At 61.4% G+C, this 55,695-nt stretch carries 54 protein-coding genes, 2 tRNA genes, 1 pseudogene and 1 riboswitch (1 of these 58 only partly in view); of the genes and pseudogenes, 30 read left to right on the forward strand and 27 right to left on the reverse strand.

Annotated elements, in window-relative coordinates:
- Positions 1-88: 88 nt before the first annotated feature.
- A complete protein-coding gene (locus IYX23_RS17600; RefSeq protein ID WP_196394259.1) occupies positions 89-379 on the forward strand; it encodes a lipoprotein in 291 nt (96 codons plus the stop codon).
- A 4-nt stretch (positions 380-383) separates the two neighbouring features.
- Complete coding sequence (gene lysA / locus IYX23_RS17605; protein WP_196394260.1) at positions 384-1,652, forward strand: diaminopimelate decarboxylase; 1,269 nt, start codon at positions 384-386, stop codon at positions 1,650-1,652.
- A 15-nt stretch (positions 1,653-1,667) separates the two neighbouring features.
- On the opposite strand, the gene IYX23_RS17610 is transcribed toward lysA, so the two are convergent.
- Positions 1,668-2,096 carry a regulator gene (locus IYX23_RS17610; RefSeq protein ID WP_196394261.1) on the reverse strand — a complete coding sequence of 143 codons (429 nt, stop codon included), beginning with the start codon at positions 2,094-2,096 and terminating at the stop codon, positions 1,668-1,670.
- 280 nt (positions 2,097-2,376) lie between these two features.
- On the opposite strand from IYX23_RS17610, the gene IYX23_RS17615 reads away from it, so the two are divergent.
- Positions 2,377-2,652: a DUF3303 family protein gene (locus tag IYX23_RS17615; RefSeq protein WP_124739391.1), complete on the forward strand. Its 276-nt coding sequence runs from the start codon at positions 2,377-2,379 to the stop codon at positions 2,650-2,652.
- A 67-nt stretch (positions 2,653-2,719) separates the two neighbouring features.
- Here the strand turns inward: IYX23_RS17615 and IYX23_RS17620 are convergent, their stop codons facing one another.
- Positions 2,720-3,730, reverse strand: coding sequence for a GDP-mannose 4,6-dehydratase (locus IYX23_RS17620; RefSeq protein ID WP_196394262.1), 1,011 nt, complete (start codon positions 3,728-3,730; stop codon positions 2,720-2,722).
- A 129-nt stretch (positions 3,731-3,859) separates the two neighbouring features.
- Here IYX23_RS17620 and IYX23_RS17625 point away from each other — a divergent pair, with 129 nt between their 5' ends.
- The 4 genes from IYX23_RS17625 (at position 3,860) to IYX23_RS17640 (ending at position 5,934) form a co-directional block, all read left to right on the forward strand.
- Positions 3,860-4,477 (forward strand): cytochrome b/b6 domain-containing protein, encoded by a 618-nt coding sequence (locus tag IYX23_RS17625; RefSeq protein WP_196394263.1) that lies wholly within the window; start codon positions 3,860-3,862, stop codon positions 4,475-4,477.
- Positions 4,474-5,214 (forward strand): molybdopterin-dependent oxidoreductase, encoded by a 741-nt coding sequence (locus tag IYX23_RS17630; RefSeq protein ID WP_196394264.1) that lies wholly within the window; start codon positions 4,474-4,476, stop codon positions 5,212-5,214. Before IYX23_RS17625 ends, IYX23_RS17630 begins: the two co-directional genes overlap by 4 nt.
- Before the next feature lie 103 nt (positions 5,215-5,317).
- The gene (locus IYX23_RS17635) at positions 5,318-5,527 is read left to right on the forward strand and encodes a hypothetical protein (RefSeq protein ID WP_175095040.1); all 210 of its coding nucleotides are present in this window, start codon (positions 5,318-5,320) and stop codon (positions 5,525-5,527) included.
- 191 nt (positions 5,528-5,718) lie between these two features.
- On the forward strand, positions 5,719-5,934 hold the full coding sequence (locus IYX23_RS17640; protein WP_196394265.1) for a hypothetical protein: 216 nt from the start codon (positions 5,719-5,721) through the stop codon (positions 5,932-5,934).
- A 21-nt stretch (positions 5,935-5,955) separates the two neighbouring features.
- Here IYX23_RS17640 and truA read toward each other — a convergent pair whose 3' ends face one another.
- The 3 genes from truA to def all read right to left on the reverse strand — a co-directional run bounded on the left by truA (position 5,956) and on the right by def (position 8,384).
- On the reverse strand, positions 5,956-6,696 hold the full coding sequence (truA, locus tag IYX23_RS17645; protein ID WP_196394266.1) for a tRNA pseudouridine(38-40) synthase TruA: 741 nt from the start codon (positions 6,694-6,696) through the stop codon (positions 5,956-5,958).
- Positions 6,697-6,875: 179 nt separating this feature from the next.
- Complete coding sequence (gene fmt / locus IYX23_RS17650; protein ID WP_196394335.1) at positions 6,876-7,802, reverse strand: methionyl-tRNA formyltransferase; 927 nt, start codon at positions 7,800-7,802, stop codon at positions 6,876-6,878.
- A gap of 15 nt (positions 7,803-7,817) precedes the next feature.
- Positions 7,818-8,384 (reverse strand): peptide deformylase, encoded by a 567-nt coding sequence (def, locus tag IYX23_RS17655; RefSeq protein WP_196394267.1) that lies wholly within the window; start codon positions 8,382-8,384, stop codon positions 7,818-7,820.
- Between the two features lie 171 nt (positions 8,385-8,555).
- Here def and IYX23_RS17660 point away from each other — a divergent pair, with 171 nt between their 5' ends.
- Positions 8,556-9,116: a LemA family protein gene (locus IYX23_RS17660; protein ID WP_196394268.1), complete on the forward strand. Its 561-nt coding sequence runs from the start codon at positions 8,556-8,558 to the stop codon at positions 9,114-9,116.
- A gap of 111 nt (positions 9,117-9,227) precedes the next feature.
- Here the strand turns inward: IYX23_RS17660 and IYX23_RS17665 are convergent.
- The 5 genes and pseudogenes from IYX23_RS17665 to IYX23_RS17685 all read right to left on the reverse strand — a co-directional run.
- A pseudogene (locus tag IYX23_RS17665) lies at positions 9,228-9,488 on the reverse strand (type II toxin-antitoxin system RelE/ParE family toxin); the annotation flags it as partial.
- A 4-nt stretch (positions 9,489-9,492) separates the two neighbouring features.
- Positions 9,493-9,753: a type II toxin-antitoxin system ParD family antitoxin gene (locus IYX23_RS17670; RefSeq protein WP_196394269.1), complete on the reverse strand. Its 261-nt coding sequence runs from the start codon at positions 9,751-9,753 to the stop codon at positions 9,493-9,495.
- 119 nt (positions 9,754-9,872) lie between these two features.
- Complete coding sequence (locus IYX23_RS17675) at positions 9,873-10,337, reverse strand: NfeD family protein (protein ID WP_196394270.1); 465 nt, start codon at positions 10,335-10,337, stop codon at positions 9,873-9,875.
- Position 10,338: 1 nt separating this feature from the next.
- Entirely contained in the window at positions 10,339-11,331 is a 993-nt protein-coding gene (locus tag IYX23_RS17680) for a stomatin-like protein (protein ID WP_175094286.1), read from the reverse strand.
- Positions 11,332-11,511: 180 nt separating this feature from the next.
- Positions 11,512-13,341, reverse strand: a complete 1,830-nt coding sequence (locus IYX23_RS17685; protein ID WP_196394336.1) for an extracellular solute-binding protein — start codon at positions 13,339-13,341, stop codon at positions 11,512-11,514.
- Positions 13,342-13,708: 367 nt separating this feature from the next.
- Here IYX23_RS17685 and IYX23_RS17690 point away from each other — a divergent pair, with 367 nt between their 5' ends.
- The 6 genes from IYX23_RS17690 to IYX23_RS17715 all read left to right on the forward strand — a co-directional run bounded on the left by IYX23_RS17690 (position 13,709) and on the right by IYX23_RS17715 (position 19,241).
- On the forward strand, positions 13,709-14,434 hold the full coding sequence (locus IYX23_RS17690; RefSeq protein ID WP_196394337.1) for an invasion associated locus B family protein: 726 nt from the start codon (positions 13,709-13,711) through the stop codon (positions 14,432-14,434).
- A gap of 248 nt (positions 14,435-14,682) precedes the next feature.
- Positions 14,683-15,510 carry a cytochrome c oxidase subunit II gene (locus IYX23_RS17695; protein WP_196394271.1) on the forward strand — a complete coding sequence of 276 codons (828 nt, stop codon included), beginning with the start codon at positions 14,683-14,685 and terminating at the stop codon, positions 15,508-15,510.
- Between the two features lie 115 nt (positions 15,511-15,625).
- Positions 15,626-17,392: a cbb3-type cytochrome c oxidase subunit I gene (locus tag IYX23_RS17700; RefSeq protein ID WP_196394272.1), complete on the forward strand. Its 1,767-nt coding sequence runs from the start codon at positions 15,626-15,628 to the stop codon at positions 17,390-17,392.
- Positions 17,389-18,099, forward strand: a complete 711-nt coding sequence (locus IYX23_RS17705) for a cytochrome c oxidase subunit 3 (RefSeq protein WP_196394273.1) — start codon at positions 17,389-17,391, stop codon at positions 18,097-18,099. Before IYX23_RS17700 ends, IYX23_RS17705 begins: the two co-directional genes overlap by 4 nt.
- 81 nt (positions 18,100-18,180) lie before the next feature.
- Positions 18,181-18,840 (forward strand): heme-copper oxidase subunit III family protein, encoded by a 660-nt coding sequence (locus IYX23_RS17710; protein WP_246716937.1) that lies wholly within the window; start codon positions 18,181-18,183, stop codon positions 18,838-18,840.
- A gap of 17 nt (positions 18,841-18,857) precedes the next feature.
- Positions 18,858-19,241 (forward strand): cytochrome C oxidase subunit IV family protein, encoded by a 384-nt coding sequence (locus IYX23_RS17715; protein ID WP_196394338.1) that lies wholly within the window; start codon positions 18,858-18,860, stop codon positions 19,239-19,241.
- A 187-nt stretch (positions 19,242-19,428) separates the two neighbouring features.
- Here IYX23_RS17715 and IYX23_RS17720 read toward each other — a convergent pair whose 3' ends face one another.
- The 6 genes from IYX23_RS17720 to dgcA form a co-directional block, all read right to left on the reverse strand.
- Complete coding sequence (locus IYX23_RS17720) at positions 19,429-20,856, reverse strand: MFS transporter (RefSeq protein ID WP_196394275.1); 1,428 nt, start codon at positions 20,854-20,856, stop codon at positions 19,429-19,431.
- Positions 20,853-21,707, reverse strand: coding sequence for a polyphosphate kinase 2 family protein (locus IYX23_RS17725; protein WP_196394276.1), 855 nt, complete (start codon positions 21,705-21,707; stop codon positions 20,853-20,855). The genes IYX23_RS17720 and IYX23_RS17725 overlap by 4 nt, the downstream gene beginning before the upstream one ends.
- A 32-nt stretch (positions 21,708-21,739) precedes the next feature.
- Positions 21,740-24,301: a plasma-membrane proton-efflux P-type ATPase gene (locus tag IYX23_RS17730; RefSeq protein ID WP_196394277.1), complete on the reverse strand. Its 2,562-nt coding sequence runs from the start codon at positions 24,299-24,301 to the stop codon at positions 21,740-21,742.
- A 118-nt stretch (positions 24,302-24,419) separates the two neighbouring features.
- The gene (locus tag IYX23_RS17735; protein ID WP_196394278.1) at positions 24,420-25,610 is read right to left on the reverse strand and encodes an HlyD family efflux transporter periplasmic adaptor subunit; all 1,191 of its coding nucleotides are present in this window, start codon (positions 25,608-25,610) and stop codon (positions 24,420-24,422) included.
- A 39-nt stretch (positions 25,611-25,649) separates the two neighbouring features.
- A complete protein-coding gene (locus IYX23_RS17740) occupies positions 25,650-27,293 on the reverse strand; it encodes an efflux transporter outer membrane subunit (protein WP_246716922.1) in 1,644 nt (547 codons plus the stop codon).
- Positions 27,294-27,338: 45 nt separating this feature from the next.
- Positions 27,339-27,400, reverse strand: a riboswitch (Fluoride riboswitch).
- Between the two features lie 54 nt (positions 27,401-27,454).
- Positions 27,455-28,438, reverse strand: a complete 984-nt coding sequence (dgcA, locus tag IYX23_RS17745) for an N-acetyl-D-Glu racemase DgcA (RefSeq protein ID WP_196394279.1) — start codon at positions 28,436-28,438, stop codon at positions 27,455-27,457.
- A gap of 229 nt (positions 28,439-28,667) precedes the next feature.
- Here dgcA and IYX23_RS17750 point away from each other — a divergent pair, with 229 nt between their 5' ends.
- From IYX23_RS17750 to IYX23_RS17765, 4 genes are all read left to right on the forward strand, one after another.
- Positions 28,668-29,816 (forward strand): MlaE family lipid ABC transporter permease subunit, encoded by a 1,149-nt coding sequence (locus IYX23_RS17750; RefSeq protein WP_246716923.1) that lies wholly within the window; start codon positions 28,668-28,670, stop codon positions 29,814-29,816.
- An 8-nt stretch (positions 29,817-29,824) separates the two neighbouring features.
- Entirely contained in the window at positions 29,825-30,679 is an 855-nt protein-coding gene (locus tag IYX23_RS17755) for an ATP-binding cassette domain-containing protein (RefSeq protein ID WP_196394280.1), read from the forward strand.
- Complete coding sequence (locus tag IYX23_RS17760) at positions 30,652-31,554, forward strand: MlaD family protein (RefSeq protein WP_196394281.1); 903 nt, start codon at positions 30,652-30,654, stop codon at positions 31,552-31,554. The genes IYX23_RS17755 and IYX23_RS17760 overlap by 28 nt, the downstream gene beginning before the upstream one ends.
- Positions 31,555-31,650: 96 nt before the next feature.
- Positions 31,651-32,247 carry an ABC-type transport auxiliary lipoprotein family protein gene (locus tag IYX23_RS17765; protein ID WP_196394282.1) on the forward strand — a complete coding sequence of 199 codons (597 nt, stop codon included), beginning with the start codon at positions 31,651-31,653 and terminating at the stop codon, positions 32,245-32,247.
- 23 nt (positions 32,248-32,270) lie between these two features.
- Here IYX23_RS17765 and IYX23_RS17770 read toward each other — a convergent pair whose 3' ends face one another.
- Positions 32,271-33,077, reverse strand: coding sequence for a methyltransferase domain-containing protein (locus tag IYX23_RS17770; protein WP_196394283.1), 807 nt, complete (start codon positions 33,075-33,077; stop codon positions 32,271-32,273).
- Positions 33,078-33,302: 225 nt separating this feature from the next.
- Between IYX23_RS17770 and IYX23_RS17775 the strand changes: the two genes are divergently transcribed.
- From IYX23_RS17775 to IYX23_RS17795, 5 genes are all read left to right on the forward strand, one after another.
- Complete coding sequence (locus IYX23_RS17775; RefSeq protein WP_210330768.1) at positions 33,303-33,692, forward strand: 2Fe-2S iron-sulfur cluster-binding protein; 390 nt, start codon at positions 33,303-33,305, stop codon at positions 33,690-33,692.
- Positions 33,693-33,871: 179 nt separating this feature from the next.
- Entirely contained in the window at positions 33,872-34,921 is a 1,050-nt protein-coding gene (locus IYX23_RS17780; protein ID WP_196394284.1) for an NAD(P)/FAD-dependent oxidoreductase, read from the forward strand.
- Positions 34,922-34,959: 38 nt separating this feature from the next.
- A complete protein-coding gene (locus IYX23_RS17785; RefSeq protein ID WP_196394285.1) occupies positions 34,960-35,649 on the forward strand; it encodes a 4'-phosphopantetheinyl transferase superfamily protein in 690 nt (229 codons plus the stop codon).
- Positions 35,650-35,704: 55 nt separating this feature from the next.
- On the forward strand, positions 35,705-36,292 hold the full coding sequence (locus IYX23_RS17790) for an SRPBCC family protein (RefSeq protein ID WP_196394286.1): 588 nt from the start codon (positions 35,705-35,707) through the stop codon (positions 36,290-36,292).
- 182 nt (positions 36,293-36,474) lie between these two features.
- The gene (locus IYX23_RS17795) at positions 36,475-37,179 is read left to right on the forward strand and encodes a sulfate transporter family protein (RefSeq protein WP_196394287.1); all 705 of its coding nucleotides are present in this window, start codon (positions 36,475-36,477) and stop codon (positions 37,177-37,179) included.
- Positions 37,180-37,196: 17 nt separating this feature from the next.
- On the opposite strand, the gene IYX23_RS17800 is transcribed toward IYX23_RS17795, so the two are convergent.
- A complete protein-coding gene (locus tag IYX23_RS17800) occupies positions 37,197-38,228 on the reverse strand; it encodes a complex I NDUFA9 subunit family protein (RefSeq protein ID WP_196394288.1) in 1,032 nt (343 codons plus the stop codon).
- 184 nt (positions 38,229-38,412) lie between these two features.
- Here IYX23_RS17800 and IYX23_RS17805 point away from each other — a divergent pair.
- A tRNA-Leu gene (locus IYX23_RS17805) sits at positions 38,413-38,497 on the forward strand.
- An 82-nt stretch (positions 38,498-38,579) separates the two neighbouring features.
- Positions 38,580-39,809 carry a tyrosine-type recombinase/integrase gene (locus IYX23_RS20670; RefSeq protein WP_348643686.1) on the forward strand — a complete coding sequence of 410 codons (1,230 nt, stop codon included), beginning with the start codon at positions 38,580-38,582 and terminating at the stop codon, positions 39,807-39,809.
- Positions 39,810-40,285: 476 nt separating this feature from the next.
- Here IYX23_RS20670 and IYX23_RS17815 read toward each other — a convergent pair whose 3' ends face one another.
- From IYX23_RS17815 to IYX23_RS17825, 3 genes are all read right to left on the reverse strand, one after another.
- Positions 40,286-41,581 carry a hypothetical protein gene (locus IYX23_RS17815; RefSeq protein ID WP_196394290.1) on the reverse strand — a complete coding sequence of 432 codons (1,296 nt, stop codon included), beginning with the start codon at positions 41,579-41,581 and terminating at the stop codon, positions 40,286-40,288.
- Positions 41,582-41,647: 66 nt separating this feature from the next.
- Positions 41,648-44,878, reverse strand: a complete 3,231-nt coding sequence (locus IYX23_RS17820) for a DUF262 domain-containing protein (protein ID WP_196394291.1) — start codon at positions 44,876-44,878, stop codon at positions 41,648-41,650.
- A gap of 388 nt (positions 44,879-45,266) precedes the next feature.
- Positions 45,267-45,812 carry a recombinase family protein gene (locus IYX23_RS17825; RefSeq protein WP_196394292.1) on the reverse strand — a complete coding sequence of 182 codons (546 nt, stop codon included), beginning with the start codon at positions 45,810-45,812 and terminating at the stop codon, positions 45,267-45,269.
- Between the two features lie 273 nt (positions 45,813-46,085).
- On the opposite strand from IYX23_RS17825, the gene IYX23_RS17830 reads away from it, so the two are divergent.
- The 3 genes from IYX23_RS17830 to IYX23_RS17840 are packed head-to-tail and all read left to right on the forward strand — an operon-like array spanning position 46,086 to position 48,965.
- Positions 46,086-47,027, forward strand: a complete 942-nt coding sequence (locus IYX23_RS17830; RefSeq protein WP_196394293.1) for a hypothetical protein — start codon at positions 46,086-46,088, stop codon at positions 47,025-47,027.
- Positions 47,024-47,368, forward strand: coding sequence for a hypothetical protein (locus tag IYX23_RS17835; protein ID WP_196394294.1), 345 nt, complete (start codon positions 47,024-47,026; stop codon positions 47,366-47,368). The genes IYX23_RS17830 and IYX23_RS17835 overlap by 4 nt, the downstream gene beginning before the upstream one ends.
- 37 nt (positions 47,369-47,405) lie before the next feature.
- Positions 47,406-48,965: a HEPN domain-containing protein gene (locus tag IYX23_RS17840; RefSeq protein WP_196394295.1), complete on the forward strand. Its 1,560-nt coding sequence runs from the start codon at positions 47,406-47,408 to the stop codon at positions 48,963-48,965.
- Positions 48,966-49,846: 881 nt separating this feature from the next.
- Here IYX23_RS17840 and IYX23_RS17845 read toward each other — a convergent pair.
- Positions 49,847-50,380, reverse strand: coding sequence for an HNH endonuclease signature motif containing protein (locus IYX23_RS17845; protein ID WP_196394296.1), 534 nt, complete (start codon positions 50,378-50,380; stop codon positions 49,847-49,849).
- A 497-nt stretch (positions 50,381-50,877) separates the two neighbouring features.
- On the opposite strand from IYX23_RS17845, the gene IYX23_RS17850 reads away from it, so the two are divergent.
- Both IYX23_RS17850 and IYX23_RS17855 read left to right on the forward strand, forming a co-directional pair.
- Positions 50,878-50,962, forward strand: a tRNA-Leu gene (locus tag IYX23_RS17850).
- Positions 50,963-51,652: 690 nt separating this feature from the next.
- Entirely contained in the window at positions 51,653-52,057 is a 405-nt protein-coding gene (locus IYX23_RS17855; RefSeq protein ID WP_196394297.1) for a DUF2177 family protein, read from the forward strand.
- Here IYX23_RS17855 and IYX23_RS17860 read toward each other — a convergent pair.
- The 5 genes in view from IYX23_RS17860 to IYX23_RS17880 are tightly spaced (at most 21 nt apart) and all read right to left on the reverse strand, a layout consistent with a single transcriptional unit that may run on beyond the window.
- Positions 52,047-52,619: a hypothetical protein gene (locus IYX23_RS17860; RefSeq protein WP_196394298.1), complete on the reverse strand. Its 573-nt coding sequence runs from the start codon at positions 52,617-52,619 to the stop codon at positions 52,047-52,049. The two genes, IYX23_RS17855 and IYX23_RS17860, sit on opposite strands and share 11 nt — an antisense overlap.
- The gene (locus tag IYX23_RS17865) at positions 52,612-53,643 is read right to left on the reverse strand and encodes a cyclopropane-fatty-acyl-phospholipid synthase family protein (RefSeq protein ID WP_196394299.1); all 1,032 of its coding nucleotides are present in this window, start codon (positions 53,641-53,643) and stop codon (positions 52,612-52,614) included. The genes IYX23_RS17860 and IYX23_RS17865 overlap by 8 nt, the downstream gene beginning before the upstream one ends.
- Positions 53,644-53,664: 21 nt before the next feature.
- On the reverse strand, positions 53,665-54,468 hold the full coding sequence (locus tag IYX23_RS17870) for a DUF1295 domain-containing protein (RefSeq protein WP_196394300.1): 804 nt from the start codon (positions 54,466-54,468) through the stop codon (positions 53,665-53,667).
- Positions 54,465-55,124 (reverse strand): ChrR family anti-sigma-E factor, encoded by a 660-nt coding sequence (locus IYX23_RS17875; RefSeq protein ID WP_196394301.1) that lies wholly within the window; start codon positions 55,122-55,124, stop codon positions 54,465-54,467. The genes IYX23_RS17870 and IYX23_RS17875 overlap by 4 nt, the downstream gene beginning before the upstream one ends.
- Positions 55,121-55,695, reverse strand: the 3' portion of a protein-coding gene (locus tag IYX23_RS17880; RefSeq protein ID WP_246716924.1) for a sigma-70 family RNA polymerase sigma factor. 4 nt of this gene lie beyond the right edge of the window; only the last 575 of its 579 coding nucleotides appear in the window; its start codon lies beyond the right edge, outside the window; its stop codon occupies positions 55,121-55,123. The genes IYX23_RS17875 and IYX23_RS17880 overlap by 4 nt, the downstream gene beginning before the upstream one ends.

The following is a 55,695-nucleotide window of genomic DNA, read 5'->3' on the forward strand; positions in this document are numbered from 1 at the left end:
AAAGAAGCCGATCTTCGCCACGCCCGCGCCCTCGCCTTTTTTTGCTTCATCGCTATAGTGCGCCGGCTCTCCCCTGGGACGAATCGCCGTGACGCCTTCATTGCCGCTCCTCACCCGCCGCCCCTTGGCGGTTCTTGCGCTGGCGCTCGTCGCCGCGAGCCTCGGCGCTTGCGGCCGGCGCGGTCCCGTGGAACTGCCGCCAGAAACGCAGGCGCGCGGAGCGATCCTGCGGGCGGAAGCGGAAGCGAGAGCGGCGCGGGGGGCGCCCCGGCCGGCGGCCGGCGCTGCTGAAACCTCTGTCCCGCCGCCGCCGATTCCGGGCACCATCGGCAATCGCCCGCCGGCGCAATATCCCTTCCCGCTCGACCCGCTGCTGTAAGCCGATGCATCTTTTCGACTATCGAAACGGCGCGCTCCACGCCGAGGAGGTCGCCGTGGCGAAGCTCGCCGACGAGGTGGGCACGCCCTTCTATTGCTATTCGGCGGCGACGATCCGGCGCCACTACCGGGTTTTTTCGCAGGCCTTCGCCGGCCTCGACGCGCTTGTCTGCTACGCCGTGAAGGCCAACTCCAATCAGGCCGTGCTGCGTCTCCTGGCGCGCGAGGGCGCGGGGATGGACGTGGTCTCCGGCGGAGAGCTGGCGCGCGCGCTCGCCGCCGGCGTCGCGCCTGAAAAAATCACCTTTTCCGGCGTCGGCAAAACGCGTGAGGAGATCGCGGCGGCGCTTGGCGCCGGAATTTTCTGTTTCAACGTCGAGTCCGAGCCCGAACTCGAAGCTCTGTCGCAAGCGGCGGTCGCTCTCGGGCGCGCGGCGCGCGTGTCGCTGCGCGTCAATCCGGACGTCGACGCCCGCACCCATAAGAAGATTTCCACCGGCCTCGCCGAAAACAAATTCGGCGTGCCGCTATCGCGGGCGCGGGAGGTCTACGCCTTCGCCGCCAAGCTCAAGGGAATCGAGCTCGCCGGCGCCGATATGCATATCGGCTCCCAGCTCACCGACCTCGCGCCCTTCGACGAAGCCTTTTCGCTGCTCGCCGAGCTCGTGCGCGACCTGCGCGCCGATGGGCACAATATTTCGCATGTCGATCTCGGCGGCGGGCTGGGAATTCCCTATCGCGAGGGCGACGACCCGCAGTCCTACCATCCCGAGAAATACGCCGAGATCGTGCGCCGGCATTTCGGCGGGCTGGGCTGCAGACTGGTGCTGGAGCCGGGACGGCTCATCGTCGGCAACGCCGGCATACTCGTCACGCGCGTCATCTACGTGAAGCATGGCGACGCCAAGACCTTCGTGATCGTGGACGCTGGCATGAACGATCTCATCCGTCCGACGCTCTACGACGCGTGGCACGACATTATCCCCGTGCGCGAGAGCGCCGATCGGCAAAAGATCGTCGCCGACGTCGTCGGACCTGTCTGCGAGACGGGCGACTATCTTGCGCATGGACGCGAGATCATGGAGCCGCGCGCCGGCGAATTGCTCTGCGTGCTGACCGCCGGCGCCTATGGCGCCGTGCAGTCAGGCGCCTACAACACGAGGCCTCTCGTCCCGGAAGTCCTGGTTGACGGCGACCGCTTCGCGGTGATCCGTCCCCGTCCAAGCGTCGCGGCGCTCATAGCGCAGGATCATGTGCCGGCGTGGCTCTCGTAGCGCCGCTGGACGCGCCTATTTTTTGCGATCGTAAAAATTTACGAAATCATCCGTCGAGAGCGTTGCGACAATATTCGAATCGTCGTCGAGAATCTCATAGAGCGGGCCTTCACGATCATAGATGGTGAACAACACGACGACGTCCTGATCGCCGCCGCCTTCTCGATGAGGGTCGTCCGCGGGAGGGCTCACGGTGTAACTGCCCGTCGGCCGGACGTCTTTGAGTTCGCCGTTCGCGTGATAGAGCCGATGTTCTCCCTGAATGACGAAGGTCTTGTTGAGCGCGCAGTGTCGGTGAAGCACGATCCGCTGATTGGCTGAAAACTTGAACAGCACATGGAGGACGTTTCGATCATCGACATCGAGGACCGAAAACAGCAGATGATCGATTCCCTCAAGGCGCTTCCATGGAATATTGCCGTCATTGAAGCTAAACTGCGACATGGTGCGCTCTCTTCCATCGGTGAAGACGCGCCAATATGACAGGCGCCGCAGCGGCCCGAGAAGGACGGTGGCCTGAAGGGACTTGGGCAATTTTCCTGACGTCACCCCCAGGGACGATGCGGCCGGCGGGCGAAAGCGCCCGCACAGGCAATGACTCGCGGCAATGACCGAGCCCTTGTATGGAATTTCGAATTGAGGCAGCCTCGAGCGCGGCCAGTCGCAAATCTTAAAAATGCGCTCTGAGTCGTCTTCGCTTTCCAATCCGCAGGGAGAAACGCCGATGTTGTTCGCGATCTATTATGAGATGACGCCCGAACGTCGCGACGAGGTTCTCAAGCGCTTTCAGAAATTCGGCGACGCCGCCCCGAAGGGTATGAAAGTCGTCGGAAACTGGCTTTCCGTCACGCTGCTCGAGGGCTGGAGCATCGTCGAAGCCAACGACATCGCCGACCTCGGCAAGCTCTTCCAATCCTGGACGGACCTCAACGTCAACCACATCACGCCGGTCTTCGACGAAGACTCCGCGCACAGCTTTCTCTCAGCCAACAAGAAGTAACAGACGCGCTGCGGCGCCGACGGCTACGACAGGAAGGCCGCGACGCAGGGCGTCGAGCGGCCGCCTCTCAATACGCCAGTTCTCCGTGAGTGCGACGATAGTCGCGATACCATTCGACGAGCGCCGCGACGCCTTCCTCAAGCGACGTATGCGGGCGATAGCCGGTCAATCGCTCTAAGAGATCGGCGCTGGCGAAGGTGCGCGGCACGTCTCCGGGCTGCATGTCGAGATAATTGCGTTTCGCCTTTTTGCCGAGCGCTCGTTCGATCGTCTCGATAAAGTCGAGAAGCTGCACCGGCGCGCCACGCCCGATGTTCACGACGCGATACGGCGCCACAGGCGACACGCTATCGTCGCCTGAATCGCGCTGGGGAACGCAGTCGATCAACCGCACGACGCCTTCGACGAGGTCTGCGACATAGGTGAAGTCGCGCGACATGTCGCCATGATTATAGATGTCGATGACACGGTCGTTCTCGATGGCGTCGACGAACTTCAACGGCGCCATGTCCGGTCGGCCCCACGGGCCGTAGACGGTGAAGAAGCGAAACATCGTCGTCGGGATCGACCACAGATGCGCATAGGAATGCGCCATGGCTTCGCCGGCTTTCTTCGTCGCGGCGTAAAGGGTCAAAGGGAAATCGGTTCGATCGCTCTCATGGAAGGGCACGGTGGGGCTCGCGCCATAGACCGAGCTTGTCGAGGCCCAGAGAAAATGCCGCGGCTTCAGCAGTCGCGCGATCTCCATCATGTTGAAGGCGCCGACGAGATTGGCGTCGACATAGGCGCGCGGATTTTGCAGCGAGTAGCGCACGCCCGCCTGCGCCGCGAGATGGATGATGACGTCCGGCGCGGCCTGTTCGGCGGCGCGAGTCAGCGCCTCCATGTCCTCCAGCATCGCGATCGTGTCGCGATAGCCGTTGCTGCGCAGCAGAATGGCGCGGCGCGCCTCCTTGAGCCGAGGATCGTAATAGGGCGTCATGCCGTCGTAGCCGTCCACCAGATGCCCGGCCTCTAACAGGCGCTTCGCCAAGTGGAAGCCGATGAAACCTGCCGTGCCGGTCACAAAGACGCGCATGAGCCGCCATATTCCCTTTGATCAAAGCTTCGCCCTCATGGGCGAAGGCGACCGGCCTGTCAACGCGCCTGCGAGGCCTTCGTTTTCGACGCTTCAAGCCATATGTTGGCGCAAAGAGGAGAAACCGTCATGGTTGGCGGCGTCGATAAGCCGAGGACGATTCACCCGCTCTTCGTTCGGGTGACGCATTGGGTGAACGCTTTCGCGATCTTCGTCATGGTGCTGAGCGGCTGGCGCATCTACAACGCCTCGCCGCTCTTTGGCTTCGAGTTTCCTAAGGATTTCACTTTGGGTGGTTGGCTCGCGGGCGCGCTCGCTTGGCATTTTGCCGCAATGTGGCTCCTGGCGCTCAACGGATTGGCTTATCTCGCTTACGGCCTGGTTTCGGGCCACTTCCGAAGAAGCTTCATGCCGATCTCGCTCCGCGGCGCGTTCGACGACGTATTGTTCGCGATGCGAGGTCTCCTGGATCATGCGCCCGGCCGCTACAACGCCGCTCAGCGCGTATTTTACGTTGGCGTCATCCTCGCCGTAATCGTCGCCATTCTTTCGGGCCTCGCCATCTGGAAGCCTGTGCAGCTTCAAACGCTGACGGCGTTGATGGGCGGCTATGAGACGGCGCGTCGCGTGCATTTCTTCGCGATGGCGACGATCGTCGCTTTCCTAGTCGTTCACATCGGACTCGCCGTGAGCGTCAAAGGCATTTTGGCGCCGATGTTCACCGGACGGGCGGAGACGCCGCGATGAAGCCGCCCCGCAGCGAACGTCTTTCCGCCTTTCGGCCGCAGATCGCGCGGCTTGAACGCCGTCTCTTTCTCAAGCAGGGCCTGTCGCTTGGCGCGCTCTCGCTCCTTTCGGGCTGCACATTGAAGGACGACGACGCCGTCGATCGGCTGCTTTTCGCCATGTCGCGCTTTAATGACCGCGTCCAGGCGGCGCTTTTTGATCCCGCGAAGCTCGCGCCGACCTATTCTGAGGCGGACGTCACGACGCCTTTCCCCTTCAACGCCTATTACGAAGAGAAGGATATTCCGCTCATCGACGGCGAGAACTATCGACTGCAGCTCTCGGGCCTCATCGCCGACAAACGGCCCTGGAGCCTCGGCGACTTGCGCGCGCTGCCGCAATCCAGCCAGATTACGCGACTCGTCTGCGTCGAGGGCTGGAGCGCGATTGGCCAATGGCGCGGCGTCGCCTTCCGCCATTTTCTTGAGCGGATCGGCGCCGACCTCACGGCGCGTTACGTGGGGTTCAAATGCGCCGACAAATATTACTCAAGCATCGACATGCCGAGCGCGCTGCATCCGCAAACGCTGCTTGCGCTCGATTTCACCGACGCCAAATACGGCTATCCGCTGCGCCTGCGCCTTCCGACGAAACTTGGATTCAAGAACCCGAAATTCATCGGCGAGATCTTCGTGACGAATGACTACCCAGGCGGCTACTGGGAGGATAAGGGCTACAATTGGTTCAGCGGCTCTTGACCTGCGCCCAGGCCCGCCCACCTAAGCTCGACGCTTTCTCGCCACTATTTTGACGCTCTATGGCCGCGCGGCAGCTGAGTCGGCGCCCTGACAGCGAGGACATATGACCAATCGTCGCCCCTGCGTTAACGGCATTCTCGCGGCGGTGCTGTCCGCCAGCGTTATCCCCCTTCACGGCGCGCTCGCGCAGGAGAAAACTCCGACCGCACAGCGGCCAGCCGTCAGACTTCCCGCCTCTTTGCCGGTCAAGAACGAGGTCTCTGTGGGAGAGGCGGTCAAACCGGAGGAAACGGAAGCAGCCGACGGCGAATGAACGCTGGAATTTTTTTAAGACTTCATTAACCAGTTCGTCAAACTGCTGCTAACTGCGCGAATTCGGTCATGAAATCACCGCAGCGTAGGCGTGGCTGCGACCAAAGTTCATCACTGTTGACCGGCCTCATGCCTGCGGGGCGGGCCGGTTGATTCGGCGGGGGGCTCTCACTTCGAGGGGACCAACCAGTGATGAACCAGCGACCCTGCGTGAACGGCATATTGGCTGCCGTGCTATCGGCGAGCTTCCTTCCCATTCACGGCGCGCTTGCCAAGGAAGACAGATCCGCGAACGCGCCCGGCGCCGTGAAACATGCAGCGAAGAAGCCGGCGAAGCCGCCGGCGCCGAAGCAGGACGCGAGCAAACCGACGCCGGACGACCAGGGAGGCTCGGGCGACAAGCAGTAGCGGGCGTCCTCGCGCAAATCGCTAATAATCGACGGCAACAAGGTAAAGACCGTGCGGCGGCGCGACCTGTCCGCAGCGCGCACGGTCTTTCGCCAAAAGCGCCAGCGCAACATCCTCAGCGCGCCACTTGCCGCTGCCGACATGCTCCAGCGAGCCGGCCATGGAGCGCACCTGATTGTGCAGGAAGGAGCGCGCCGAAGCGACGATCTCGATGCGCGCGCCATCACGGCGCACGTCGAGACGCTCCAGCGTGCGCATCGGCGAATTCGCCTGGCATTCCGAGGCGCGAAAAGTCGTAAAGTCGTGACGGCCCACGAGAGATTGCGCCGCTTCATGCATGGCTTTCGCATCGAGTGGCCGCTTGACGTGCCAGGCGCGGCCGAGGTTCAGCGCCAACGGCGCGCGGCGATTGTCGATGACATAGAGATAATGGCGGCGAATGGCGGAAAAGCGCGCCTCGAACTCCTCGCCGACCGCGCGCGCGGCGAGCACCGCGATCGGGTCCGGCTTCAGATGCGCATTGATCGCGTCGCGCAGCCGATCGACGCGCCAGTCGCGCGCAAGATCGACATGCGCCATCTGCGCCAGCGCATGCACGCCGGCGTCGGTGCGGCCCGCGCCGTGAACGACGGCGCGCGCGCCGCCATTGAGTGCGGCCACCGCCTCCTCGAGGCGTTGCTGCACCGAAACGCCATTCGCCTGCCGCTGCCAGCCGACGTAAGGCGCACCGTCATATTCGATCGTCAGCGCGAAGCGGGGCATTCAATGCGCTCGCGCATGGCGCGACCTCACCTCCCCCTCGAGGGGGGAGGTCGGGCGCCAAAGGCGCCCGGGTGGGGGTGATAGCCGAATGAACGTGGAGTTCACCCCACCCCGGCCCGCATAGCGGGCCGCCCCTCCCCCTCGAGGGGAGGGTGATAGGCGCACGTCGCGCATCAACATCATACCAACGCCACGCCGCGCGTCAGCTTGCGGCCGCGCGCGAATTCTTCCAATTCCATCTCGCCCTTGCCGGCGCGTTGCACGCGCAGCAGACGCAGCGCGCCCGCGCCGCAGGCGATGAGCCCGGCGTCGTCGAGCGCGGCGCCCGGCGCTCCCTTCCCCTCCTCCACGCGTGTGCGCAAAACCTTCACACGCTCCATGCCATGGCCGAGATCGGCTTCGAAAAAAGCGCCTGGAAAGGGCGAGAGGCCGCGCACGAGATCATGAAGGTCTTGCGCCGATCGGCGCCAATCGATCCGGGCTTCCGCCTTCTCGATCTTTTGCGCATAGCAGGCGCCGTCTTCGGCCTGCGGCGTGAAGCGCAGTTCGCCTTTCGCGAGCAGATCGAGGGCGTCGGCCATCAGCGGCGCGCCGAGTTCCGCGAGCCGGTCGTGCAGCTCGCCCGCCGTCATCTCGGCGCCGATCGGCGTTTTCGCCGTCAAGGCGACGGGGCCGGTGTCGAGACCCGCCTCCACCTTCATCACCATGACGCCGCTCTCGGCGTCGCCCGCCATGATCGCGCGCTGTATCGGCGCGGCGCCGCGCCAACGCGGCAGCAGCGAGCCATGCAGGTTGAGGCAGCCGAATCGCGGCGCGTCGAGAATTGGCTGAGGCAGCAGCAGACCGTAGGCGGCGACGACGGCGACGTCAGAGTCAAGCGCGGCGAAATCCGCCTGCGCGTCGGCGCTTTTCAGACTTTTGGGCGTGCAAACAGGAACGCCGAAGCTCTCCGCCAAGAGGTGGACGGCGGACTTTTTCTCCGCCATGCCGCGTCCGGCCGGTCGTGGCGGCTGCGTGTAGACCGCCGCGATCTCATGACCGCGAGAAATGATTTCCTTGAGCAGGCGGGCTGCGAAGTCCGGCGTGCCCATGAAGACGACGCGCATTCTGTCGCGCAATCGTCAGGCTCCGGCTTGTTCCGACTGACGCTCCGTGGCGGCGCGATGCTGGGCGGCGATCTCGTCATGCCGCGCCGCCTTGTTGAACTTCTTGACGACGCGCTCGCGCTTTAAGCGCGACAGATGGTCGATGAAGAGACCGCCTTCAAGATGGTCCAACTCGTGCTGCACCACGGTCGCGAGCAGCCCTTCGGCGTCGAATTCCTGAACCGCGCCGTCCCGGTCGAGATGGCGCAGGCGCACCCGGGCCGGCCGTTTCACGTCCTCGAAATAGTCGGGCACGGACAGGCAGCCCTCCTGATAGATGCTTAATTCCTCAGAGGCCCAGATGATTTCCGGGTTGATGAGGAAGAGCGGCGAGCGCGTCTCCTCGGTCTTGCCCGTGTCGACGACGACGATGCGCTTGGCCACGGCGACCTGGATCGCCGCGAGGCCGACGCCGGGCGCCTCGTACATGGTCTCCAGCATGTCGTCGAGCAGACGCCGCACCTCCGCGTCGACACAGTCGACAGGCTCGGAAATCTTTCGCAGCAGCGGATCCGGAAGGGTGATGATCGGCAGAATGGCCATTGTGTTTTCGCCGTGGCTCTTTGCGTTTCCATGAGATAGGCGCGACCGGCGCGTCCGTCAAATCGAAAGGGAGCGGCGCGTCTTTGCCTAAGCGCCAAAGGCGGCTAACATGCAAGGGCAAAAAATGTTCGCCGCCGCGCGGAGCGGCGCGGCGCCTGGAGAGCGCGCGCCATGTCTTTGCTGATTTTTCTAGGCCTCGTCGCCGCCGTCGCCTTCTGGCTGGTCAGCGTTTACAACGGCCTCGTGTCGTTGCGCCAGCGCGGCAAGCAGGCCTTTTCCGACGTCAATGTGCAGCTCAAGCAGCGCCACGACCTCGTGCCCAATCTGGTCGAGACGGTGAAGGGCTACGCCACCCATGAGAAAAGCACGCTGGATGACGTGGTCAAGGCGCGTAACGCCGCGGTGACCGCGCAAGGCCCGGCGCAGATAGGGGCGGCCGAGGGCGCGCTGACCGGCGCGCTCTCGCGGCTGATCGCGCTGTCGGAAGCCTATCCGGATCTGAAGGCGAACCAGAACTTCCAGCAATTGCAGAGCGAGCTGTCTGACATCGAAAACAAGATTTCAGCGGCGCGGCGCTTCCTGAATAATACCGTCGCCGAATACAACGCCACGCGCGAGGGCTTTCCCGGTTTCCTGATTGCGCAGCGCTTCGGCTTCGAGCCGCTCGACTATTTCGAGTTGGACGAAGCGCAGCAGAAGGCCGTCGAAACCCCGCCGAAGGTGGAGTTTTAGCGAGGGCGCCCGCCATGCGTCCGCGAACGAGCTGATCTGGCTCCTGCTTTCCAGATACGGCGCCGCTTTTATTCCCGGCGTCCATTCGATTGCGGCAAGATCGCGCGCACCGTCGATGATGCGCACGATCTGTGCGCCGTATTCGGTGAGACGGTAAAGCGCCAGCCAACGCTCGATCACCCACACCCGCGCGTCCGGCGCAATCTCGGGGCGCGCCTGTCCGATGTGCGGATGCCGTGCGAGATGCGCGCAGCTTTCCTCGATGCGGTCATAGATTGCGTCGGCAAGCGCATCGCTATTCCGTGCGGCAATGTAAAGCCAGATATCCAAAAGGTCTTCGCGCGCGCGGCGCGTATAATGAAGTTTGGCCACGCGGTCAGTCTTTTGCGGCGGCTCGGCGCGCGCGCGCTTCTTTCTTCAATTCGGAAAAGTCCAGCTCGCCAACGTCGCCGCTGTTGACGCCCTGTCGCCAGGCTTCCTGCAAGAGCCGCAGTTTTTCAGCCTCCTGCCGCTCGGACTTCTCCATCATTCGCAGCGCTTCGCGGACAACCTCGCTCGACGAGCTGTAGCGCCCGCCTGCGACCTTTGCCTTGACGAAATCCGCCAGCTCGTCGGTCAAGGACACGTTCATATTCATGGAATGCCTCTTGGGTACGCCAGATAACAGATACGGCGAAATAGCAAAATTTGCTAATCTTAGTCATCTGAGGCAATCGAATTTGCGTCAACGCGAACAACGCGCTTCGCGCGCAAACTTCAAGAGAGCGGCGCCAGCACCAGCGCCAGATTCTCCACCGCCACGATTCGCGCCCTGGCGCCGGGCGCAATGCTCTCGACGGCTGCGTGTTCGGCAAGCCGCGCCTGCCATTCGACGCCGGACCAGAAGACGACGCCATGCCTCTTCGTCACCTCATGCGTCGTCGTCAGTTCGCGCCCGATCAGATCGCTGCTCTTATCTTCTTCGATGTCGGCGTTTTGAAACCGCTGCAGCGGCTTCCTGCCGACGATGGCGATCAAGAGGCTCACGCCGGCGACGATCGCCGCCGTTTCGACCAGCGACGGCCGCCAGCCGGTCGCATAGAGAACCGCGCTGGTCAGGAGCGCGCCCACCGCCACGAACATCACCGGCGAGAGGCCGATCACGACGATGTCGAGCCCGAGCAGGATCAGGCCGGCGATCAGGCTCGCATTGGCGGGATCGTAGAGGAAGGCGGGCTCCATCTTATTCCGCTTCCCGCCAAGGCTGCGCGCGGCGCTGCTGCGCCTCGTTCGACGCAGGGCTGGCGTTGACGGCCTTGAGCACCGCCATCGCCTTGGCGATCCAGCCGGCCGGGTCGGCGCCGTCGCCCATCAGCACCAGCGAATTGCCGGCCTTGGCGAGGCGGCCATATTGCTCGATGGCGCTTTTGGCGACTTCGAGCTGCACCGCCTGATCGCCGCCGACCTGGGTGATTTGCGTGCGCACGAGTTCGATCGCCTTCGCCTGGCCTTCGGCGCGCAAGATCGCCGCCTGTTTCTCGCCGTCGGCGCGGTTGATCTCGGACTGCTTCACGCCCTCCGATTCGAGCACCGTCGCCCGCTTGTCGCGCTCGGCCTTCATCTGCCGCTCCATCGACTGGCGCAGCGATTCGGGCATGGCGATGTCCTTAATCTCATAGCGCGTCACATGCGCGCCCCAGAGCTGGGCGGCGTCGGAGACGGCGCGCACCACCCGCTCATTGATCTCGCTTCGGTTCTCGAAGGTCTTGTCGAGCTCCATCGAGCCGATGGCCGAGCGCATCGAGGTCTGCGCCAGATTGACGATGGCGCGGCGGATGTCCTGCGCGCCATAGGCGGCGTCCTTGGCGTTGACGATCTTGTAATAGAGAACGCCGTCGATGGTGACGGTGGCGTTGTCCTTGGTGATCGCGTCCTGCTCCGGCACGTCGATCACCTGTTCGCGCAGATCGAAGGTGTAGGCCACGCGCTCGACGATCGGCCAGACGAAATTGACGCCCGCGGTCAGCGATCGGTTGTAGCGGCCCAGCCGCTCGATGACGAGCACGGTCTGCTGGCGCACGAAGCGCACCATCGTCGACAGCGCCAGCAGCGCGACATAGGCGAACCAGAACAGCGGATTTTGGAAGAGGCCGATCGGCAGGCCGAGGTTAAAGGATCGGTCGATGATCAAGAGGCCGATTGCGGCGGCGCCGACGACAAAAAGTGCGAAACCCATGGAATGAACCCTCCGCGACAGGCGCGTTGAGAGAATGTTATCGAGCGACAGAGACACGGGCGCTCCTTTTCATGCCGCAGGGGTAGAGACCTTCCCGCGAAGGCGAGCCCTGGACGCCCATCGACGTCTAGCGCGTCAGACGCGCCGAAAACGTGCGCCGGCGCATGTCTTCCTCGATGCTCAGCGCTGTCTCCACCAGCTTTCGAGCGTCGGGCTGAACATCGGCGATGCATAGCGCGGCAATCGCGCCGGGCGCGCGATGTCGGTCGAATGCGCGAGCCATTGGTCGGACGCATGATACAGCGGCACGACGTAGAAGCCGGACAGCAGCACGCGGTCGTACGCGCGCACGGCGGTGATGAAATCGTCGTGGCTGGTCGCGGCCAGCAGGGCGGCGATGAGCGCGTCGATGGCGGGTGAAGCGGCGCCGGCGAGGTTGAAAGAGGCTTCCTGGTTCGCGCTCGCAGACCCCCAGCGCATGCGCTGCTCATTGCCCGGAGACGCCGAGGCGATCCATTGGCCGAGCATCATGTCGAAGTCGAACTTCTGCCGTCGGCGCTGATATTGCACCTCGTCGACGAGGCGCACGCGGGCGTCGACGCCGATGCGCTGCAGCGAGGCGGCGTAGTTGAGCGCAAGCCGCTCCTGATTGCGGTCCTTGACCATGATCTCAAAGGCCACAGGCTCGCCGTCCTTGCGCAAAACGCCGTTTTCGATGCGGTAGCCGGCGCTCTCGAGCAGATCGAGCGCGCGCTTGGCCATCTCGCGGTCGCGGCCAGACCCGTCATTCACCGGCGGTCGCCAGCGGCCTTCCAGAATGTCTTCGCGCACGGCGTCCGGAAACGGCGCCAGCAAGGCGCGCTCCCCGGGGGACGCCGGGCGGCCAGAGGAAGACAATTCGGATTCGTCGAAGAAGCTTTTTGTGCGGGTGTAGAGGCCGGCGTAGAGATTCGTGTTGATCCATTCAAAGTCGAACATCATGCCGAGCGCTTCGCGCAGGCGGATGTCCTTGAACAGGGGACGACGCGTATTGAAGACGAACCCCTCCATGCCTTTGGGGTTTTCGTTTTTCAGCGTCTCCTTCACCACGCGGCCTTCCGTGAGCGCCGGGAAGTCGTAGCCGCTCGCCCAGCGGGTCGTGCTGGTTTCGTCGCGATAGTCGAGAAGGCCCGCCTTGAAGGCTTCAAAGAGCGAATTGCCGTCACGGAAATATTGAATGTCGACCTCGTCGAAATTGTAGAATCCGCGCTGGCTCGGCAGGTCGGCGCCCCAATAGTCCTCATTGCGACGCAGCAGCAGGCGCGCGCCGACTTGCGCGTCCGCGATCACATAGGGGCCGGAGCCGACGGGCTTGGCGAGCGTCGCTTCGGAAAAGCGCTCGACGTCGGTCGCGTGTTTGGGCAGCACCGGCATGATCGCCAGAATGAGCGGCAGCTCCCGGTCGCCGACGCCAGAGAGGTCGTAATGGACGGTATGCGCGTCGGGCGCGTCGATCGATTTGACCAGCCCATAGGCGATGCGCTGCTGCGGCCGTCCCTTCGTCTTTAAGAGATCGAACGAGAACAGCACGTCTTGCGCGGTGATCGGCTTGCCGTCGGAAAAGCGCGCGCGCGGGTCGAGATGGAAGGTCACCTGCGAACGCGCCTGATCGACGTCGATCGACTGCGCGATCAGGCCGTAGAGCGTGAAGGGCTCGTCTTGCGAGCGGGCCATCAGGCTTTGAAAAACATTGCCGACAAGCCCCTGCGCCGCGGATCCCGACTTGAGATTGAACGGATTGAGGCTGTCGAAGGTGCCGGCGAGGCCGACGCGAAGTTTGCCGCCCTTCGTCGCGCCCGGCTCGGCGTAAGGGAAGTGATGGAAATCATTTGGCAAAGCGGGCGCGCCGTGCATGGCGATCCCATGCGTCGGGCAGGGCGCTTCGGCCGCCCGCGGGGGCGGCGCGGCGCCCGAAGCGGGCGCGGCGATAAGGAGCGACAGGGCGAAGCTGAGCGCGCGGCGCCCCCGCATTCGCTGTTCGCCGCCGCCGCTGGCGGGGCGTCTTGCAGGAATCGGGTGAATCTTCATCGGCGGACCATAATCCAACGTCCTGTCGCAAGAAGCGAGTCGCGCTTAAGTTTTCGGCCATTTTTTTGCGATAGTTGTGGGCAAAAAGCGCCTCCGCCAAGAATTGGCCGCTCCGTCCGGCTGGAATTTACTGCCGCGACCATGTAAGAGCGGTGCCGTCGCCTCGTCGGCGTCTCGCGATCGCGCTGGAACACGGGCTGGTCAAGTTCCATGGCGCTGTGGCGCGAAGGCGGCTCCCGTTATGACGCGATCTCGAAACTATCCGGAGCCGGAGAGCGCCGGCCAGCAGGACAATCGAAAGGAACTTCCGATGTCGACCCATATCTCGCGTTCTTGCGCGATCGCCCTTGCGGGAGCGTTGCTGTTCGTCGGCGGCGGCGCACTGGCTCAGCAGGCGCCGGCGGCCGGCGCAGCGCAGCAGCAGCAACAGCAGCCTCAGGGGCCGATTGCCGCCGAACTCGTCGCTGTCCAGCCGGACTGGACCAAGGTCTGCGGCGCCGATCCGCAGACTAAGAAGGAAATGTGCTACACGACGCGCGACTTCGGCGTGTCGGCGAAGGAGGGCGAGGCGCCCCAGCCGCTGCTCGCGCTCGCAATCTACGATCCCAAGGGCGACGATCAGAAGATCATCCGTCTGCTGCTGCCGCCGGGGCTGATGCTGAAACCCGGCTTCCGCTTTTCGATCGATAAGGGAGCGCCGGAAAGCGGCGCGTTCGAAATCTGCTTCCCGAATGGCTGTTTCGCCGAGGCGAAGGTCAAGAAGGCGGTCGTTGACGGCATGAAGAAGGCCGAAAAAATGACCGTAGTCGTTAAGAATCAGGCGAACGGCGAGGTCACCTTCTATCTGCCGCTCGCCAATTTCGGCAAAGCCTTCGACGGCCCCGCCGTCGACCCGAAGGTTCTCGAAGAGCAGCAAAAGAAGCTGCAGGAAGAACTTCAGAAGAAGGCCGAGGAAGAGCGCAAGAAGCTCGAGGCTCAGAAGGGCGCCGCCACGTCGCCCGCGCCGAAGCCCGCGCCGGCCGCTACGAAGAAATAAGTTTGTAACGAGCCCGAAGAAAACCCGCGCGGGACGCTCCCGCGCGGGTTTTTTTGTAGCCATTGGCCCCGGGCGCGAATAACGCGCGGCGCGGCGTCGCCCTTCCGCCCTCAGCTTTTCCCAGAGATTCGCTGAACCCCCGACGAGTCGCGCATAACGACAGCGTCACTTTGACGCGCGGCGATGAGCCGGTCTATATAGGCCGTCGGCCAAATCCATCGACAACCACCGGCGAGGTCAAAGCACGCATGTCTATCGCCATCGCTATGGTCCTGGTCGTCGCGGGTTCGATCCTGTTTCACGTGTTGAGTCCCTGGCGGGCGACGCCGATCGCGTCGAACTGGGGCTTCATCGACGACACGATGGGGCTGACCTTCCTTGTCACGGGAGCCGGATTCGTCGCGGTCATCCTGTTCATGGCGTATTGCCTCTATCGCTTTCGCCATGTGCCGGGCCGGCGCGCCGCCTATGAGCCGGAGAATCAAAAGCTCGAAGCCTGGCTTGGAATCGTCACGACGATCGCCGTCATCATTCTCCTCGCGCCCGGCCTGCTCGTCTGGGGTCAGTTCATCACCGTGCCTAAGGACGCGATGGTGATTGAAGCGGTGGGAGTCCAGTGGAGCTGGAGCTTCCGCCTGCCGGGCGCCGACAACCAGCTCGGCTCGAGCGATGTGCGCTACATCGACACCACCAATTCCATGGGTTTGAGCCCGGCCGATCCGAAGGGGCAGGATGATCTGCTGATCGCAAGCAGCGAATTGCATCTGCCGATCGGCAAGCCGGTCAAGGTCCTGCTGCGCTCGATCGACGTCCTACATGACTTCTATGTCCCCGAGATCAGGGCGAAGATGGACCTCGTGCCGGGCGTTGTCACATATTTTTGGTTCACGCCGACCAAGATCGGCGAATATGAGATACTCTGCGCCGCCTATTGCGGCACAGGGCATCCGCAGATGCGCGGCAAGATGGTCATAGAGTCGGAGGCCGACTTCGAGACCTGGCGCACGGCGCAGCAGACGTTCGAGCAGTCGCGCAAGAGCGACGCGAGCCGAGACAAGCGGGCCTCTGCTCAATGACGCTCACCGATGCGAGTTGCGCCGCTTTGACATTCATCGCCGCTGATCGAGCGCCGCCGCGACGGGGCTCCATCAATCGCCGGAAGCGCGATAGGGGCGAAGGGAGGATCGTTCCATGACCGACGCCAGCGTACCCCAGAACGTCGCGCCGCCGCCGGCGGAGGTGCCGGACGTCGACCTCTATCACGCGCACAGCTGGATCACGAAATATGTGTTCAGCCAGGACGCCAAGGTCATCGCCATTCAATACGCCGGCACGGCCATCACCGTCGGCATTTTGGCCCTGGTGCTGTCATGGGTGATTCGCCTGCAGCTCGCCTTTCCAGGGGCGATCCCTTTCATTGACGCCAACGTCTATTACCAGTCCGTGACCATGCATGGCATGATCATGGTCGTGTATATGCTCACCGCCATCTTTCTCGGCGGCTTCGGCAACTATCTCATTCCGCTGATGGTCGGCGCGAGGGACATGGTGTTCCCTTACGTCAACATGCTCAGCTACTGGGTCTATCTGATCGCGACCCTCGTTCTCGTCTCGAGCTATTTTTTCCCGGGCGGGCCGACCGGCGCCGGCTGGACGCTTTATCCGCCGCAATCGATTCTGACGGGCACGCCGGGCCACGAATACGGCATCATTCTGATGCTCGTCTCGTTGATCCTCTTCATCGTCGGCTTCACGATGGGCGGACTGAATTACGTGGTGACGGTGCTGCAGGCGCGCACCCGAGGCATGACGCTGATGCGCATGCCGCTGACGGTGTGGGGGATCTTCTCCGCCGCCGTCATGGCGCTTCTCGCCTTTCCCGGCCTTTTCGTCGCCTGCGTCATGCTGCTCCTCGACCGCACGCTCGGCACGAGCTTCTTCATGCCGTCGCTCGTCGAACTCGGCGAACGCAAGGACTATGTCGGCGGCAGCCCGATCCTGTTCCAGCACCTGTTCTGGTTCTTCGGCCATCCAGAGGTCTATATCGTCGCGCTGCCGGCCTTCGGCATCGTTTCCGATCTGATCAGCGTGCATGCGCGCAAGAACATCTTCGGCTACAGAATGATGGTCTGGGCCATCATCGCCATCGGCGTGCTCAGCATGGTGGTCTGGGGCCACCATATGTATATCAGCGGCATGGACCCGTGGTTCGGGTTCTTCTTCGCGGTGACGACGCTCGCGATCGCGGTGCCGACGGCGCTGAAGGTGTATAATTGGGTGCTGACCCTCTGGCACGCCGACATTCACTTCACGACGCCGATGCTGTTCGCGCTGGGGTTCCTCGTCACTTTCGTCAACGGCGGCATTACCGGCCTCTATCTCGGCAATGTCATCGTCGACGTGCCGCTGTCGGCGACGCTGTTCGTCGTCGCCCATTTCCACATGGTGATGGGCATCGCGCCGGTGCTCGTCATCTTCGGCGCCATCTATCATTGGTATCCGAAGATCACCGGCCGCATGATGGACGAGCGGCTCGGCAAGATTCACTTCTGGATCACCTTCCTCGGCGCCTATGCGATCTTCTTTCCGATGCACTATCTGGGCGTGCTCGGGATGCCGCGGCGCTTTTACGAGATGGGCGAAACCGCCTTCGTGCCCGCGTCGGCCGCCACGCTCAACATTGTCATCACGGTCATCGCCTTGGCGGTCGGCTTCGCGCAGTCGATCTTCTTCTACAATCTGTTCAAGAGCCTGAAATACGGCGCCCCCGCCGGCGGCAATCCCTGGCGCGCCGCTTCGCTCGAATGGCAGACTCCGGAGACGCCGCCGGGACACGGCAATTGGGGTAAGCATCTTCCGGTGGTTTATCGCTGGCCTTACGCCTATAGCGTGCCCGGCGCGCCGGAGGATTATCTGCCGCAGAACGCGCCGCCGGTCAGAGGAGAGCGTTCGCCATGAGCGTCATGGGGCTCTTCTTTATCTTCATCGCCACCGTCGCCATCATGTGGTTGGTGCGCCAGGGGGTGATGGAGTCGCCTTGGCTCGAGGAAGGCGAGGTTGCGCATTATCGTCGCGCCGGCGGCGCCGAGCCGCCGACAGCCGGGAGAGTGGGGCTCGCGGTCTTTCTCGCTGTCGCCGGCTGTCTGTTCTCGCTGCTCGCCGCCGCTTTTTTCATGCGCGGCGATGCGCCCGACTGGCAGATGCCGCCGATCCCCGGCGTTCTCTGGGTCAACACTTTTCTTCTCGCCGCCAGCAGCGTCGCCCTGCAGGTCGCGGTCTTCGCCGCCCGGCGCGCCGACGCCGAGCGGGTCAAGACGGCGCTGCTTGTCGGAGCGGTAACGGCGGCTCTTTTCCTGATCGGTCAAATCTGGGCGTGGCGCGAACTTCTCGAGCTGCGGTTCTTCGCTTCGAGCAACGCCGCCAACGCCTTCTTCTATCTGCTGACGGGCGTGCATGCGCTGCATCTCATTGGCGGTCTGGTGGCGCTTGCGCGAACCACCGACAAGGTGCGCGGCGCCGAGCGAGTCACCAAGGCGCTGACGACGAGCGTCGAACTCTGCGCCATCTATTGGCATTTTCTGCTGTTCGTCTGGTTGCTGATGTTCGCCATGCTGATCGGCTGGGCCGATGGTTTCGGCGCCATCTGCCGGCGTCTGCTTTCGTAAAGGGAACGCGCTATGACGGCGGAGCCTGTCACGACTGAACATGTAACGACCGAGCTCAATCTGCGGAGCAGCCTGCACGGCATGGTCGCTGACTGGTCCTCGGATCAGCGCTCTTTTAAGAGCGCGTCCTGGGGCAAGGCGATGATGTGGATCTTCCTCGTCAGCGACACCTTCGTCTTCAGCTGTTTTCTGATTTCCTACATGACGGTGCGCATGTCCACGACGGTGGAATGGCCGCACCCGAGCGAAATCTTCGCGCTCGAGATCGGCGGCAAGAAAATCCCGCTCATCCTCATCGCCATCATGACATTCGATCTCATCACGAGCTCGGGCACCATGGCGATGGCCGTCAACTTCGCCTATGCGCGCGAGCGCAGGAAGGCCGCGATTTTGATGCTGGTGACGGCGTTCTTTGGCGCCGCCTTCGTCGGCATGCAGGCCTTCGAATGGACCAAGCTCATTCACGAAGGCGTGCGGCCGTGGGGCAATCCCTTCGGCGCGGCGCAGTTCGGCTCGAGCTTCTTCATGATCACCGGTTTTCACGGTTTCCACGTGTCGATCGGCGTGATTTTCCTGCTCATCATCGCGCGCGCCGTCTGGCGCGGCGATTATGACGTCGGACGGCGCGGCTTTTTCACGAGCCGCAAGGGCAGATACGAGATCGTCGAGATCATGGGCCTATATTGGCACTTCGTGGATCTCGTATGGGTCTTCATCTTCGCATTCTTCTATCTGTGGTGACGTCTCCGACGGGGGAAATGATGACGGCGACGACGGACGATACGACCCATAGCCATGTTCAAGTCGCGCAAGCGGCGCAGCCCGCGGCGCAGGCGCATGGCCAGCAGCATCCGATCAAGCTCTATCTTCTGGTGTGGGGGCTGCTCTTCGTTCTGAGCGCCTGCTCCTATCTCGTCGATTATTTCGACTTCCAGGGCTATTTGCGCTGGTTCCTGATCGTCGTGTTCATGCTGCTGAAGGCCGGGCTCATCGTCGCCGTCTTCATGCACATGGCGTGGGAGCGGCTGGCGCTGGTCGTCGCGATTCTGGCGCCGCCGATGGCGGTTCTCGTGCTGATGGCGATGATGGCGTGGGAAGGCGACTACACCAATTATCTGCGCGTGATCTTTTTCGGCGCGTGATGCGGGCTCGCCCGCTCCGCCTGAATAAATCGCGCTGATCTCGGGCCGTCGGAGAATGGCAAATGCGAGAACAGGATCAGCGCGTCGCCAATAAGGCGATCCTCATCGTCCTCTCGGCGCTCTGCCTCGTCATGATCATTTTTCTCGGCGCCTGGACGCTCGTCGCGCATCTGCAATAGCGCGCGGGCTATTCATCGAGCGCTCCCTCCTCATTGACCGCATGCGCTAGGCCGGCCGTCGTCACCAGTCCCGCGACGCTGACGACGACCATGAGGGCGACGACGCCCGTGAGTCCCCAGCCGGCCTGCAGTTGCGGCACCACGAATGTGCCGAAAGTGGCGCCGACCTTGGCGCTCGCCGCCGCAAAGCCGCTCGCCGAGGCGCGAATGGTCGTCGGGAAAAGCGTCGGCGCGAGGGTGAACGTCGTGGCGTTGGGTCCGGCGTTCATCGCGAAATTGAACAGCATGAAGCCGCCGATGACGAAGGCGAGATGCGCATTGGCGCCATTGTCCGACATCGCGGCGAAGAGCAACAGCAGCATGCCAAGCCCCATGCCGCTAAATCCTGCGACCTGCATGGTGATCCGGCCAAAACGGGGAACAGCCCAGAGGCTCGCCACAAAGCCGACGATGAGAAAAGCGTCGACGATGGCGCTGCCTTCCGCGTCGGCGAAGTCGGCCGCGATCGAGCCCGCGTCGGCGGCGCCAAGATGCATGGCGCCGAGAATAACGGGCGTGAACAGGCCAACGCCGTAGGTCGCCACGTCCATCAACATCCATGGGAGGGAGACGAGCATCGTGCGGGCGCGATAGGCTTTGCGGAACAGCGTCGAATAGCCGACGTCCTGCGCATTGGGCGCGGAAGCCCGCTTGGACGTTGCAAGGGCGACTGCTTTCGCGCCAAGGTTCTCGGGCCTCTCGCCGAACTCGATCGACAATGTCTTGAGCAGCGCCGTCGCTTCGCCGATGCGTCCCTTTGTGACCAGCCAACGCACGCTTTCCGGCGCCCATAGGCGCGCAGATAAGAAAAGCAACGCAATCATGCCGCTGGCGCCGAACAGCAGCCGCCAGTCTTCTGTTGACGGTCGCAGCTTCAATAAAGCGAGGCCGGCGAGAGCCGCCGCCGCCATGCCGACCGACTGCAGGGCGATCGTCGCAACCGTCATTCTGTTGCGCGTGGCGCGCGGCATGAGTTCCGACACATAGGCGCCGCTCGTCGGAAAATCGATGCCGACGCCAACGCCAAGCAGGAACTGCGACAGCAGGATGACGCGGGCGTTCGGCGCCGCCGCGCCGATAAAGCATGCGAGCGCGATGATCGCCATGTCGGCGATGAAAACGCGCTTGCGGCCGAATCTGTCCGCGCCGATGCCGCCGAGCGCCGACCCCGCGACCGCGCCGAGCACCAGCGCCGATCCAATCAGGCCGACGAAAAGCGGGCTGATCGGAAAGTCGCGCTTGAGCAGCGGCAGCGCGACGCCCAGTCCGGACACCGAGAAGCCGTCCAAAAACGCGCCGCCGCTGGCTGCGAGCCAATAGGCGTAATGACGCCATGTCATCGGCGCTTCGTCGAGCGCGGAAAAGACCGAGGCGGCGTTCACTGGCGACGCCGTCACCGAGCCTTGCTCCGTTCCTCTTCGTTCTTTGCTTGTTGATAAAGCTTGCGGATTTCGTCGATGTCGACGGAGGGCTTCGGCAGCTTCAGATTAAGATCGTCGAGCGTATCGGCGATGATGTTGGAAACCGCGAGATTGCGAAACCATTTGTGGTTTGCCGGGATGATGAACCAGGGCGCATGTTCGGTCGAGCAGCGCGACAGGGCCGCTTCGAAGGCCTTGATGTAGTCATCCCATTTTTCGCGCTCGGAATAGTCGCTGGCGCTGATCTTCCATTGGTTCGCCGGATCGTCGAGCCGCGCCTTGAAGCGCTTGAGCTGTTCTTCTTTGGAGATGTAGAGAAAGAATTTTAGAATGGTCGTCTTGTTCTCGACGGCGAGGAGCTTCTCCCATTCGTTGATGAAATCATAGCGCGGCTTCCACGCTTCTTTTGGCGCGAGCTTATGCACGCGCACGACGAGCACGTCTTCATAATGGGAGCGATTGAAGATCGAAACGTAGCCGCGCCGCGGCGCATGCGGATGGACGCGCCATAGGAAATCGTGGGCCTGTTCCTCAGGGGTCGGCTGCTTGAATCCGGTCACCTGCACGCCCTGCGGGTCCATGGCGCTGATGACATGCCAGCAGGTGCCGTCCTTGCCGGCGCTGTCGATGCCCTGCAAGACGATCAGCAGAGAATGCGTGCGGTCGGCGTAGAGTTTGCGCTGCAGCTCGGTGATGCGCGTGAGATTGCGCTGCAATTCCTGCGCCGTTTGGGCGTCATTCGCATAGTCGCCGTGAAAATCCGGATCGATTGATCCGAGATCGACGTGCGAACCGGGCTCGACGCGGAACTTTTTGACGAATTTCATGTGCTCCGCCTCCTTCGAGCTGTCGCTCCCGTTCAACCGGCGAGAGCGACGCGGCGGGCGGTCAGGCGCTTGTCGCGCCGCCCGGCCAGACGCCAGTAGATCATCTTCACAATCTCGGCCACGACGACCCAGAGCAGACAGTAAAGCCACACGCCGACGATCGCCGCGCCGGGAACGGCGTCGACGCCGACTCCATAAAGGCAGAGCAACACGGCGACGACCTGCGTCGCCGCGATCGCCCAGAAAAGTCTGGCGCTGGGATAAGGCGGCGCAAAAATCGCATGTTTGGTGCGCACGCTGAAGAGCAGCAAATGGCCGCCGACGGCGAGTTGCAGAAACAGCAGAGTCCGGAGCTGGCCCGGATCAATCGGGATCATCGCCTGCAGCGAATCGTCAAGCGTCCAGCGCATGCCGATCAGCAAAAACCCAAAAGTCTCGGCGACCGCGATCAGTCCCATCAGCGAAGCGAAAATGAAGATGCGGTGCATGTCCCATCTCACCGGCTGCGGCGCGACGGGGACATTGTCGTAGGCGATCGTCATGATCGGGATATCGTCGAGGAGCGCGAGCGCGACGATCATGATGGCGGTGAGCGGCTGAAAGTCGAAAAATACGATCGACGCGACGACGACGATCATGATGTCGAGCGTCATGGCGATCCGATAGTAAATGTAGCTCTCGATGCGCTGAAAAATCTGTCGCGACACGCGGATCGCGTTGACGATGGTCGAAAGCCCGGGCGCCGTGAGGATCAACGCGGCGGCGCTTCGCGCCGCATCGGTCGCGCCGCTGACGGCGATGCCGCAATCGGCTTGTTTGAGCGCAGGCGCGTCATTCACGCCGTCGCCGGTCATCGCGACGATATGGCCGACCGACTGAAGCGCCTTGACGATCTCATATTTGTGTTCCGGGAACACTCTGCCGAATCCATCGGCCCGCTCCACCGCGTCGACGACGCTGCGCGGCAGAGCGCCGGATTTCACTTCCCCTTTGAAGACATCGCTCGCGACGAGCAGATGCGAACCCATGCCGAGCTGGGCGGCGATCTCATCGCCGATGGCGACGTCATCGCCGGTCACCATCTTGACTTCCAGGCCGAGCCCGCGCGCCTCGGCGATTGTCGCCTTGGCGTCGGCGCGCGGCGGGTCCATCATCGAGATGAGTCCAACCAGTTGCCACCGCGCGCCATCTTCCGACATGGCGACGCCCAGCGCGCGCTGGCCTTTGACGGCGAGCGCCGCCACCTCGTTCTGATAGCGCTGCAAAGTCTGCGAGTCGGGCCGCACGAGCGCGGATATCGCCTGCGGCGCGCCCTTGGCGTAATGGCGAACGCCGCCAGAGGCGTCGGCGACTGTCGAGATGGTGCGTTTGCTGACGGGATCGAACGGCGTGAACGCCTTCTGCTTGAAACTGTCGAGCGCATCATGCGCCGGCAGCGCCGCCATCACGGCAAGGTCGATCGCGTCTTCGCTGCTTTTCTGGGTCGCCAGCGCAGCGAACAGCAATACGTCGTCGCTCTTGAAAGCGCCATAGGAAATGGCGCTTTGCACGGTGAGCTTGTTCATCGTCAGCGTGCCGGTTTTGTCGCTGCACAGCACGTCGACTCCGGCAAGCTCCTCGATCGCGTTCAGACGCGAAACGATGGCCTTTTGCAAGGAAAGCGTATAGGCGCCGATCGCCATCGTCACCGACATGACCGCCGGCAGCGCGACGGGGATCGATGCGATCAGCAGCACCAGCACATATTGGGCGATGGAGCCGACGCGATCCCAGCTCCAGTCGTCCGGCGCGATGACTTCCCGATAGAGCTGCGCGCCGACGAGGATCAGCGCCAGAAAAAATGCAAGCACGAGGAGAAAATCGCCGACCTCCGTCACCGCGCGCTGCGAATGCGAAACGGCGCCGGCGGCGCCGACCAGCTTCGCTGTGCGCCCGAAGAAGGTGCGGCCGCCCGTCGCCGTGACCACGCCCGTCATGGCGCCTTGTTTGGCGATCGCGCCCGCATAGGCGTCGTCGCCGATTTTCTTGGAGACGGGCAGCGATTCGCCGGTGAGCGCCGCCTGATCGCAGCTCAAATAATCGCCTTCAATGAGCAGGAGATCGGCGGGGATGATCTGGCCCGCGGCGACGCTGACAATATCGCCGGGCGTCAGTTCGGCGGCGGGGATGGTCGTCCAGGCGCCGTCGCGCAACACGCGCGCTCGGGGCGCGAGGTTTTTCTTCAGGGCCGCGAGCGCATTCGCCGCCTTGTTGTCCTGCCAGAATCCGACCACGGCGTTATAGAGGAGAAGACCGGCGACGACGCCGAAGTCGGGCCAATCCCGCCGCACGGCGGAGATGACGGCCGCGGCTTCGATGAGAAACGGCAGCGGCCCCCAGAAATAGTTGAGCAGACGGCGCCACTTGCTTTCCGTCTTGTCCTCTAGCGCGTTTGGGCCGTATTCCGCGAGCCGCCGCGCCGCTTCGGCGGCGGTGAGGCCGCTCTCTGTCGTCTTCAGCGTCTCAAGTCGCTGCGAGATTTTGACCTGCGCCGGATCTAGGGAAAGCGCTGGCGAAGATTGGCTCGCCGGCGATTTCGCGCTGACGTCCGGCATGCTTGCTCTCCCCATCAGATAATTAAAATATCCAAACCGAATCTTACGGCGTGAACCGAGTCTCGCCAAGAGACTCGCTCAAAAAGGCAAGCGCGAGTCCAAATTAACCGTGCACAGTCTATTCGGCGGCTGTGCAGGCGGCGCCGTCGTTCGACGCGCCTATGGCGTTGTCTTTGACGATCTTGTCGGCGCGAGCCTTCGCATCTGCGAGATCCTTGTCATAGACGTCGGTCAGATATTCATTCGTCGTCGTCTTGACGATCGAGTGATTGGGCGATTGCAGCGGGCCGGACACATTAATCGAGGCGACCGTCGACAGGCCGGGACGCAAGGGTTGCTTCTCGAGTTCGTCCGCCCGCAAGGCGATACGCACCGGAATGCGCTGAACGATGCGAATGAAGTTGCCGGTCGCGTTATCTGGGGGCAGAGCCGCGAAGACGGCGCCGGAGCCAGGAACAAGTCCTGCTACTTCTCCATGGTAGATCTGTTCCGATCCGTAGAGATCGACCTTGATGATCGCCGCCTGCCCGGGACGAACCCGAGCCATCCTGTTTTCCCACAAATTCGCTTCGACCCAGAGATGGTCGAGCGGCACGATATTGAGAATGGCGTCGCCGGGGCGCACCCGCTTGCCGACCTGAACGCTGCGTTTGGCGACATAGCCGGTCGCCGGCGCCCGGATGTTCTGGCGCACGAACTCGACGTAAGCGTCGTTGTATCGCGCCTTGGCGGCCTCGATGTCGGGATGATTCATCCGCGTCACGCCGACGACGCGCGCCTCGACCGACTGGTATTCCGCCTGCGCCTCGCGCAGATCGGCTTCCAGCGCGGCGAGCTGGTCCTCGGTATTCTGCAGCACCTGTCGCGAAGCGGCGCCGCTCAGCGTCGCTTCGCGGTATCTTGCGAGATCGTGGCGCGTCTTGTCGCGAAGCGCGGCGCGGGAAATGACCTTCTGGCAGACCTGGCGGCGCTGCGCGTAAAGCGCGCCGACGGAGCGAACCGCGCGGCCGAGTTCGGCCTCGGCCTGCGCGAGCGCCGCTCTTGCGCGTTGGCCGTCGAGGCGAACGAGCACGTCGCCTTTCTTGACGAGCTGCGTTTCTTCAGCGAGCACGGCGGCCACGACTCCCGTCGCGTCCGCCTGCACCGGGATGATGTTGCCGGTGACGAAGGCGTTGTCCGTCGTCACCCAGTCGCGGTCGTAAAAATACCATCGCGAGAACGCGATCAGCGCGCCGGCAAGAACCGCCGCAATGACGATCTTGAGCAGAAATTCTCTTCGGGAGCGGATGCTTTTGCGGGACAGCGCCATCGATGGGGGTTCGCGTTCTTCTGTTAAGGCGTGGCGCGTTCAGCCGCCGCCAAGCGACTGGATCGTCTCGACGGCCGGCGTCAAAGGGTCGGTTTCGGGCGCCGGCTTCGGCGCGGCCGGCGGCGGACCATCGGCATAGCCGCCGCCCAGCGCCTGATACAAGTCGACGGCGGCGATCAGCCTGTCGCCTTCAAGCGCGCGCTGCGCGAAGCCGGACTCGAGAAGATCAACGCGCTCGGCGACGATTTCGCGGCGATCTTTGATTCCGTCGCGCAGGCGCGATTGCGCAAGGTCATACTGGGCGCGCGCAGCGCGCAGGTAGCGGCTCTGCGCCTCATATTCGGCGCGCGCGCGCTTGAGATTGGCGATGGCGTCGGCGACCTGCTGCGCCGCTTGCAGCAGCGTCTCATTATACGAGTCGACCGCCTGATCATAATCGGCGCGCTGAAACTCCAGGTTTCCGCTGAGGCGGCCGCCCTGAAAAAGGGGCAGGCGCAGTCCGGGCGAGACGGCGTAGCCGATCGCCGAGGGCGTAAAGAGATAGCCCGCGAGTTTGCTGATCTTCGTCGAGGTCACCGAGCCTTCGAAGCCGCCGGTGATCGCAAGATCAATCGAGGGAAGAAACATCGTTTTGGCGACGTGAACCCGGGCCGCCGCCGCCTCGGCGCGGCGCAGCGCGGCGGCGAGATCGGGGCGGTGCGCGAGCAGTTCAAGCGGCAGGCTTCGTGGCAGCGGCGGCGCCGCCGGCGCTGGCGCGCTCCGGCCGGCGTAAAGGTCGCGCGCGGCGTCGGGTCCTTCGCCCATGAGCCGAGCGAGCGCATCCTTCTGCAGCGTCACCAGCGCCTGCGCGGCCGCTTCGCGCCGGACGGCGTTTTCGAATTCGGCGCGGGCGATCTGCACCCCGTCCAAGGAGTCGAGTCCGGTGCGATAGCGGGTTTCAGCAAGCGCAACCAAATCGCGGCGCAGACGCGTCAAAGCTCTGGCGACCTCGAGCTGGCGCGCCGCGGCGTAGCCGCGCAGATAGGCGCGCGCGACCGAGGCGGTCAGCAGCAGGCGCGCCTGCTCCAGTTCGGCCTCTTGCGCCGCGGACTCGCCGATCGCCGAGTCGAGCAGAGCCCGGTTTTTCTGCCAGAAATCCAGCTCCCAGGTCAGCGCAAGCGGATTAATGAAGGCCATGGTCTTCTGCAATCCGCCCTGCGCCGGATTGTAGGAGGCTACGACGCCATGCAGCGGATTGCGGGATTGCCGCATGCCGAAGGTCGCCTGGACTTCCGGCAGGAGCCTCGCGCCGGCGACCTGCACGATGGCGTCCGCGCCGCGTAGAGTGTCTTCCGCTTTCTTGAGGCTTTGATTGTCGCGCAACGCCTTGTCGATGACGCCGTCAAGCTCTGCGCTGCAGAAAGCGCGCCACCATTCCTCGCGGGGCCAAGCGGTTTCGCCAGCGGCGGCTTTCAGGCCGGACCCGGCCAGCGTGCGCTCCATGGCGGGCGCGCCGAGAAATTGGGCGCGCTCTACCGTCGTCGTGGGCGCGCAGCCGGCGAGAAAAAGCGCGACTGGGGCTCCGCAGCACAGCCATCGCCGCCGGGTTGCGAGCCAAATCGCGCCGACGCCCCAAGCGGCGATGCTCTCGCGGCCAGGGCGCAGGCGGGAAGGCGCACGACGGGGCGCGGGCTCACTATGCAACAGACACTCCTACCCTGCGCCGACGATCTTTAAGAACGCGGCGGCGAGTTCGCAGGAGTCATCAGCCTTTCGGCGGTTATCGGGGGAACCCCATCCCCATCCGTTAATACTTAGTTTACGACAGAGCTACCGGTCAATAAGTTCAATGGCGACCTCGCGGGCTATCCCCAGAGCTCCGGCGCCGGGGGCATGAGGGTCGATCCCTCGTAGCACAGCCCGGGGACACGATCGCGGGCCAGAAGCAGAGGTCCGTCGAGGTCGACGAAGGAGGCGATCTGCCCCACGAGGACGGCCGGCGCCATGGCGAGCGACGTTCCCACCATGCAGCCCGCCATGATGGAAAAGCCCATTTCCTGCGCCGCGCGCGCCAGCGCCAGCGCTTCGGTCAGGCCGCCAGTCTTGTCGAGCTTGACGTTGATCGTGTCGTAGCGGCCCTTGAGCGGCGCGAGCGAGGCGCGGTCATGCACGCTTTCGTCGGCGCAGATCGGCACGGGTCGGGACATGGTCGCGAGAATGTCGTCCCTGCCCGCCGGCAGAGGCTGCTCGACGAGCGAGACGCCGTAATCGGCGCAAGCGGCGAGCTGGCGGGGAAGGGTTTCCTCCGCCCATGATTCGTTGGCGTCGACGATCAGGGTTGAGTCTGGGGCGCCCGCGCGCACCGCGGCGAGGCGCGCTTCGTCGCCCTCGCCGGCGAGCTTGATCTTCAAGAGCGGCCGGTCGGCCGCCCTTTCCGCCGCGGCGCGCATCTGGTCGGGCGCGCCGACCGAGATCGTGAAGGCCGTCACAAGCGGCGAGAGCGCCTCGAAACCTGCCGCGACATGGGCCGGAACGCCCGAAAGCTTGGCCTCGATGTCCCAGAGGGCGCAATCGAGCGCGTTGCGCGCCGCCCCCGCCGGCAGCAGGCGCTGCAGAGCGGCGCGATCGGCGCCGGCTTCGAGAGCGTCGCGCGCGCTTTCAATTGTCGCGACGACGCTTTCGGCGCTTTCGCCATAGCGGGCGTAGGGCACGCATTCGCCCCGACCGACGCCGCCGCCTTGAACCAAGGTCGCGGTCACGACTATGGCTTCGGTCTTGGCGCCCCGCGAAATCACAAAGCTGCCGGCGATCGGGTAACTCTGTATGGCTACAGACAGTTTTCGCTTCAAATCTCTCTCCGGCGCCCGCGTCGCTCGGGCGCGATGGCGCAGCGATGTGCGCCGACGCGCTTGCTGACGTCAATTCACGAAGTTATGACGTTTTTGCAAGAGGCGGTTTCGCAAGATGCTGCTTTGCAAGAGGCGGCGCGCCGGCCGGCGTCAGCGGCGCGCCACAATCGTCGGATAGGATGACGCGATCAATGAGCCGATCACTGACTCCAGCGCGGAGCGAAGCCCGATGACCGTCGCGGCGATGCAGCGTCCGCCCAAAGTCGCGCGCCAGTCCGCGACGGAGGGCGTGCGCCTTGCGCTTTCGGGCGACTGGACGCTGTTGGCCTCTCAGCGTCTCGAGGAGGAGGGGCGTCGAATTGTCGAGGAAGCGCGTCTCGACCGCACGATCGCCATTGATCTTTCGCAAGTCTCGCAACTCGATACGGCCGGCGCCTGGCTGATCAATCGCGCGCGGCATGATCTCGCGCGCGGCGACGTCGCCGTCACGCTCGAACATGTGCGGCCTGAATATTCGACCCTGCTAGATGAAACGCGTTATCGCGCCTTCGTTGCGCCTGCGCGGCCGCGGTTCAATGTCATCTTCGTTCTGCTTGCGGATTTTGGCGAATCCGTCGTGGACGCGCTTCGCGAATTTTACCGCGGCGTCGGCTTTCTCGGCGAATTCGTCTCCTCGATGATGTATGTGGCCGCCAATCCGCGGCGGTTCAGGCTCACGTCGCTCGTCGCGCAAATCGAGCTGGTGGGCTTTCGCAGCGTCCCCATCATCGTGCTGATCAACATTCTGGTCGGCGGCATCGTCGCGCAACAGGGCATCTTTCAATTGCTCAAGTTCGGCGCGTCCAGCTACACGGTCAGCCTGATCGGCATTCTTGTCTTGCGCGAACTCGGCGTGCTGCTCACCTCGATTATGATCGCTGGCCGTTCAGGCTCGGCGATCACCGCCGAACTCGGCTCGATGAAAATGCGCGAAGAGATCGACGCGCTGCTGGTGATGGGACTTTCGCCTTTCGAGGTGCTGATCGCGCCGCGCGTGCTCGGTCTGGTGATTTCCCTGCCGATTTTGACCTTCCTCGCCGATATGGCGGCGCTCTTTGGCGGCCTGCTCGTGGCCTGGTGGTATGGGGGGATCAGCCCCGCGGCGTTCGCGTCATTGCTCAAAGAAGCGATCGCGCTGCATACGTTTCTTGTCGGCATCATCAAGGCGCCCTTCATGGCGCTGGTGATTGGCCTCATCGCGTCGATGGACGGGCTGGCGACGCAGGGCTCCGCCGAATCGCTCGGCCGACAGGTCACCTCCTCGGTCGTGAAATCAATTTTCATGGTCATTGTGATGGATGGGGTGTTCGCCGTATTTTTTGCGGCGATCGACTATTGAGCGCGGCGATGGCCAACGCCTCGGCTCATGCCAGCGACGCTCAGGCGCGCCCCAACCGCGACGTCATTATCAGCGTGCGCGATCTCGTGGTCGGCTTTGGCGACAAAACCATCGTCAACGGGCTCAATCTCGACGTCTACCGCGGCGAGGTGCTCGGCTTCGTCGGCGGGTCCGGGCAGGGAAAATCTGTGCTCACCCGCGCGATTCTCGGGCTGACGCCGACGCGGGGTGGCTCCATTCGGGTTTTTGGGCAGGATCGCGACGCGCTGACGTCAGCGGAGCGGCGCGCGTTGGAACAGCGATGGGGCGTGCTGTTTCAGAACGGCGCGCTGTTTTCGGGCCTGACAGTGAAGCAGAATATTCAGATGCCGATGCGCGAAACACGCGACCTGTCGGAGCGACTGATGGATGAGCTGGCTTTGCTGAAGCTCGAGCTGGTCGGCCTCAGTCCCGACGCCGCGGACAAATTTCCGTCAGAATTGTCTGGCGGCATGGTGAAGCGCGCGGCCCTGGCGCGCGCCTTGGCGCTTGATCCCGAGCTTGTGTTCCTGGACGAGCCGACATCGGGACTCGATCCGATCGGCGCCGCCGAATTTGACGCGCTGATCGGCACGCTGCAGCGGACCCTCGGGCTGACCGTGTTCATGGTGACGCACGATCTCGACAGCCTGTATTCTATCTGCGACAGGGTGGCCGCGCTCGCTGAAGGTCGGGTCATCGCCGCAGGGCCGCTGGAAACCTTGCTCGCGTCCGACCACCCGTGGCTGAAAGCCTATTTCCACGGCGTGCGCGGCGGCAGACTGACTGCGGCGCGCGTTGACCAGAAGGACGAACAATGGAAACCCGCGCCAACTACGCCCTGATCGGCGCTTTCACGCTGGCGGTCGCCTTCGCCGCCTTCCTCTTCGTCTACTGGTTTTCCGGACCGAGCCAGCTTGGCCGGCAGGAAACGTTCCAGATTGTCTTCACAGCGGTTTCAGGGCTGACCCGCGGCTCCTCGGTGCTGTTCAACGGCGTGAAAGTCGGCGAGGTCACGCATCTTGGCATTTCCGAACAAGATCCGAGCAAGGTCGACGTGCTCGTCAGGATCGACAGCAGAACGCCGGTCAAGACCGACACGCGCGCGCGTCTCGAGACGCGGGGCTTTACGGGCGTTTCCGACGTCCTGCTCGTCGGCGGCACGCCCGGCGCGCCGCCTCTGACGGCGCAAGTGGGCCAGAAGTATCCCCAAATTCAGGCGGAGCGCTCCGAAATCCAAAATCTGCTGGTCAACGTTCAAAGCCTGTCGAAGAAGGCCGCCGACGTCCTCACGAAACTCGACAAGCTCATTGACGATAATGGTCCGGCCATCACCGCGACGCTCAAGAACGCTGAAACGGTCAGCAAGACGCTCGCTGACAACTCCGCTTCGATCACGACTTTCATCCGCGACGCGTCGGACGTCGCACGATCGCTTAAACCGGCGGCGGCGCGGCTCGATCAGCTGCTTGCGGCCGGCGAAAAGACGATCAAGGCGATTGATCCCAAGCAGATCAAGGCGATCGCCGGCAATATCGCCGGGGCCTCGGAACGCATCAACCGTTTCGCCGGGAGGGGGCTGCGGGAATATGAACAGCTTGCGGTGGATGGGCGCAAGGCCGTCGACACATTAGATCGCACGCTGCGTTCCGTTGAGAAAAACCCCTCACAATTCATCTTCGGGCCGTCTCAGTCCGTGCCGGAATATCAGGGCCGCTAAATCAATCCAAGGCGTGGCTTTAAGCGGATGCGCGGATCGTTTAGAAGGACGACGCGCCCGACGGGGCGCGCGGGCGAAATGGGGCGATGGGTCGGCATGAAACTGAAGGCGTCCGCTGCGACGCGACGGAAAGTCGTGCAGGCCACGGCGATCGCATCGCTTGCGTTTCTCGCGGCCGCCTGCGCCCAAGCGCCTCGCGAGACGTTCGATCTGACGAGCGAAACGGGCGCTTTGCGGAGCGTCGCGTTGCGCAGCGGCCCGGCCGTCTTCGTGCCTGAACCCGCAGCGATCGCGCCGACCTCCTCGGATCGGATTGTGGTTCGCGCCGGCGATGACAGCGTCGCCGTTCTTCCCGGCGTGCAGTGGTCGGAGTCGATGCCGCGTCTTTTCCAGCGCCGCTTGATTGAAGCGCTGCAGCAGTGCGGTCTTTCAGCCTCTTCCAATTTTGGCGCGCAAACAAAACTGCAGACGGACGTGCGGCGCTTCGAGATCGACCTCGCCCGCAATCTCGCCGTCATTGAAGTTTCCGTCCAGCTCGTCGACTCGGGCGGGGGCCGGGCGAAGGCGGCGCGGATTTTTGTCGAAGAGGCGCCGGCCCCGGAACACACCGGCTCGCCAGCGGCGCGGGCGCTCAGCGACGCGGCCGCGCGTATCGCGCTGCGCATCGGCCAATGGACGCGCGCCCGGTTATAGCAAGGCCGGCGGGGCGCACCCGTTCAGTCCTGGATCGAACCTTCCCACAGCATGATGTTCAGGCACGCGAGAAACGCGCCGCTTTGGGACGCCGCTTTAGACGCGCTCGACCACTCTTCCGCTTCGTCTCGCGTCAAGACGCCCGCGGACACGCAATTCTCCGTCACGCGCGTGAGGTCGAAGATGATCTCCGCCGCGTCGAGGCTTCTGACAATGAGCGCATGCGCCCTGCAGCCGATGTTTTCGACGCCGCATTTTTGGAGCAGAACGCCGATCTCTCGGCCGATGTAGGGATTGGCGAAAGACTTCTCCCATAGGCCCGCCAGCTTCGCCCCGGTTTCGAGTTTCCCGTTGTAGACGAAATATGTTCCCCAGTCGGGCTCGGCGACGACGATTCTGCCGCCCTTGCGCGTCACCCGGACCATTTCGCGCAGCGCCTCGATGGGGGCGCTGATGTGCTGCAAGGAGCGATCGATCCGAACGCCGTCGAGCTGGCGATCGCCGAAGGGGAGGCTGCGGGAGTCGCCGCCGACGAAAAACGCATTCGGAAGCCCCCGCGCCCGCTCTCGCGCCAGGCCAAGAAAGCCATGCGCCGAATCGAGCCCGAAGACGTCGGCGCGCGGGAAACGCCGCGCGAGTCCGATGACGTCGAAGCCGACGCCGCAGGCCACATCCAATATCTTGCTGTTTCCGGATATTTGCAGCGCGTCCCAGGTCTCTTGCTTGTAGCGCTTGAAAAAAGGCGTTTCATTCATGAAATCGAGACAGCCGGTCAGCTCCGACCGCAGCGCGCCATCCGCGTTCCGGAAGCTTAAAGCGATGTCTGTCATCTGCGCGTCTCTTTCGGCGTTTGCCGCTGAATGGCCTACGGTCGCGCGCGTCGGGAGGGGCTAGCGCCGCAAACGGACGGGTGCTAACTGAACGGCGACAATTTGGGCAGCGCTGGCGGCGCAACCGCACGACGCGCGGAAGAACAAGCGGCCCGCGGCTTCCTGCTTCAAGCACAGTCGGGAGCGCCGCGAAAGTCGCGCATGCATGAGGAAGAGACAGGCGTCATGGCGAAGATGAGCTTTGAGGATGCTGCGACCCGCTATGGCGCGGAGCCGGGGGGCGGCGCGCCGACAAAGGTCAAGATCACCTTCGTCGATTCTCAGGGTCAAGCCCGATCCGTCGAGGGCGAGGTTGGTTCGACCGTGATGGAGACAGCCCGGCGCAATGATATCCCCGAGATCGCCGCGGAATGCGGCGGCGCCTGCGCCTGCGCCACCTGTCACGTCTATGTCGATGAAAAATGGGCTGAAAAAACCGGCAAGGCGTCGCAGATGGAGGAGGATATGCTCGACTTCGCCTTCGACGTGAAGCCGAATTCGCGGCTGTGCTGCCAGATCACCGTAAGGCCGGAACTCGACGGGCTGGTCTTAACCACCCCGGCCCAGCAAGGCTGACGCGCAATTTTTCCAGACTGCGGCCGAGCGGGTTTGAATCTCTCGACAAATGCGATAGACGAACCGAACAGGGCGGCATTTGAAGCCGGCCGCCGTGCAACAGGCGCGCGCAGCGCCGGCCGGCGACGCGAACGGCGTCTTCGATCTTCGGCGTTTGAGGAATTAGTCGGGAATTGACGATGAACCAGCTTAAAGAAGCCGCGATCGAAACCGATGTCGTCATTGTCGGCGCCGGCCCGGCAGGTCTTTTTTCGGTGTTCGAACTCGGCCTGTTGGACATCAAGGCGCATGTCATCGACATTCTTCCGCGCGCCGGCGGCCAGTGCTCGGAACTCTATCCCGAGAAGCCGATCTATGACATTCCCGGCCTGCCGGTCTGCACCGGCCAGGAGCTGACGGACAATCTCCTGAAGCAGATCGAGCCGTTTCATCCGACCTTTCACTTCAACGAAATGGTCGAGACGCTCGTGTCGCTGGGAACGGCCGAAAAGCCGGAATTTCGCCTCAGCACCGACGCGGGAAAAATTTTCCACGCGAAGGTCGTCTTCATCGCCGCCGGCGGTGGATCGTTCCAGCCCAAGAAGCCGCCGATCCCGAAGATCGAGTCCTATGAGGGGACGTCGGTGTTTTACGCCGTGCGCCGTATGGAGGACTTCCGCGACAAGAACGTCGTCATCGTCGGCGGCGGCGACTCGGCGCTCGACTGGACGCTCAACCTGCACCCGGTGGCGAAAAGCATCACGCTCGTCCATCGTCGCGATCAGTTCCGCGCCGCGCCGCATTCCGTCTCGGCGATGCAGGAGCTCGTCGCGGCGGGCAAGATCGACTTCAAGCTCGGCCAGATCACTGCGGTCGAAGGCGAGGATGGCGAACTCGCGGGCGCGATCCTCAAGGGCAATGACGGCGTCGTAGAGAAGCTCGCCTGCGAGCGCCTGATGCCGTTCTTCGGCCTCACCATGAAGCTTGGCCCCGTCGCCGATTGGGGACTTCAGCTCAATGAAAACCTCATTCCCGTCGACACCGAGAAATTCGAAACGAGCCATCCCGGCATTTTCGCCGTCGGCGACATCAACTCTTATCCCGGCAAATTGAAGCTCATCCTTTCGGGCTTTCACGAGGTCGCGCTCGCCGCGCAGAAGGCCCATCGTTACGTCTATCCCGACAAGAAGCTGCTGTTCCAATACACGACGTCCTCGACCAATCTGCAAAAGAAGCTCGGGGTCTCCTGACGCCGGCCGACGCTGAGACGTCCACCGCCGTCGTCGATGTGTTTTGCATCGACGTCGCGCAGATCGCCGACGACGAATGGCCGAAGCTCGCTGCGCTTCTCGACGAAGCCGAAACAGCGCGGGCGGCGCGTTTCGCTTTCGAATCCGATCGCCGCGCCTATGTCGCCGCACATGCGCTGTTGCGCGCAAGCCTTTCCGAGCGCGCAAAAAGGATTGCGCCCGCCGCGTGGCGATTCGGCGCGACGCCGCACGGCAAGCCTTTCCTGGCGTCGCCGCGCACCTGCCTTGACGTGAGCCTGTCGCATACCCGGGGCATGGCCGCCGTGGCGATCGCGTCGGGACGCGACGTCGGCGTCGACGTCGAATCGTTTCTCAGGCCGCGAGACGCCCTGAAGGTGGCGGAGCGTTTTTTTGCGCCCGAAGAGGCGGCGGTCGTGCGCGCCCAATCCGATCCAGAGTCGCAAAGCGAGGTTTTCTTTGCGATCTGGACTCTCAAGGAGGCTGTATTGAAGGCCGACGGGCGCGGGTTAACGGGCGGGCTCGACAGCTTTGTCGTCAATTTGTCGCCGCTCGCCGTTAGCAGCGATTCCGGCGAGAGTTACGGCGTTGAGCAGTGGCGGCGCGCAGGTTTCTTCATCGCCGCGGCGGCGCGCGGCAAGGTCAATTTCCGCCTCATGGAAACGCACGCGGCCGCGCTGATCCAGGCTGCCGATTCATTTGAAGCCTGAGCCCGGCGCGCTAGTTGTGTCGCGGGTTCTCCTGGCGCATGCATTGGAGGGGTTTATGACTGGCTTGTTGCTCATCGTCTTGTTCTACGGCGCCGCTTTGCTCGCACTGGCCGTTTACCTCCAACCGGATAGTTTCGTGGTGCGGCGCGAGGCGGTCATCAATGCGCCGCCGCGCCAGGTTTTTGCCGCGATCAACAATCTGCGCAATTGGGAGTCTTGGTCACCCTGGGCGAAACTCGATCCAAACGCTGAAATCCAATATGAGGGACCCGCAGCGGGCCCCGGCGCCGCCTTCGAATGGTCCGGCGACAAGAATGTCGGCGCGGGGCGCATGACCATCGTCGACAGTCGACCGAGCGAGCGCGTGGATCTGAGGCTCGATATGCGCAAGCCCTTTGCGGCGGCTAATGACGTGACCTTTTTTCTCGCTCCCGACGGCGAACTGACGAAAGGTCGCTGGCTCGCGCGCACGCTGGGGTTGGGCGGCGACTCCGCAGCGCATAAGACTCATGTCGTTTGGAGCATGTCCGGCAACGTCAGCCTCGCGAGCAGGGCGATGAACATCTTCATGAGCCGCGAAAAGATGATCGGCGACACGTTCGAGAAAGGCCTTGAAAATCTTAGCGCGCATCTCAGCAAATAGCGTCAGGCCTCTAACCGCGCCGGCTCTTGCGTCGCGCGCTGCGAAACGCCATCTGGAGGGCGGCCGCTAGATTCATAGAGCGCTCGGCGCGAAAAACCGGCTTCCACTTTTTCGCAGCGCTCTAGGCGCTCTGCGACTTCCGCGGCGCGACGCGCCATGATTGATGCAGGTGATTGACTCGCATGACCGAAATGTTCGAGGCCGCTTTGGCGGCGCTGCGCCAGATCGTGACGCCGCCGTTCCGCGCGGTCCTCGTCAAGAGTCTGGGCATGACGTTCCTGTTGCTGGCGCTCGCCTGGGTGGGTCTCGATAAGCTCGCCATGTCCTTCGTGATGGTCGAGCATCCTTGGCTGCGGACGGCGCTGACCTATGCGACGGGCGCCGGACTGTTCTTCCTGATGGCGTTTCTCATCGCCCCCGTCTCCGTGCTGGTGTCGGGATTATTCCTCGACGATCTCGCCGATCACGTCGAAGCGGATCTTTATCCACCCGGACAGCACGGTCGCGCCATTCCGGCGACCCAGGCGATTTTCATGGGCCTGCGCTTCGCTGGAATTTCGGCGATCGTCAATTTCTTTGCGTTGCTGCTGCTCTTCGTGCCGGGAATAAACGCGGCGGCCTTCCTCCTCGCCAACGCCTATCTTTTCGGGCGCGAATATTTTCTCTTCGCCGCGACGCGCTTTCGTTCGCTGCAAGAATCGGAGGCGTTGCGCCGTCGCCATGCGCTATGGCTCTTCCTCGCCGGACTGTTCATCGCCGTCTTCGTCGCGACGCCGGGGCTGAATGTGCTGACGCCGCTCTTTGCCGTCGCCTTCATGACTCGCATCCATCGGATGCTGCCGCCACGCCCGCGTGGGGAAACGACGCAGTCCGCCCGCGGGCCCTAGTTCAGAACGCGACGTCGTCAACGCGACGCGGATTCGCCCAGCCGCTGCGTCTGATATTGCCCCACCTTGCGAAAGCGGTAGAGGTAGGTCGGCACGATCGACTCGATCGATTGCGGATCGGCGATCCCGAGACCTTGAAGCGTGCGCGAGTCGGCCTTCGCCGCGTCGCTGACGACATTGTCGTGCTTGAGCAATTCGACCTGATCTCGCGTCATGCGCAGGAGCTTCGGGAAAAGGCCTAGCGACAGCTTGGTCAGCATCTGCGTCACGCTGGCCATAAGCTTGCCGGTTCCGAAGGAGAGTTTCAGGATTCGGCGCTGGCGCTGCGTCACCTTCAGAACATAGCCGACGATCTCCGCGAAGCTTTTGATCTCCGGACCGCCGAGTTCATAAGCGACGCCGGGCTGGGCGCGGCCGGCGAGCGCGATCGCCACCGCGTCGGCGACGTCGCCGACATAGACCGGTTGGAATTTCGTCTCGGCGCCGACGATGGGCACGACAGGAAAGTAGCGCGCCATGGTGGCGAAGCGATTGAAGAAATCATCTTCCGGGCCGAAAATCACGGAAGGGCGCAGGATGACAGCGGAAGGAACCGCCGCGAGCACGGCGGCTTCGCCCTCGGCCTTGCTTCGCCCATAGGCTGAGGCCGACTGCGGATCGGCGCCGATGGCGGAGATGTGGACGACATTGTCGATGCCGGCGGCTTTCGCCGCCTCGGCGATCACACGCGCCCCGCCGGCCTGCACGGTCGAGAATTTCTGCGCGCTCGTTTCGGCGAGAATTCCCACCAGATTGACCACGGCCGAGGCGCCCTGCAGGGCAGCCGCGATCGATTGAGAATGGCGTACATTCGCCTGTACCGCCACCACCTGGCCGACGCGGCCGAGCGGCTGAAGAAAGAAGGCCAGGTCGGGTCGCCGGCAGGCGACGCGCACGCGCCAGCCGTCGCGCGCCAGCGCCCGGACGACGTAACGGCCGACAAAGCCGGAGCCGCCGAACACCGTCACCACCCGTCCTTCGCCAATGGTCTGGTTATTGTCGCCGATCATCGCGATTTGCTCCGCTTGCGCCGCGCCGGCTCCCGCCGGAAAAATGCTCGCTAAGGCTCTAGCGAAATTTGACGACGAAGGAAATGCGCGAGGCGGGCCCCGCCGCGACCGGGACGGCCATGCGGTTTTGGGAAAAGCGCGCATTGACACGGGGCGTCCGCTGCCCCTATGAGACGCGCTCTAAGCCCAGGTGGCGGAATTGGTAGACGCGCTGGTTTCAGGTACCAGTGGTGAAAGCCGTGGAGGTTCGAGTCCTCTCCTGGGCACCAGGTAACTGGTGTTTCGCTTTTAGTAGCAATGACTTAGGCAAGCTTTGGTCGCTCTTTCGGTGATACGAAGGGCGATACATCAGTGCGTCGATATGCCTTCTCTGAAGGATGTTTCTCCGTCTCCGTTCGCTATCTCACCTCAAGTCGCGATGGCGTCTTCTGGTACTACCGGCGCATCCCTACGGCAGCGAAAGCGAACCTCGGACTCACTGCCAATTTCGTTCGAGTGAGCCTCAGCACTCGGGATCGGTCCGCGGCGATACGCAGGATTGCGGAGGTCAACTCCAAGTATGAGGCTCAATGGGCGTCTGCTTCGGCCAAAGCCCGAACGGAGGAACACCTCACACTGTGGACACTGCTCTCTCAGCAGCCCGTCACTCAGACAGCGACAACAAGCGGCTCATCCTCTGAAGTTGCGGCCATCGTCGCCAATCCGGCTTCTCTTCTCCTCAGTGAAGCCCTGAACCTCTATCTGTCTCAACATCCAAAGGGCGAGAGCAAACGCTTGAGGCAGAACGCCCAGCTCTCCATCGGCTACGTTATCGACGCGATAGGCGACCTTCCCTTGGACCGTTATACGAGACAGAACGCCCTGGCAGTGCGAGACGCATTGCTCGCGAAGAGCAAGACGACCTCAGTCAAGCGGCGCTTCAACACGATCAACGCCGTTTTCAACGCGACCAACCACGAACACGCCCTGAAGCTCAACAATCCCTTCTCGGCGATTCGTATTGCAAACCTCGGTAACGACGCTGCGAAGCGGGAGGAGTTCACCCTTGAAGAACTCAAGACCCTCGCAGACGCTTGCCGACAGATGGCCGACGACAGGCGCTTCATCATTTCGATGATCTTGGACACCGGTGCTCGGCTCGGTGAGATCGTTGGCTTGCGAGCGTCTGACGTGTTTCTCTACGCTCCAGTGCCTTACATCCACATTCGGCCCTTCAATGGGAGGAGCCTGAAGACCACAAGCAGCGAACGAAAGGTTCCGCTTGTTGGTGAGGCTCTGTGGGCGGCAAACCGAGCGATTGAGGGTAAGGACCTCAGTGGACCGTTGTTCCCGGACTACGGGCCTGTGAAGGCCGACAGCGCCAGCAACGCCCTCAATAAGTGGCTCAGGGAGCGCCTCGGCATACCGAAGACCATGCACGGGCTGAGGCACACAATGAGGACAAGGATGAGGGTGGCTGCAATTCCAGAGGAGATTCAGAACCGGATTGGTGGATGGGCCGAAGGAGCCTCGGTCAGCCGTGGTTACGGCTCATACCCGCTGGAATTGCTCAAGGAGCATTTGGAGAAGGTCGTCAGCTAGCGTTGGCTTCTCGTCTTCAACTTTCACGAATCTATAACACATTAACGATTATTAACCTTTGCTTTGTAGTTCGCCATATCTGTAGATCCTTATCCGGTTTTTGGTTGTGGAATCATGGCTGGAGGGCCGTAAGTAAACGCCGGTCGACCAGCCTCCACATGGCCCCAGAATGAGTCAGAGAAGGCCGCGGGTGAGTCCTTCGCGCGACCCCGCCCCACACCGCCACCTCCAACAGCTAAAGCTCGCCTGTGACTCTCTACGGCCGTCTCTCGTCCAAGGAGGTCCAGAGCGCCTTCGCAGCCAATGTCAGGAAGTATTCCGGCTCCAGCGTCGCAAAAGTGTTTCCCGTATACTAATGTATTCAACTGCTACACTTCTCACTCCCCAACCTTCTATCTCCCTAGTGTAACCATTGTCACTGAGGTTACTCAAGTAACCTTAGGATGCTCAGTCATATAGAATGGGGGGAGAGAAGGTCATCTCACTGCAATGTCCACTTGTAGTGAAGTCTTATAGCTTGTCGCTATGAACTCCTTGGCCACCTCAGCATCCCTGGCCCTCACGATAACCGAGTCATGGATAGGGTAGGCTGGGATGCGATGGACCTTCATCAGCATGAAGATGGCTGCAAACACAGCGTCCGACTCGTGGAACTGAAGGTCGGCCCAAGTGTGACCTGAGTTCCCCCACTCAGCCAACACAGGGAACATGGCGACCATAGCTTCCTTGATCTTACTGACCTTCGGAGGAGCGATACCGTGCTTCTCTCGGTAGTCCTCCGCCAGCTTGTTTGGCCATCTTCGAATGTGGCCTTGGCTCCCGAAGGTAGCCAGCATCCAGAGTTTGACGGCATCTCTGTGGATTCCCTCCACCTCGTAAGGATCATAGTTCGGATCGAATGGCTGCTTCATTAGGCCGTGATAGGTGGCGAGGAAGCTCGCTCTTATGTCGACCTCAGTCGTCGCCTCACCATCAAGGGTGATCTTCGCCCGATCCTCCTTGCTCTGGAACTGGTATTGAAGCTCACCACGAGCATACAGGCGTCCGCCTTTGTTCCAATCGAAAGACGGCTTGTCGCCTTCATTGAAGTTTCTCACCAACCCTGTGAAGCGATACGGCCGCATCTCGAACTCGCTGAGGAACTGGTTAAGCTCCTTCATCTGCTTGATCAGACGGGTTGTGTATTCAGTTTGCGGGACGGGCATCATCTTGCCGCGCGTCTTGTTCTCTCCACGGCCCCTCGCAGCGGCCCTCAGCACAACCGGATTGGCTGGTAGTGGCTCAATGAAGTGGTCGCTTGTAACGCCCTCACACAGCGCCTTCAGCGCCGGTGTCATCCTGAAGCGGCTTGCGTGGCCTCCGGTGGCGAATGGACGCGCGGAAGGATCGAAGGCGTTAGCGGTCCAAAATCGCTTCCCCTCAACGTGCTGAAGCCAACCAAGGGCAACAAGTGACTCCACAACGAACTTGAAGGCGCGGTAACTCACCTCCTCGCCGGAGAACGCTTCAGTCTTCAACGAGCGATACACCCAGCCTTGCGCGTTCTTCCATGCTTCAGCGCGCAGCAAGTCGGCCAAGAATGCTCCTACAGCGTGGTGGATAGCGGCTTCGCGGCCTCGGTTCGTCCTGCGCTCGCATACTTTCGCCGACAACTTGGCGACCAGGGCGTCAGCTTCTTCGGTTATCGAATGTGCGATGAGGGTGGCGTAAATCCCACGCCGCTCCGTGGCGGTTTCGGTGACCTGGGCGATGATATTCAATTTTCGAAACATCCTCAGGTTTCGAGAGGGCACACAAGCAGTGTGTAGGACGCCAGCCGGCGGCTCTGAAGCGCTGTGTCAGTGTGTTGTTGCGCTAGTGGAAGGCTCAGAAACACTTCTAACTGCCAGCATCTCAATTACGTCGTTGCACGCGACAGTCGCTCGAAGAAGGCGGGCTTGGCTGACTTCGCGAACGTGCGCAATCTCGTTTCGCACCGGAGCGATGAGATCCACGGCTGTCTGCAATCGGCGCTTCAAGTCGTCAACTTTCGCCAACCTAGACCTCACCTCCTGCCAAACGCCGAAGGAAAAAAGCAGCGATGGAAGCTGCGCGAGATATAAGTAATCTACAATACTGAGCGGATCGGATCCTTGCGGCCGAGCGCGGATGGACCGCTTCAGCATCTCGCGTTCGCGCTCTGGAATGCTCGCTTCTATCTCCGTTGCTGCTGCGCCACCAAAACGCGCGGTATAGACCTCGCGCACCAGGGTGCGGAGTGCCCGCTCTGTGTCTTCTATGCGCTTCCAGACCAACTCGGCTCCGGGCACGAACCATGGCGGCGTCAGGGGTGCCGCATCTACTTCGCCACCGAGCTGTCGGAACGCGACTCGGATAATATCGGCCATACGTCTGCGTCTTTCGCCAAGGAATTCGTTGTATTCCATCTGCTCCCATGAAGGGGGGAGAGCGTGTTCAGCGCACATTCGGCCCCAGCGTTCATCATCGATCCTCAGCTCATTGCGCAGACGCGGCACATACGTGGCAGGACTTTGACCGCCAATAACGTTGTTTTCATGCCACCCAACGTCGGCGAGATTGGCCACTTGGTTGATCTGGCGGAGGTCCTCAATGCCGTGCGAGCGAAGCCATCTTACTGGAAATAGATGATGAGCCTCCCGAGCGGCCCTCCCGCCGATGGCGGGTGGAACAATGAGATTGTGGAGCAACTGGTCTGAAAACAGGACTCGTGCGCCGAGGACGACTTGTGCGGCTCGGAATGCCAGAGCGGCTGGAGCTCGTGCCTTTTGCGTCTCAAGCGCGGACACGAGGGACAGGCTCCAATAGTCATCCGTAAGAATCTCAGATAATGCCTTGTCGAGCTCGTGTACGAATCCATTATCATCATTCTGATCGACGCGGCTCAAGCGACTCAGGTCCTGTTCGAACGCGGTTTCCGAGGCAGTCGAATAGCGAGCGGTGAGCAATGATCCGAAGATCCAACGGGCGATCAGAGAGTCGAGCTTGGATTTTTGAACGCTCTGTTTTCGTCCGCGTGTGTAGAATGCGTATGCATTTACGATGGCGTTCTTAGAGGCGATTAGACTCTCGTTTAGGAACCCCGCATGCTTAACGCACAACAGGTAGTCCCGCCACGGCGTAGGCTCGATGCAGATCCTTGCGGCAGCATCAAGTTCGTTCAACAGCTGCAGCCGCTTCTCCGGGTCTGCTTCGCCCGTCACGGGATCTACGCCTCGCAGAAATCGGTAGACCGCGGACATGCGAGCACGACCGAAAGCCACGGCGCAGGCGGCCCGGAGAAGTTGCTGGGTGTCAAGACCAACGACCGATCCCTGCGACAATTCACGTGCGCGCTCCTCCAAGAGGTCGCGTAGCTCGCCGTGGTACACGGACAACAGGGTGAGGACGAAGTCAGCTTGGCCTAACCGGGCACCTTGATTGTTAATGCGGACGAAAATTTCGGCGACGTCTTCCTCTGTCGCTTCTTCTTCTTGCTTCGCAGCCGTTCTGCGGATCTCTACGGTAGGGAACCGGTAGTCTGCTATCGCGTGTGCGCGGTCGAGGTTCCGCTCGACAGCGTCCTCGTAACTCTCATCGATCATCCGCCCCTTCTCACGAAGAGCAGCCATTAGGTCTCGGCGGATTTGGGGCTTTGAACTTGTTGTTTGCCAAAGCACCGTAATGTTAGGAAGAAACTCAGGGTCCTTACGAATTGCCGCATCTGCAACTTCAAAACGTCCGTCCCGTGGTCGAAACGCAATTGCAATTCTTCGCACATCGCAATCTTTGCCAACGACCTCCTCGCCCTTCATTACAGCATAAAGAGATGTGAGCCGTTGTTGACCGTCTATCACCAATGTGGTCGCACCTAGATCTGGGCGCGTTGCGCCAAGCGCCCGAACCTCAGTATCGCCTGATGGGTGCCAAAGGACCAAGGTACCTACCGGAAAACCAATAAAGAGAGAATCAAGGAGATCTCGTACCTTTGTGTCCTCCCACACGAATGGTCGCTGGAGATCAGGTAATGCGATGACCCCTCGTTCAATATCACTGGCGAGCGAAGCAATAGAGCGCTGACCAGTTTCGAAGATCGGAGCTCTACCACGTACCCTTGGCTTTCTTGCAGTTGTGACATCGGCGTCGTCCGAGTCATCATCGAGGTCTGTAGCCGTCTGGTCTGGCTTGGGTTCGGGCTGAGGCAGTTCGCGACCCAGAATCGATGACAGGCATTTGATCGCTTCTGGCGCGTGGTCCTCCAAGCTAACAGATCGCCTGACACGCGTCATAGCGCCGTCAAGGAAGCTCTCAACGCCGTTCTTTAGTGCGGTACGAGCGGCTGTAGCGTGATCTAATGGGATGCTGAGTACCGCACCGCCGGGCACCCACTTAAACTCGTCATCAACCTCCGCGACAAGGTCGGATAGAACTTCCGCGTCAATAGGACCGATAACGCTAACTCTCAGCTTCGAGCGTCTTATCTCAAAGGCAAGCAGGCGGCCGGCCATGAGCCGAAGTCCATAGTCCGTTTCGCGTAAAAACCAACCGTCCCGCCGATACTCGTCAGCTGTCTCAACCGCCCATCCTAAGAAATCAAGAGCGGCGAAGCGCGCCCCTTCGTCAGGGATAGCGGCATGAAGCTTTTCCTCTATCCGCTCGGCGACACCGGGGCGCTGGTTCCAGCTGTGGTCCCCGAAATCGAACGTCGAGGGTGGATCCTCATCGATTCGTTCCTTGCGGAACGCCGCAATCTCGGGAAAGTGGTCCCTCAAATAGGCGACATCAAGCAGTGGAGGACAGTTGGCCAACAGGTTCTGTCCTCGCTCCGTAACCTGAAACCGTCCTGTTCCAACTGGTCGGAGTAGACCTGCTTTGACTAAGTATGTGCGTGCCCAACCAACGCGGTTGTAAAATTTTGTTTGCCCGCTCCTGAGAGGCTCAGCCATGTCGGCATCGGAGAGTCGAAATTCGTTGCCCAGCTGCTCGACTGCTTTAGCCAGCGTGTGCTCCTCTCCACCTCCCGCAATCCTTAGAAGGGGCAGTAAGAGCGTTTGGAAGTCGGGAACAGCCATTGGAGTGCCTATTGGTGCGTGCTTTAATGTTACACAATACGGTGGACCCCATTGGCCGCAGTCAACAGGTTCCCATACTGAGTGGATTTGAGGGGTTCAGCCGCGAACCCTGCCTCCCCCTTCAACCGCAGTCACATACGATGAGCGTTCCGTTCCGAGACCGGCATCCACAGCATGGTTGTCCTCCAGCAGAGGAGCTTGTTCCGAAGGCCGCAAAGTGCTCCTCATGCAAAGATTGCATTCCCGAATTTGCTTGCAGCGGTGGAAACCGACTCCTCAACCCGTCCAGTTTGTCTCAAAGGCCCTGACGCCGGACAAGCAGTGTCGCTATCTATTGGTATCTACCGGCGCATCACCGTTGTAATCCCGGAGGCCGCCACAGGCCATCCTACACGGTCTCCAGCACACGGTAGACACTCGCCCTCCCGATCCCGAGGGTCTTCGCTATCTCGGTACCGCCCCGGCCTTCTGCCTTGAGCTTCTTGATGGCTTCAGCGTCGATGGTCGCGGGGCGTCCTTTGTAGACGCCAGCCGCCTTCGCCTTCGCAATGCCCTCCATCTGGCGCTCTCTGCGCAGATTGGTCTCGAACTCTGCGAACACCCCAAGCATCCCAAGGAACGCCTTCCCGCTTGCCGTGGACGTATCGATGTTCGCATTCAGGACCTGTAGGGCTGCGCCGCGCTTTTCCAGCATCGCCACGATGTTGCTTAGGTCTGCAACCGAGCGCGCCAGTCTGTCCAACTTGCATACCACCAGCACGTCGCCCTTACGGATGAACTCCAGAACTGTGGCCAACTCTGTGCGACCATCTGTGGACGCACCGCTTTTCTTCTCAGACCTCACGACATCGCATCCGGCCTTCCGAAGAGCCTCGGTCTGAAGTTCGAGGTCCTGATCTTGTGTGCTGACTCTGGCGTAGCCGAACTTGGTCATGACGGAGGTCTCGAACTGTCTCGTTTGAGTTTAGACCATCAATGCCTACCGTCTCGAAATTCTGATGTCAACCCATATGAGACGCTAAAGCTGTCTCGCCGCAGCGTCTCGCCAGAGTATACTCATACAAGGCACGACGCGGGTCAGTTTCATTTCAGCTTCGAAGCGTGACGGTCATAGTGTAGACTTGCTTGTTGAACATACGAAATTGTTCAGCGCTCAATCAGTGCTGCGTGGATCGGTGCCAAATTGGCGCAAATGCGGGACTATCTGATGGCTGTCTTGGATCTTTTTTCAAAGCGAATAAAACGCGAATCTGGCGACACGCCGGACGTATACTCCTACGACCAAATTCCTCAGCAACTCCGCGTTCAAACAATTCACATCTGGCGCGACGCAATCGGCAACCCTGAGGAAATCTCGAAAATCAACTATCAGGTAATTAGTAGTTCATACGAGACAATCGCGGCGGCTCTACGTCGCGAATATGGTGTCTTTAGATTGAGCGGACGCCCCGGCGACTCGGCAATAAGAGAGCTTGAAGGGTTTCTCGTCAGTGAGGAGGATATTTTAAAGGTCTTAGATGTTATAGAGCTTTCCTTTCGCTACATTGACAGAGCAACAAGAGCTGGAGGCTACTTGCAGAGATACGAACGCGCTGGCGAGATTGCTGATGACGCAATCAGCGAGTTAAACGCCCGTTTTAAAGAACATGGTATCGGTTATTTCTATTCGGATGGGATAATAATACGGGTAGACTCGGAGCTAATCCACAAGGAAGCTGTTATACCTGCTCTAGTTGTTCTACGCAATAGGCAATACCAAAGCGCAGAGCAAGAGTTCCTTTCAGCGCACGAGCACTACAGGACAGGCAAGAATGCTCAGGCGTTAGTTGACTGCTATAAGGCGTTTGAGAGTGTGATGAAGATAATCTGTACAAAGAGGAGTTGGCAGTTCGATAAAACAAAAGCAGCGGCGCACCTAGTTGATGTTTGCCTATCGAACGGTTTGATTGCTACCTTTTGGCAGAATCACTTTACCGGCCTTCGACAGATATTGGAATCGGCCATCCCCACCCCCCGCAATAAGATTGCCGGCCATGGCGCAGGTGCCGTGACGCCCGTCGAACCATCCGCGGAATTGACCGCATACGTGTTGCACATGACAGCAGCTACAATACTGTTTCTCACTGAGGCTGAGGCCAACCTCCCGTGAATAAAATCCACCAGATCGCACTGCTCTACGCCCTCCCTATAGCTCTCAGCTCTGATGCACTCGCGCAAACTCTGGCCATCGATGAAATGGCTATGATCTTGGCCACAGCTTCCTACGTGTCCTCAAGGTGCGGATTGCGGGCCAATGATGAGCCGATTGCGGTCGTAGTGGCGAACCGAGGTTACGACTACCGAGATTTCTTGCCAGAGGGACGCTACGGGAACGTCGTCATGGTGAAGCTGAAAAAGGCTTACGAGTTTGAACGGCAGCATGGCCGAGCGTTTTCTTGTGACGCAACAAAGAAGGTAGCGCTTGAGTTCCTTCCGGACTTGTATCGCTGACAGGTATAGTCCTCATCAGACTGGCGTCGCATCTCACTTGACCAATCAAAGCGCCCAGTTGATCCTCGAGGATGCATCGATGCGCTTTCTTCCCTTCGAAGAGCACATTCTTAATTGCGGCGTGCGCATCCGACAGCGCTTGGTCATGGCCTATTATGCCGTCATTCATCACATGAACACGCAAGAAGCACAGCCGCCCAAATCCGTCGCACCGAGCGGGACAGACATCGAGTCTGTTCTTCGTGTCTTCGTGCGCGGCGCGGTGTCACAGCTCTCTGATGCTATGCGAGGTTCCCGCACAGAGTTTATTGAACATAGCCGATGGGACCGCGGACCAGATAACCATTTTCGCGAGCGCAAGGCGCATACGCTGCTGCTGTATCGGACACTGGATGACGAATGGTTAGCTTCTCTCCCCGATTATGAAAAATCGATTATGTGTCTGAAATCAGACGAGACTATCGGGCGGCATCTCGACGCGTTGGTAGGCACAGTATACCATCGTCGCCGCATTACCGCAGACTCAGTTCTGACATCGCTTTTGTACGCAATGCTCGACGACCAAGGAGCCCTTGCGTTCACGGATGAGAAATTCCAACGCAAGTTTAGCGAGATGATCGATTTTTTTCGCGAAGATCAAATTGCTTTCAAGACAGTTTCACCTCTTCCCGGATTCAGCTCACAGTCGCTCCCCATTGTGCTCAACGGCGAGATCGTTATAGACCGACTGTCCGATGATGAGGTGACTCGCTGCTATGAAGTCGGGGTAATTCGGCCGGATTCACTCAGGTTTCCAATTATTTGGGATCAGCAAGCAGTGGGAATCCGGAGGACGGTGTGCTTGCCGAAACTGATCCTACAGGACGATGAGTCGCCCGAGCTGCCGGAAGCTGGAGGAGAGGGACTTTACGGCAGTCGCCCAATTTCACGAACGGACCTCCTGCTCGACGACGTTCTTTCGGCGCTGCGCCTGCTTAAGCACACGAAGATTCGCGCCTCAGGCACTGCGAGTTGGATTGATTACCGGTTATTTGACTCGGGAACCCAATTCCAAGTGTTCGAGGGGCCACTGTGGCACAGCAGAGATGAGTTTTCAGAAAGCGATGTCTCAAGTTTTTTGGCGATTTGGCGTCTGCTGGAGGGGGGAGCGACCTCCTTCGCTTTCAGCATCCACCGTTTCAATCTTGCCTTCGAACGCAGACTACCCTTCGATCGAATCGTCGATCTGGTTATCGCAGCAGAGGCATTGTTCTTGGGTGATCTGGACGAACAGTATCGTGGGGAATTGCGATACCGGTTCGCCTTGCGAGCTGCGAAATTCATAGAACACCCGACCTACAGTGAGGGCGAAATCTTCCGTGTGATGCAGCGGGCATACGATGCCCGAAGTGCAGTCGTGCATGGTGGCTCGCCGAAAGACACGCGGTTGCCGGACAATAAAATCGCCGACCTTTCGACCTTTATTGGCTCTGTTGAAGAGCTTGTAAGGCTTGGATTGCGAAAGGCGCTCTCGATGAACGGGGATGCAAGCAAGTTGCGCCAAAGCGACTACTGGAATTCGCTGTTACTCTCTATGACTAAATGCTCGCGCCAGTAACCGGGACGAGTCCATGTCCTTCACCTCTTACAAGTGCGAGGTCATTTGATGGGGCCTCTGCACCCGACACCATTGCTCGGTTAATGCGGGCTGTCACAGACTGCAGAAGAGAAGTTGTGTATCCATTAGATCGAAGTCAGGCTGAAGGTCGCAGGTATGTTCCGCAGCGAACCTTCAGCGTGGACTTTTGCATTAGGCGTTTGGATGGTAATTCTGAGAAGGCGGGCTAAGCCTCGCGAAGCTGTGTTCTGTTTGAGCTAACTCCGTTCTCCATGACGTAGCCGTGCGCTCACAACCAACGGCGCAGCCCTTCGTCTCACACTGGCGACCACAGCTATCTTTGCGCACAGGTGGTGAACCCGAACGCGCCACTTCGCAGGTCTCGACATCATTTAAATTCGGTTCCATCCGGCATGGGTACCCTTTGGGAAAACTCGGCCACTCCCACCACTTCACAAAACTGCCTGAAAGGGCCGAACCGTGGTGAAACCTTTGCTCGCGGTGTCGCCTTTCAATACGTCGAATAGTTGAAGCCTGAGTAGGTGCGGCTGCAAGCCATAGTCACCTGCCGCTTATCGATGCTCTGGAGAGCCGCTTCGGCCCTCGAAAGCCGGTTCCCAAACTCCCGCTGAGCCGCCTCAGTCCGCATCTGTTCAACCATACGGCCGTTGGTCTGCATCTGTCTGCACTGGAGGTAAAGCGCGGTGCCTCTCTCGTAGCCCATGCTGAGAGGCGGCTTTGTCGGTGCCGATGAGTTTGGTGTTAGCGCCCTTTTTTTTCTCACCGGCATTTAGTCGCCGTAGATGCGTCAAACTGGAGTACGCCGACACAGTCCGCAACCCTTCGCTTAGACGCATCCACGTTGGCTTTAGCCCATTAAGCTATTGCGAGACTCTCTCCGAGAGGCTTTCGCGGAAGGCTCTCCGCGCTTTCCATTCTCTCTTCCACTTACCTACGGTGCTGACTCCAGCGTTAAACAGCTTCGCAACGGCTTTGCGCGCTACTTCGGGATTCAGATGCATAAAGACCATGGCCGCCTCTCGATCTTCGTGTTCCTCGAAGAGCTGTCGTTCAATTGCCGTCTTCAACTCGTGTTCCTTTTCAGTCAGCAGTTGAAGATGCTTTAGGTTCACACAGGCTCGATTCCGGCATCTGTGGTCGATTTCGTGGCCGTCCGGTATGGGTCCGTTCACCTGCTCCCAAACAAACCGGTGAAGACGTAAATTCTTCCCCCCGACGCGAAGCTGAGCATAGCCGCGCCCATTGGGCTTGTGGCTTACGCATTCGATGCAGTCCCCGTGAACCGGGGTTCCGTCGATGTCCAGGGTTTCACAGGGTACCCGTCTGAATTGGAGGGGCTTGGCGTTTCCGTGAGTAACGGGCCGAACGGCGTCAAAAAGTTCTTCGATATTCATGTTTCTCCGTTTTCTGGTCGGGCCGCGAAGGAAATCCCCACAGCATTCTGAAATTAGCGTGTAATTTTCAAAAATGAAAGCATAAAATCTGTATAATATCATTTTAAGCTTATGAAACACGATTAACAGCGGAATTATGTATTACTACTACTATCCATATAAGTCATGTTATGAGGTTGTGGCTACAGATACATCTGAGTAAGCTAATAACGACACTATAAGCGAACTAATGGTTTTATATGAGGGCTGCTGACACCGATGAGGCTGCTGATGTGAGAGGAGTAACTGAGGTGCGACTATGGGTTGACCTCCAGGTCCGAATAGATGAGGACACCTCGGGTCTTTGGGTGATACATCGGGTGATACATTCCGCTTCCGAGCAGAGCTGTGTCGCTTGAAGTGGAAGGCGAACCAAAGTAACCCTCAAGCGATGTGAGCCTCCATAGCTCGCCGAAGTCATGCTTTGCCGTCCGCTGCCCCTATGAGACGCGCTCTAAGCCCAGGTGGCGGAATTGGTAGACGCGCTGGTTTCAGGTACCAGTGGTGAAAGCCGTGGAGGTTCGAGTCCTCTCCTGGGCACCAAATCAATGCGCGTGCTCGTCCAAATTTATACGAGATTGTAAGAAAAACAACAGTTTAGCGATCAATCCGGGTCCAAGGCAGTCCAAGGGCGTCCGTTGGTATCCCGAGAGTTTGTTGGTATATTCGTTGGTACCGCGCTGATACCAATCAGACGCCAACATGGCTCTTACAGACATTTCCATCCGCGCCGTTAAGCCTCGCGCCCGTCTCTTCAAATTGTCAGATGGCGGTGGACGCAATGACAGCGTGCGCCGCGCCTATGCGCGCGCCGATTTTTGGGAAGAACGCGTCCGCATGATGGTTTGGTGGGCGGAAAGTGTGAGGAAATGAAGCGCGGCGCCAAAGTCGCTTCATCGCGCGCTTGAAGGATTGCGGTTTGTGTCAGGAAACGCCAGGAGCAGACTTTCCGCGATCGTGACCGCGCCAAAGGCTTACTCGCGACATAAATTTTGAGCAATCGCCAAAAAGCACACGTCGGACGTAACAATACGCCGAAAGACCGAACGCTCTGGTCACTGGCGCGATCGAATTCAACGCAAAAGATTTAGAGAGCGTCAGCGGTGGCGAAACGGCGGCTCGCTCGAACATGAATGCCGCGAGGGCATTTTTTGGCGCTGCAACTGCAAGGCCTGCTCGTGATCCTCTTGGCGATGCCGCTCGTATAAACATCCGGGGTCGTCAGGAGACTCGATGTTCCGCTTCATCTTTGCCTATGCAGGCGCGGCTTTCGGCATGCTGGCGCTGGACGTGATCTGGCTAACATCGATGGCCGAGAGCTTTTACCGGCCGCAACTCGGTGTGCTGCTCGCGGATGACTTTCGGGCTGCGCCGGCGATTGCCTTTTACGCGCTCTACCTATTCGGAGTTGTCTATTTTGCATGCGCGCCCGCGCTCCAGAATGGCGACTGGCGGAAGGCGACGCTGAATGGGGCTGTGTTCGGCCTTGTCGCTTACGGCACGTATGACCTGACCAATCAAGCGACGCTCAATCACTGGCCCGTGCTCGTAACAATCGTTGATTTGTGCTGGGGTGTTTTCCTCACCGCGACTGCGGCATCCGCAGGCTATGCCGCCGCAAGGCGCTTCACGGGATGAGGAGACCTTTTTCGCGCCGTATGGACAAAAACATCCATGCTGCTATCACGCTCAAAGTAGAGGCGGAATAGAAGTTGAGGGAGCTTAGCGCTTCTTGCTGTGTCGCATCCATCGGATATAGGGGCTGCCCGTAACCGCCATGCAGCAGCATGAATACGCAGATGAGTGCTCCGACATAGGCGCCGAGCGCACGCATATCCGTCCTGCGACACGACAAAACGGCGATGATCAGACATGGCGCGAGAAACCACTCGACGCCGGACCCCTCTCCAAAAATGAAGGCGCAAAAAAACGTGTTGATCGCGCCGACGGAGGGGAACCACAAGCGTCCAACGTCCGGGAACCGCCTCGCCATCCAGGGCGAAGCGAGAAAAAACGGCGTGGAAAGCAGCGTCAGAGCGAGAAGCGCGTGCGCTTCTCCGGTCACCCAACGCACGTAGAGCGGATAGAATGGCTGGTTCGACGCGAGGATCAGCGCGAGCCTGTTGGACGTCGCCGTCAGCGGATCGGCGGCGGCGGCGTAGTCTTTCACACGCCGCGTGAGCGCGTGCAGATCATCCACGGGATGGACGCAGGCGATAGTGGCTGACGCCCCATTCCTCGCCATTGCGATCGCCGAAAAGGCCTTCTGTTGCGAGGAAAAACAGTCGCCAGCGGCGGCGCCAGAGCGCGGCGTCGCTTCCGTATGTTTCGCTCAGGACCGCGTTGATCTCGTCCCGCCGGGCGTCGAAATTGCGAAGCCAGTCGATCGCCGTGCGCTGGTAATGAAGGCCGCTCCACAGCCATTCTGCCTCGGCTTCGAAGAGATCCCCGAAGCTGTGAATGAGCTGACGGCTTGGCATGATGCCGCCCGTAAAGAAATGCTGCGCGATCCAGTCGGCTTTTTCGGTGTGATCGAAGCGATAGGGTTGGTTGCGGTGCGTGAAGATATGGATGAAAAGCGATCCTTCCGGCGAAAGCCAGCCGCGCAACCGCGAGAGCAGCGGGCGCCAGTTCGACATATGCTCGAACATCTCGATCGACACGATCCGGTCGAAGCGCTGGTCCATGGCGAAATCGTTCATATCCGCCGTGATCACGCGCAAATTCGTTAGACCCAGCTCCGCAATTCGCCCCTCAATATAGGCGCGCTGGCTCGCGGAGTTGGACACCGCGGTGATACGGGCGTTCGGGTAGCTCTGCGCCATGAAGAGCGAAAGCGATCCCCACCCGCAGCCGAGTTCTAGAATCCTCTGACCATCGGCCAGCCCGGCGTCCCGCGCGGTTTCTTCGAGCGCGCGCTCCTCCGCCTGGGCGAGCGTGGTTTCGGCCGAGTCGTAATAGCAGCACGAATATTTGCGGCGCGGCCCGAGCGTCAGTTCGAAAAATCGCGCGGGCACTTCATAATGCTGCGCGTTGGCTTCCCGCGTGTGGATCGCGATGGGGTAGTTTGCCATGTCGCGCGCAAATGTCTCCACGGCCGCTGGCGGGGCCAGGCTGAGGCGGTCCCGCGTGCGGCCGACGAGATAACCGACGCCCATGCGCAAAACCGAGTCCGGCAGGGGCGCGCGTTCGACGACGCTGACGGCGGAAGCGATAAGGGACATTCGACGATCCTCCAACCAGATTCACAAGCGCTTTTGCGGGCCGGGAAAAAAGACGTTCACACGCGCCTGGTAGGCGCGGAACGCGTCTCCGCGCGACGCCAGCATATGCTTTTCAAGCGGCGGAACGCCGGAGACATGAGCGAGCAGCCAGTACATGAAGGCCGGCGCCAGCATTGCGAGCCAGCCCTGCGGCCAGGCGCCGCTAAAGTCGATCGCGACGACCGCGAAGCCGGCCCAGTTCAGCCACTGGAAAAAGTAGTTGGGATGCCGCGACCAAGCCCACGGCCCCTCCGTGCAGACGCTTCTGCCAGCACCGCGCGTCGCGCGAAAGCGCGCAAGCGTCGCGTCGGACCAGGCCTCGCCCGCGATCGCGGAGACCAGAATGACCGCGCCGGCAATGTCGGTTGAGGCCGGAAAGGCGACGGGATTGCGGGCGGCAAGAAACACAGCGAGCGACAGCAGGAACGCGCAGCCCGCCTGAATCTGCAGGAACCAGAACAGGCGCCACGGAAAATCGGCGCCCCACTCCACGGCCAGCTCGAAATAGCGCGGATCTTCGCCAGCGTTGATGCTGCGCGCGATGATATGCAGTCCAAGACGCGCCGCGCCGGCAACCGCGAAAGCGGCGACGAAAACCTGCCGTGCGCCCGGCGCTCCGCCATCGAGCGGCGCCAGCGCGAGAAACGCGCCCGCTGCCCCGATGGCGAAGGACCATGTCGCGTCGATCCAGCCCGACTGGCCGGTCCTGCGCTGCAGGAGCCATGCAAAAGCCATGACCGCAGAGAGGCCGCTCGCCGTCGCGAGCAGAAGAAGTCCAAGACTCATATGTCCCGGAACTTCTGATAGAGACGTCCGAACCAGCTGCTCGGACGCGTGCGTCCTTCCATGGCGATCAGACATAGACACGGATCGCCCGCGTCAATCACGATGTCGTGCTCGACCTCTTCGTCGACCTGCGCCACATCGCCCGGCCCGAAATGCGCGTCGCGATCACGAAACCCGCCGCGCAGCACACAGGTCGCCTCGTCGCCCACATGTCCGTGCCGGGGAACGGTCATGCCCGGAGCGATCTCAAGCAGAAAGGCGCGCGACGCGCCATGTTCCGGCAGGGCGATGCTTGCGGACCGGACGCCAGGCGCAATCCAACGCCAATGGTGGATGTCGACATTGGCGAGGGGGGCCGGCAAAGCAAATCCCTCTGGCAATTTGGGATGCGCCGCCTTGCGCTTGGGACGGTCGACGGCCGGCTCCCCATCCGTGTCGAGTGCGCGCAGGGCGCGGTTCCACGCGGCGGGGTCAACATCCGCTGGCGCGAGTTCCTCGAGCAGTGCGCCGCCAAGCGCCTCGAAGTGTGCGTGCAGCCGCCGTGAGGCCGGCGACATTGCGAGATGCGTCTCGATGAGCAGCGAAAACGCCGGATCGAGCGCGCCCGTCGCATGGCGCAGGATAAGATCCTCGGGCGCATGGCCGGGATTTGTCATGATCCGAGATCCTCGAGTTCCGCACGCAGGCGCTGAACCGCCAGCCGCACGCGCGATTTCACCGTGCCGAGCGGCACGCCGAGCATCCGCGCGATTTCCGAGTGGGGGTGTTCCTCGAAATAGAAGAGTTCGATGATGTGCGCCTGCTCGGCCGGGAGTGCGGCCAGCGCCGCATGCAGGCGGGAGCGCCGCTCATTCATGATGGCGATCGCTTCGCCGCTCTGCGGCGCATCCGGCTCCTCACTTGGATCGCTTTCTAAGCCATCGATGTTGCGCTCGCCGCGCAGTCGATCGATGCGCAGATTTCGCGCAATGACAAAAATCCAGGTCGACGCCGCCGCCGCGCGCGGATCGAAGCTATCGGCCTTTCGCCAGACGCGCAGAAGCGCTTCCTGCGCGAACTCTTCCGCGCTGGCGGGCGACGCGCCAACGCGCAGCATATAGGCCTTCACGCGCGGGAAATAGTAAGCGAACAGGGCCGCGAAGGCCCCGCGGTCCTGCGTTTCGGCAATTCGCCTGATGAGGCTTGCCGCTTCCGCCGAAGACAAGGCGGCGGGCGCCGTTCGCAGGG

The sequence above is a fragment of the Methylocystis sp. L43 genome (assembly GCF_015709525.1).
Taxonomy (GTDB): Bacteria; Pseudomonadota; Alphaproteobacteria; order Rhizobiales; family Beijerinckiaceae; genus Methylocystis.

Excerpts from the sequence above, each read along its gene's own strand:
- IYX23_RS17780 (WP_196394284.1), top strand. The coding sequence starts at position 33,872 with ATGAACCAGCTTAAAGAAGCCGCGATCGAAACCGATGTCGTCATTGTC.
- IYX23_RS17750 (WP_246716923.1), top strand. The coding sequence starts at position 28,668 with ATGACCGTCGCGGCGATGCAGCGTCCGCCCAAAGTCGCGCGCCAGTCC.
- IYX23_RS17855 (WP_196394297.1), top strand. The coding sequence starts at position 51,653 with ATGTTCCGCTTCATCTTTGCCTATGCAGGCGCGGCTTTCGGCATGCTG.
- IYX23_RS17680 (WP_175094286.1), bottom strand. The coding sequence starts at position 11,331 with ATGGGTTTCGCACTTTTTGTCGTCGGCGCCGCCGCAATCGGCCTCTTG.
- IYX23_RS17700 (WP_196394272.1), top strand. The coding sequence starts at position 15,626 with ATGACCGACGCCAGCGTACCCCAGAACGTCGCGCCGCCGCCGGCGGAG.
- IYX23_RS17790 (WP_196394286.1), top strand. The coding sequence starts at position 35,705 with ATGACTGGCTTGTTGCTCATCGTCTTGTTCTACGGCGCCGCTTTGCTC.
- IYX23_RS17620 (WP_196394262.1), bottom strand. The coding sequence starts at position 3,730 with ATGCGCGTCTTTGTGACCGGCACGGCAGGTTTCATCGGCTTCCACTTG.
- IYX23_RS17675 (WP_196394270.1), bottom strand. The coding sequence starts at position 10,337 with ATGGAGCCCGCCTTCCTCTACGATCCCGCCAATGCGAGCCTGATCGCC.
- fmt (WP_196394335.1), bottom strand. The coding sequence starts at position 7,802 with ATGCGCGTCGTCTTCATGGGCACGCCGGACTTCGCAGCCCGCCTGCTC.
- IYX23_RS17660 (WP_196394268.1), top strand. The coding sequence starts at position 8,556 with ATGTCTTTGCTGATTTTTCTAGGCCTCGTCGCCGCCGTCGCCTTCTGG.
- lysA (WP_196394260.1), top strand. The coding sequence starts at position 384 with ATGCATCTTTTCGACTATCGAAACGGCGCGCTCCACGCCGAGGAGGTC.
- IYX23_RS17715 (WP_196394338.1), top strand. The coding sequence starts at position 18,858 with ATGATGACGGCGACGACGGACGATACGACCCATAGCCATGTTCAAGTC.
- IYX23_RS17765 (WP_196394282.1), top strand. The coding sequence starts at position 31,651 with ATGAAACTGAAGGCGTCCGCTGCGACGCGACGGAAAGTCGTGCAGGCC.
- IYX23_RS17710 (WP_246716937.1), top strand. The coding sequence starts at position 18,181 with ATGGTCGCTGACTGGTCCTCGGATCAGCGCTCTTTTAAGAGCGCGTCC.
- IYX23_RS17870 (WP_196394300.1), bottom strand. The coding sequence starts at position 54,468 with ATGAGTCTTGGACTTCTTCTGCTCGCGACGGCGAGCGGCCTCTCTGCG.
- IYX23_RS17670 (WP_196394269.1), bottom strand. The coding sequence starts at position 9,753 with ATGAATATGAACGTGTCCTTGACCGACGAGCTGGCGGATTTCGTCAAG.
- IYX23_RS17615 (WP_124739391.1), top strand. The coding sequence starts at position 2,377 with ATGTTGTTCGCGATCTATTATGAGATGACGCCCGAACGTCGCGACGAG.
- IYX23_RS17875 (WP_196394301.1), bottom strand. The coding sequence starts at position 55,124 with ATGACAAATCCCGGCCATGCGCCCGAGGATCTTATCCTGCGCCATGCG.
- IYX23_RS17640 (WP_196394265.1), top strand. The coding sequence starts at position 5,719 with ATGAACCAGCGACCCTGCGTGAACGGCATATTGGCTGCCGTGCTATCG.
- IYX23_RS17815 (WP_196394290.1), bottom strand. The coding sequence starts at position 41,581 with ATGTTTCGAAAATTGAATATCATCGCCCAGGTCACCGAAACCGCCACG.
- IYX23_RS17830 (WP_196394293.1), top strand. The coding sequence starts at position 46,086 with ATGGCTGTCTTGGATCTTTTTTCAAAGCGAATAAAACGCGAATCTGGC.
- IYX23_RS17705 (WP_196394273.1), top strand. The coding sequence starts at position 17,389 with ATGAGCGTCATGGGGCTCTTCTTTATCTTCATCGCCACCGTCGCCATC.
- IYX23_RS17820 (WP_196394291.1), bottom strand. The coding sequence starts at position 44,878 with ATGGCTGTTCCCGACTTCCAAACGCTCTTACTGCCCCTTCTAAGGATT.
- truA (WP_196394266.1), bottom strand. The coding sequence starts at position 6,696 with ATGCCCCGCTTCGCGCTGACGATCGAATATGACGGTGCGCCTTACGTC.
- IYX23_RS17865 (WP_196394299.1), bottom strand. The coding sequence starts at position 53,643 with ATGTCCCTTATCGCTTCCGCCGTCAGCGTCGTCGAACGCGCGCCCCTG.
- IYX23_RS17845 (WP_196394296.1), bottom strand. The coding sequence starts at position 50,380 with ATGAATATCGAAGAACTTTTTGACGCCGTTCGGCCCGTTACTCACGGA.
- IYX23_RS17770 (WP_196394283.1), bottom strand. The coding sequence starts at position 33,077 with ATGACAGACATCGCTTTAAGCTTCCGGAACGCGGATGGCGCGCTGCGG.
- IYX23_RS17685 (WP_196394336.1), bottom strand. The coding sequence starts at position 13,341 with ATGCGGGGGCGCCGCGCGCTCAGCTTCGCCCTGTCGCTCCTTATCGCC.
- IYX23_RS17825 (WP_196394292.1), bottom strand. The coding sequence starts at position 45,812 with ATGACCAAGTTCGGCTACGCCAGAGTCAGCACACAAGATCAGGACCTC.
- IYX23_RS17635 (WP_175095040.1), top strand. The coding sequence starts at position 5,318 with ATGACCAATCGTCGCCCCTGCGTTAACGGCATTCTCGCGGCGGTGCTG.
- IYX23_RS17725 (WP_196394276.1), bottom strand. The coding sequence starts at position 21,707 with ATGAAATTCGTCAAAAAGTTCCGCGTCGAGCCCGGTTCGCACGTCGAT.
- IYX23_RS17760 (WP_196394281.1), top strand. The coding sequence starts at position 30,652 with ATGGAAACCCGCGCCAACTACGCCCTGATCGGCGCTTTCACGCTGGCG.
- IYX23_RS17775 (WP_210330768.1), top strand. The coding sequence starts at position 33,303 with ATGGCGAAGATGAGCTTTGAGGATGCTGCGACCCGCTATGGCGCGGAG.
- IYX23_RS17630 (WP_196394264.1), top strand. The coding sequence starts at position 4,474 with ATGAAGCCGCCCCGCAGCGAACGTCTTTCCGCCTTTCGGCCGCAGATC.
- IYX23_RS17735 (WP_196394278.1), bottom strand. The coding sequence starts at position 25,610 with ATGGCGCTGTCCCGCAAAAGCATCCGCTCCCGAAGAGAATTTCTGCTC.
- def (WP_196394267.1), bottom strand. The coding sequence starts at position 8,384 with ATGGCCATTCTGCCGATCATCACCCTTCCGGATCCGCTGCTGCGAAAG.
- IYX23_RS17800 (WP_196394288.1), bottom strand. The coding sequence starts at position 38,228 with ATGATCGGCGACAATAACCAGACCATTGGCGAAGGACGGGTGGTGACG.
- IYX23_RS17610 (WP_196394261.1), bottom strand. The coding sequence starts at position 2,096 with ATGTCGCAGTTTAGCTTCAATGACGGCAATATTCCATGGAAGCGCCTT.
- IYX23_RS17690 (WP_196394337.1), top strand. The coding sequence starts at position 13,709 with ATGTCGACCCATATCTCGCGTTCTTGCGCGATCGCCCTTGCGGGAGCG.
- IYX23_RS17730 (WP_196394277.1), bottom strand. The coding sequence starts at position 24,301 with ATGCCGGACGTCAGCGCGAAATCGCCGGCGAGCCAATCTTCGCCAGCG.
- IYX23_RS17695 (WP_196394271.1), top strand. The coding sequence starts at position 14,683 with ATGTCTATCGCCATCGCTATGGTCCTGGTCGTCGCGGGTTCGATCCTG.
- IYX23_RS17795 (WP_196394287.1), top strand. The coding sequence starts at position 36,475 with ATGACCGAAATGTTCGAGGCCGCTTTGGCGGCGCTGCGCCAGATCGTG.
- IYX23_RS17625 (WP_196394263.1), top strand. The coding sequence starts at position 3,860 with ATGGTTGGCGGCGTCGATAAGCCGAGGACGATTCACCCGCTCTTCGTT.
- IYX23_RS17755 (WP_196394280.1), top strand. The coding sequence starts at position 29,825 with ATGGCCAACGCCTCGGCTCATGCCAGCGACGCTCAGGCGCGCCCCAAC.